The organism is Lactonifactor longoviformis DSM 17459 (assembly GCF_900129135.1).
Taxonomy (GTDB): domain Bacteria; phylum Bacillota; class Clostridia; order Lachnospirales; family Lachnospiraceae; genus Lactonifactor; species Lactonifactor longoviformis.
In genome coordinates this window covers 1-57,671 of record NZ_FQVI01000010.1, presented here as the reverse complement: position 1 = coordinate 57,671, position 57,671 = coordinate 1, and the positions used below count along the sequence as shown (strand labels likewise).

The following is a 57,671-nucleotide window of genomic DNA, read 5'->3' as shown; positions in this document are numbered from 1 at the left end:
CCCGGCTGTCTGAGGTGGTAAGGGTTCCCTCCATATTAACAATGGTAAGATCATCGGCCTCGAATATACTCTTTACATTCTGAAAGAAATAAGCGCCTCCCTGTTCATTGTAATAGGCATTCAGACTGGTGCTCTGATCAAACCCCTCGTCTGTCCCCAGGGTGCAGTCCCCCGCAGTACTCACCGTGATCTGAACAGGCTCTGCTGATGCTTTATCATCCGTTTCTTCCTGTCCTTTTTTCTCCTCCACATTCTGGGTATCGGCGGGCACCGTCTTATTCTTTTTTGCTGTCTTATCCTCTGGCTTCGATCCGCAGCTCTTAATCCCTGCAGAGATGGCTATTATTACAATCAAAAGGAGGATACCGCAGCCAGCGCCAAACAAAAATTTTTTTCTTTTATAGTCTTTTCCCTTAAATCTGTATCTGGATTTTCTCATTTTATCTCACAGTCTCTTTCTGAGGAATTGCTTCCTCCGTTCATTCTATTGTCATCTGTCTCTGAATTAAGAAATGTAATTTTTGCAAAAAAATAAATGCCCAGAGCCGGAATCGAACCAGCGACACGAGGATTTTCAGTCCTCTGCTCTACCAACTGAGCTATCTGGGCATTTTGCGGACGCCTTCGCATCACACATTTGGAATAATAACATAATTTTCATTAAATTTCAATACCCAATTTGTTCTTATATCCGTGGCGGAGATTGTAGCAGAAGCGTTGGCAGAGAGCTGTTTAGCCGCATCTTATAACACTGGTTCCAGTGATAAATGCTCCACAAATTGATACGACAAATGAATAAACAGGCGGACTTTCTCGTCATTCAGATCTGCATCTAAAATCGTTTCGATCTTTCTCAGTCTTTGATACAGGGTATTTCTGTGAATATACAGGTTTTTAACCGTTAATGCTGCATTGCGCTCACATTGAATATATACTCTCAGGGTATGCAGTAAATCCGTTTGATTCTTTGTATCGTATAGATAAAGCTGTACAATGCCAGGGAAGCACAGATGTCTGCCGTCAATCCTGCTGGTTCCATAGTGGAGAAAGTAATAAAATACATATTCCCGAAAATCATAGCACCACTCATCAGGGGCATACTTTTCTCCCATTTCCAATGCACCGAGAGTCTGCAGGTAATAGCTAGGAAAAGTGTGAAATTCAAAGAAATCATAACTAATCCCCACACGGAACACTCCCTCAGTCAAAAAGGAGGACAGCCAGTAAATAAGCTGCTGGCGCTCCAAGCCCTGTTGGGTCAGGTTCACCAAAAAAATAATATTATCGTCGTAATAAAAGGCAAAACTTCCGGGAAACTGCAGTTCTAAATTAGTGCATACATTGTAATATACTACGCCAACCTTGTCCCACCTGCTGGTTTGATAGGTCATGCAGATATATGTATCCGTATTCTTCCAATTCATAGAGAGGAGATAACGGTCAATACACGCTTGTTCCATCTGATGATTATTCAGCAATTCTTTCAAAAAATTTTCAAATCTGACCGGATGCCCTGTATGAATATAGTTTTTATTGAATGTCAGGTGAATGAAATCTGCAAAATATTTCGCCAGAATGCGGTGACTTTCCATGAGCGGTGCCTGCGTTTCCAGCACAGCCACCGTAATACGAAGCTTATTTTTTTTGACAGATGCTAAGATCATGTTGCAGGGAAAATAGTCCTCAGAGATTAGAAAAGTACCGTCATCCGATTTTTTATGTATATATTCCGGAGACGTCTTAATGGTGTTGATCGCATCCAGCGGCAGAATTTTTGTACCTGACCAGGGATCTACCGCCCACGTAACTCCGGGTATCTCATAGTCCAGATTATTCATGACGCAATAATTCTGATCAAAGATAATGACTGGGTTATTAAAAAGCTCTTGCCCGATGGTAACTACCTTTTCAAATCCTTCGTTTTTGGAGACAGCTTCGTACAGCCGATGATCGATTTCCTGATATTTAACGAAAATATCTGAAATCTCATTGAAAATATCATAGAAGTCCTCTTTGCGCATCTCCCCTTCCAAAATAAGAATATCTGAATTGGCACGTTCGAAAATCCCATCATTCACTGATCCTATTACAATCAGTGTAGTATTGTTGGGGCAATTAAACCTATCCGTCACATTTTTTGCAGACACCATATAGCAAATATCAGAGGAAAAATTCATGCCTCTCCGATAAATTCCCACTCCCTTCATTTGCAGTCTGCGCTGACTTATTTTGTTTCTGCGGAGTATATGAGATGGATAATGCGCCAACTCGTCCGCAATAAGTTCCAGACAAAGATTCAAAACGGCAACACCTCCTTAAACCAAATTCGGAAAAACCAGGCTTTCTAATCTCAGTAATAATTATACTCTTTTCACAATTGCATTTCAAATGATAGCGCAAATGTGCAATGTGCATGCTGCACATTTTTTGTCTGATTCGAGAGGCAGTATGTCCCCCTGCCGCACATATCCGCTGGATAACATTGTCGATAAAGTTGAAAATCCTGCCCATTTTATAAAAAAATCTATAGCCAGTATGAATATTTCTTGTTTTTAGATAAAGACGTATACTATCTCTATCAAAAAAATTGCGAGGAGGGATATATATGTCAAACCCTATTTCCAAAACAAAGCATCGTTTTCCGCCCTATTTCTATCTTCTAATCGTTATTCTGCAATATTTGACTGCCGGCTTTTGCCAGTATAAGCTGCAGCCCGTCCTGACCTACTTGATGGAAGGGATGTCAATTACAGAAACAAAGGCGGGCCTGCTGATTTCGGCGCTCAGTATTCTCAGTGTATTCCTGGCTGTTCCTTTCGGCGTCCTGATGGGCAGGATTGGGCCGAGAAAAACCGGTTTTATTGCTACAGGAATGGTCATTCTGGGCTCATTTGCCGGAACATTTTTCACAACTAACTTCTATGGACTTTTCGTCTCCCAGCTGATTGTGGGCGTTGGTATCTGCGGCGCCGGTATTCTTGGCCCCTATATCATCGCCTGCCTGTTTAAGCCGGAACTTCGCGGCCGCGCCAACGGCTGGTACATAACCGCCGGAACCATTGCACAGCTGGTTATGTTTAACCTGGTCCCGCGTATCACAACAGCCGATAATGTAACCCCAGCCTGGTGGTTTACCACACTCTACGGCGTTGTTATACTGATCCTCTGGGCACTCTTCATTACTGATGAGGTTGCGCCCCCGGCGTCCAAACTCCAGCCTGCCGATACAGGATCCGCAGGAAAGGGTTCTTCTCTGCTTGCTGCACTAAAAGATCCCAAAGTTCTTCAGCTTTCCATCGGCGGCTTTGCTTTTATGATGAGTACTATGGCGGTTATGAATTTTGCCCCCGCCTATCTGACGCTGGGACGCGGCTATGATCCGGTCACTGCTTCTACCCTGGTCAGCGGATCTGCTGTTGTAGGTGCCATCTCCACAGCACTCAGCGGCACCCTGTCGGATCTATTGAAAACCAGAAAGTGGATTTTTCTAATCGCACTTCTCTGGATGGCGGTCTCCCGGGTACTGATCGTAACACTTCCTGACGGCATTCTCCTGAATCTGACGCTTTGGGGACAAGGCATTCCTGCTGTATGTATGGGTCTGATCTATACTGTTGCCGGTGAAACGTTTGAGCCCCGCATAGCTAGTATAGGTATTTCCGCTGTCAATATGTTTATTGGTCTGGGCGGTCTGGTGGCGGCGACCCTCTTCGGCGTACTGGCACAAAGTGCAGGCTACACCACCACATTCATTGTTTTCGCAGTTATTACCTTGGGCGGCCTGGTCGGTGTGTGCACCATTAAGGGCGTAAAATAAAAAATAAGTTTCTGAATTGAAAGGAGGATTTCACAATGTCAATGACTCTAAAAGAAAATGCATTAGCAATTTACAATGGTCAGCAGCCGGATTTTTACGGTGATCTTATGAACGCTGTTGAACTGATTGGGGACCCGATTCTCATGGGGGATATGCCGCCCCAGGACGGCCTGGAACACGCAGATTCCTGGGGCACAGTTTATGTCTATAAGCCGGGAGCCCCTGGCCCTCATCCCCATGTGACTCCGGAAAATGCTGTCATTAAGGATATTGAAAACTGGGAATCTCAGTTAAGGGTTCCCTCACTGGATCAATACGACTGGTCCATGGCAAGGGCACAGGCAGCCGCTGTGGACAGAAATGAAAAGTTCGTAGGCTTCTTTTGTGCAGGCGGCCTGTTCGAACGCTCCCATCACTTAATGGGAATGGAAAATGCACTGGTAAACTACATGGAATACCCTGAAGAAATGGCGGCACTTCTCCGTGTAATTGCGGATTATAAAATCAAACTGATCCGCCTGGCCGCCGAACAATTTCATCCTGATATCATTTTCTATCATGATGACTGGGGTTCCAAACAAAATGTATTCCTTCCGCCCAGTGTATGGCGAAAGATTATCAAGCCTCTGCAGAAAGAAATTGCTGATACGATACACGAATGCGGCATGATCTATATGCATCATGCGGACTGCATTTGCGAACCTATTGTAACCGATATGGTGGAAATTGGTGTGGACATCTGGCAGGGCGTCATCGCGCAGAATGATATTGTTAAGATTCAGCGTGTCACTGATGGGAAGCTGGCCATGGTTGGCGGTATCGACGGCCCTAAGGTGGATATCGCCAACATAGCCGAAGAGGCCATCCGTTCCGAGGTTCGGCGTGCCATTGACACCTATTGTCCCGGCGGCAGATTCTATCCTTCCATCCCCAACGGCATCTGTTTCCTTGAATGGAACAACAGCATCGTGATGGATGAACTGACTGCCTATGGTCGTCGGTATGCCCTGGAACATCCTATTTGAGTTCCATTATAAACAAAAAAGAGAAACTCTGCCCGGATTCTGCCGTTTAACGCAGGATCCGGGCGGAGTTTCTCCATGCTATTTATAATTAAGAACAGATTTCAACTAATCTCTGGCCCAGTCAAAGGAGCATCTCACTGCCTTTTTCCACCCTTTTAAAAGGCCGGATCTTTTTTCTTCATCCATATCAGGGGCAAACGCATGTTCCAGGGCCCAGTACTTCCGAATCTCCTCTCTGTCCTTCCAGAATCCCACTGCAATCCCGGCCAGATAAGCTGCACCCAGAGCAGTTGTCTCAATACACTGAGGACGTTCCACCCGGGCATTCAGAATGTCTGACTGAAACTGCATCAAGAAATTGTTGGCACAGGCTCCCCCATCTACTTTTAGACTATTCAGCGGCACCCCAGCGTCCTGTTCCATTGCTTTTATCACATCATGCACCTGATAAGCCAACGACTCCACAGTCGCTCTTATCAAATGCGCTTTTCCGGTTCCTCTGGTAATTCCCACTACCACACCTCTGGCATACTGATCCCAGTAGGGCGCACCCAGACCGGTAAATGCCGGCACTACATAGATATCGTTGCTGTTCTCCACGGACAGGCAGTACTTTTCTGATTCTCCGGCGTTCCTCAGCATCTCAAGATCGTCCCGCAGCCACTGAATAGCCGCCCCAGCCACGAACACACTTCCCTCCAGAGCATACTGCACCTTATCTGAAAAGCTTGCGGCTATGGTAGTCAGGAGTCCGTTTCTGGAGCGCACGGCCTGTTCCCCTGTATTCATCAAAAGGAAGCATCCAGTGCCGTACGTATTTTTCACATCTCCTTTTTCCAGACAGCACTGGCCGAATAATGCGGCCTGCTGATCTCCGGCCGCTCCTGCGATGGGGATTCCCCCCTGCAGCACACTCTCATCAGTATATCCGTAGATGCAGCTGGAGGGCTTTACCTGGGGAAGCATACACTCCGGAATATCCAGGCGTTCAAGGATCTCCTTGTCCCAGGCCAGGTTGTGAATATCAAAGAGCATAGTCCTTGAGGCATTGGTATAGTCGGTCACATGTACTGCTCCCTGGGTAAGCTTCCATATCAGCCAGGTATCTACTGTTCCGAACAAAAGCTCACCTTTTTGGGCACGTTCTCTCGCCCCTTCCACGTGATCCAGGATCCACTTTACCTTACTCCCTGAAAAATAAGCATCGGGAATCAAGCCTGTTTTCTCCAGAATCAAGCGGTCAAATCCATCCGCCTTTAATTCTTCTATAATATCCGCGGTTCTCCTGCACTGCCACACAATGGCAGGATATACTGGTTCTCCCGTTGCCTTGTCCCAGACAATGGTTGTCTCCCTCTGATTTGTAATGCCTATGGCTCCAATCTCCCGGGAGGCAACGCCGATACGGCTCATAGCCTCCGTGGCAACACTAATCTGGGAAGACCATATTTCCATGGGATCATGCTCTACCCAGCCCGGTTTAGGAAAATACTGAGTAAACTCCTTTTGCGCCATGCTGCATATCTTGCCTTCCCGGTTGAACAAAATGCACCTGGAACTGGTTGTCCCCTGATCCAGTGCCATAATATATTTTTTCATAGAAGTCCTCTCTTACCCGATCGTATTCGTAATTGTGCCAATCCCCTCTATGCCGCATTCCACCACATCTCCTTTGCGCAGAAACTTCGGGGGGACAAATCCCATCCCCACGCCTGCAGGCGTTCCCATAGAGATAATCGTTCCTGCCTGCAGCATCATCCCGGATGACAGTTCCTCAATGACATGAGGAATGTCAAAGATAAGAAGATCTGTAGTGCTGTTCTGCCGCAGTTCTCCGTTTACCCGGCTTTTAATTCCGAAGATCGGAGGATTGGGCGTCTCATTCGCAGTCTTAATAAATGGTCCCATAGGGGTAAAGCCGTCCAGGCTTTTTCCAAAATACCACTGCTGATGTCTTGTCTGGATATTCCGCGCACTGATGTCGTTGATAATTGTATATCCAAACACATAGTCAAATGCCTCCTCTTTTGAAACATTCCTGGCATTTTTTCCGATAATCACGGCCAGTTCGGCCTCATAGTCCAGGCTGTCCACCAGTCCGGGATAAGAAGGAACGATGCCTCCGTCTGGCACTGCTTCATTTACCCGTTTAGAAAAATACACGGAATATGGCGCTTTGCCGCCGAATGCCTCATTCTTATATCTGGTTGACTCAATGGCGTGTTCCATATAATTCATTCCCAGACAGATAATATCCTGCTTTGGACGGGGGATGGGCGCGCAGTGTTCCACCTCATCATAATTAAGGTATTCATGATTCCCGGTCCCCGCTTCCTGCTCCAGCATCAGAAGCTCCTGCCGGGTAATATGGTCAATCAAATCGTTCATGTCATGGAACCGCAGCCCAAACTGTTCCAGAGGATAAAACCTTCTCGGTTCCAGCTTACACATTACTCCCAGACGTTCCTTGTCATCTTTGTTCAGTTTGTAGGTTAATAATTTCATTCCTTGTTCCCCCTCCTGTTTTGTACATAATTGATATGATGAAATTGGCCCTATATTTGGATATATTTTACCATAATAAAGCTGAAAAAACTATCCCCTATTGTTCAGCGGGAGAGCGGATAAAGGTTTCTGTCCTAAATTCCAATAGATTTTTTCAAAATGCTCTTGACTTTTTCCCCGAATCATAGTATTATATACAAGTCGCTGAACAAAACAGTGATAAAAAACTTCATTGTGCGGGTGTAGTTCAATGGTAGAACACTAGCCTTCCAAGCTAGATACGTGGGTTCGATTCCCATCACCCGCTTCATCGAAAGATGTATATGCGCGAGTGGCTCAGTTGGTGGAGCGCGACCTTGCCAAGGTCGAGGCCGCGGGTTCGAGTCCCGTCTCGCGCTCTTTTTGATCTTGTGTAAATAAAACAGTCCATTTATAAAGCCGCCTCATTTATTATTGGGGCGGCCTTTTTACTGCATGGGAAACTCTCCTGCTTCTCTCTGCAGCTGTGTGAGCTGTCTTTTTATTTCTTTAAAATACATATCCTCCGGATTAATCTGAAGCACATAGTTCACCTTTCCCACAAGGCCTGCCAGATATGCTTCTTTGGATTTATTGCTTGAAACCCGGCCGGGATCCGGGCCGTATTTCAGACAGTAGTGGCACTCCTGCCGAAGTCTTCTTCTGTAGTCTCTGTCTGCCTGAGGCTTTTCATTTACCACAATTCCAGTCACCATCTGTCTGGTTCCGGAGTCAAGTACTTTTGTTTTTTTGGGGTTGAGCTCAAATCCCAAAATTCTCAGGTAGCTCTCCACCTTATTCTTTACTTCCCGGCTGTCAAAGGATCCGGAAAATGTCATATCGTCACAGTATCTGGTATAAGTAATCTCCCGTATCCGGCACCAGTTTCCCATAGATTCGTCAAAGCTTTTCAGCACCAGATTGGATACTGCACCTGATGTGGGCGCACCCTGGGGCAGGTAGTCTCTGTAACAGCACAGGTGAGTGAGAAGGGTTCCCACGCTTCCCGGAAACAGCAGACCTCCGAACACGCTCTGCCGAACCTGAAAAAAAGTAATGTTTCCGAAAAAGTCTCTCATATCCAACTTCAGTATTTTTCCTTTTCCAGTGTGAGGAACTGCGTTGCACAGAATACTTTTTCCCTTCCGATAAGCCGTCGCATACGAAGATACAGGCAAACCATCCAGGACATTTCTGAGCAGATTTTTCTGAACTTTTTTTAAGAATGCATCCGGAACCTGGAGGGTCCTTTGTCTGCCGCCTTTTCCTGTAATTTCTTTCAGGTGATAGTGGTTCTCCGCATGGTTGCTCAGGGAATAAAGACAGGCCAGCTGTTTTTCCCTGCTCCAGTCAACGTTCCCCAGAAGCCTCAGCTCCAGCAGCATATCCCTGCACTGTTCCCCTGTACAATATTTCCAGATATCTGTATTCCCCATATCCTGCCTCCGGCTGTATATTCTGTCTTTTCTCCTTTTTAACAAAGACAGCGGCAGCACAAATAAGGAGATACCGAAAGCTGCGGAAAGGTACAAGGCCGAAGGCCAAAGCACACGAAGTGTGCCGAAGTACCTTGCAGGCAGCTTTCGGGGTGCAGGGCACTGCACCTGATACTGTTTGCATGATTCCGGGGAGGCGACTCGCCATCCGGCCAAAAATAACTTTGGATTGGCTGCAGCCGCTGTCATGTTAAGGTTTATAGTAGCATAGAATGGCGTACAGATCCAGTGCTTCCGTTACATTACCTGCTGCTTCGCTCCCATGCCTCCCCTACGGCCCTGGCCACTGCAGGCGCTACCCTTGGGTCAAAGGCATTCGGTATAATATAATCCGCCTTCAGTTCCTCCTCAGATACCAGACCGGCTATGGCATAAGCCGCAGCAAGCTTCATCTCGTCGTTGATATCCTTCGCTCTGACATCCAAGGCTCCCCGGAAGATGCCTGGGAAAGCAAGCACGTTGTTAATCTGATTGGGAAAATCGCTCCGTCCGGTTCCCACAACAGCTGCTCCTGCTTCCAGCGCAAGGTCCGGCATAATCTCCGGTGTAGGATTGGCCATTGGGAAAAGTATGGGATCTTTTGCCATGGACATCACCATTTCTTTTGTCACTGTACCCGGTGCGGATACCCCGATAAATACATCCGCTCCCCTAAGCATATCCTGAAGGCTGCCCTTTCTCTTCTCTTTATTAGTAATCAGGGCCATCTCTTCCTTAACCGGATTCAGCCCTTCCCGGCCTTCATAAATTGCCCCGTTTCGGTCACACATTACAACATGTTTCAGCCCAAGGCTTACCAGCAGCTTAATGATGGCGATCCCCGCAGCACCGGCCCCTGAAGTAACCACCTTTATATCTTCCAGTCTGCGGCCGGTGAATTTTAAAGCATTTAACAAGGCTGCAACGGTCACAACCGCGGTGCCATGCTGATCGTCATGGAAGATCGGAATATCACAGCACTCTTTCAGCCGTCTTTCAATTTCAAAGCATCTGGGGGCAGAGATATCCTCCAGATTCACGCCCCCGAAGCTTCCCGCCAGAAGGCGCACAGTATTTACAATATCGTCTACCTCTTTACTGCGGATACACAAAGGAAAGGCATCTACATTGCCAAAGCTCTTAAATAATACACATTTCCCCTCCATAACCGGCATTCCTGCCTCAGGCCCTATATCTCCCAGCCCCAGTACGGCACTTCCATCTGTCACAACAGCTACCATATTGTGACGCCGGGTATATTTATAAGAAAGCTCGGTATCCTCAGCAATCTTCAGACAGGGCTCTGCCACACCGGGCGTATAAGCCACGGAGAGAGCCTCTGCGGAGTCTACCTTTGCTCTGCTGATAACTTCTATTTTTCCCTGCCATTTTTCATGTTCCTGTAATGCAAATTCGTTTTTGTCCATGTTTAGCTCCTTTTAGCTGGCCGCCTTCTTGGGGGCCTCTAATGCTTTTGTAAGAAATTCCCGCAGCGTTTCCGCTGAATCTTCCATCTTCTTCTTTTCTGCCTCGTCCATAGGGATATCCAGTACCCTCTGAATCCCTTTTCCATTAATTACACAGGGAAGACTGAATGCAATTCCCCGGTAGGAGGGGAACTCCTCTCCCAGTACATGAGATACCGGCAGCACGGTATTCCCGTCTGACAGGATTGCCTCAGCGATTCTGGATGTCATCATGGCGATTCCGTAAAAGGTTGCACCTTTAAGCTGAATTACCTCCGCACCCGAATCCCGGGCCCGCTCTCCAAGGGCTTCGTGGTCCAGTTCTCCCTTACAGCCCATGGCTTTTCTAAACTGGTCTACAGGTTCCCCGGCAATGGTAGCGCTGCTCCATACCGGTACCTGGCTGTCTCCGTGTTCTCCCAGGATATATGCGTTTACATCACAGACATCCGCACCCAGCTCTTCGCTGATCAGATAACGGAAACGTGCGGTATCCAGCGTTGTTCCCGTGCCGATCACCCGTTCTGAAGGGAGGCCGGATTCCTGGCATGCAACATAGGTAGAAATATCTACCGGATTCGAAACTACGATCAAAATAGGATTCTCAGCATATTTCATGATATTCCGGGTAATGCTCCGGACAATTGCCACGTTAGATTTTGCCAAGTCCAGCCTGGTCTGCCCCGGTTTTCTGGCCATACCAGCTGTGATTACAATAATTGCCGCGTCCTCACATTCCTCATATCCGCCTTTTCTGACCTTGATCTGACGGAAGAAGGCTGTGGCATGGGCGATATCCAGAGCGCTTCCCTTTGCCCTGTCCTCATTGAGATCCACCAGGACGATGTCACTGGCCTGTTTCCGCAGCATAAGGGTATATGCAATCGCTTCCCCTACATTCCCTGCACCAACCACAACAATCTTATTTTTATTCTTATTTTTTCCCATCTCTGCATTCTCCTATTTTCATAACAACAAGTTAACACTGCAATGCATGATAATTTTATAACAAAAGGCCTTTTTCTGTATTATATCTCATTTGCATTTCCTATGGCGTTAAGGTGCCGTTAATATTGTCATTGTACTGTTTATAGGGTACAATAGTTAAAACTATATGATTTATAAACTCAGAGAGGTAGCTATGGAACGTGATTTAACGGCAGGAAATGAAAAAAAGGTTATGCTGCAGTTCGCACTCCCTATGATTGTGGGCAACCTTCTGCAGCAATTCTATAATATTGCGGATTCTTTTATTGTGGGACGTTTTATTGGTCCGGAAGCACTGGCAGCCGTGGGCACCTCTTTTGCACTCATGACATTCCTGACCTCGGCAATTATTGGTCTCTGCATGGGTAGCAGCGTTGTCTTTTCTATGTTTTACGGAGCCAAAGACGAAAAGAGAATGGGGGACAGCTTTTTTGTGGCTTTTCTCCTGATTGCCCTTTTTACCGTGGTAATTAACCTCCTCACTTATGTTTTTACAGACGGAATCATACACGTTCTCCGGATTGACAGTTCCATACGTTCCATGACAAAAGAATATCTGGTCGTCATCTTCGGCGGAATCTGCTTTATCTTTCTATATAATTTTTTCGCAGCCATTTTAAGGAGCATGGGGAATTCCACGGTTCCTGTTATCTGCATCGGAGTGTCCGCAGTTTTGAACATTGGCCTGGATCTTTTGTTTGTAGTAGGCTTCCATTGGGGCATTGCGGGAGCCGCCTGGGCGACGATCACCGCTCAGGGGGTATCCGCCCTTTTAATTATGGTTTATACACTGACAAAGGTGCCTCAGGCCAGACTATCAAGGAACAATATGCATTTCGACCGTGCCCTTGCCAAAGAGATTGCAGGCTGCTCCGCTCTTACCAGCGTCCAGCAGTCCATTATGAATCTGGGAATCCTTATGGTGCAGGGTCTGGTAAACAGCTTCGGAGTATCTGTCATGGCCGCCTTTGCCGCAGGAGTCAAGATAGACGCCTTTGCCTATATGCCGCTGCAGGACTTCGGGAACGCATTTTCCACTTACATAGCACAGAATAAGGGAGCCGGAAAAACAGAACGAATCCACAGGGGAATCCGCTCCGCCATCCAGTTATCCACTATTTTCAGTCTCCTGATTTCTTTTATTATATTTTTCTTTGCCACACCCCTGCTCACGATCTTCATTGCCCCGGATCAGACAGAGATTCTAAGGATTGGAACCAGTTATCTCAGAATTGAGGGAGTCTTTTACCTGGGCATAGGACTTCTGTTTCTTCTCTATGGGCTTTACAGGGGACTGGGACACCCGGGTATGTCGGTGATCCTGACCGTCATCTCGCTGGGCACCAGGGTACTCCTGGCATATCTTTTGGCCCCTGTGCCAGCAATCGGACTCACCGGAATCTGGAGCGCCATTCCTATCGGCTGGCTGCTGGCGGATCTTACCGGACTAATCTACTATGCAAAGAAGAAGAATACCCTGTAATGGTACTGTATTCGATTTTCAGCTTGCCACTTTTACGTCTGTCTGCTATAATGATATAGCTTATAAAAGCATTTGCTTTGACTATGGGAGTAGAAAGGTAACTGGTGTGCCTCCTGGTCTTCAAAACCAGTGTTGGGCGTTAACAGCGTCCTGGGTGGGTTCGATTCCCACATGCTCTCGCCAGAAAATAACCATATTTATATACAAAGAAAGCGGGTTCTCTGTGAACCCGCTTTTTGATTACTGGTTAATCCCTGTGTTCCGTTCATATTCTTTAATCATATCCAGATTGGCCCGCTCTGTCTGGTTGAGCATCCCCTCGCTGAATTCTTCCGCCGGCACGGACGGAGTATACCAGGATTTCCCGCTGAAATACTCCTGCAGATCCTGCGTACTGAACATATAGCCGTGACGGGCATAGATCTCATTTCTGGCTATCCGTATTTCCTCTGCCGAAAGGCCTTCCAGATCCAGCTTCCGGTAGTATCGGCTGTCACTTCCCGGCAGGATATACTCCCTGTCGCTGCTGTCTGAAGGGGTCTCTGTCTTTACCGGTTCCGGTGCCGTACTGCCAAAGGGCACCCTGCCGTAAGCTGCATCCGCTGTATCCTCCGAAGAAGCATAATAAATATAATCCCTGTCCACACCCACGGCTCTGCCGGTGACTGACCCCATATCCTTTATCTGTCCGCCGGCATAATTATAGTAGTACACATGATACACTTTAGGGGGATACCAGGTTCCGTTAGTATATTCTCCTGAATACGCAGAATAATAGAACCCCTCCTTGTCATGTCCAATAAGTTCGGTACTCTTTTCCCCCTGATTATCTGTCCTTTTGACCGTTCCCGCGGCCAGATCCAGTACTTTCTGGAAGCTCTCTGTATCTTTATAGCAGTCAAAGACAGCATAACCGTTCTCCACACTTTTCAGCCATCCCATCTCTCCGTAGGTATCCGTTAAAAGTACCCTGCCTTCACCCCTTCCCGGTTCTAGCTCTGTGAGTTCAAAAATACTCTCGGTGTCGTATCCCGGCTCATTGCAGTGTACATAATAAAGCTTGCCTTCCCGGACAAAGGGGCCGCAGGCTGCCTGCTGATCCAGGACAACCGCATTCCCTGTAGCGGGATCTCCCTCGTAGAGAGGAGATGCGCTCACATCCGTCCTGCCCCCCAGATAGTACAGCCTGTCCCCGCACGTGAGTATGCTGAAGTCCCCCCACATGTCAGGAAACGGCAGCTCCCTGACGGTGCCTTCACTCAAATCCTTCTCAACGATTATATGGTCATCCATATCATTTTTCCCTGCTGCCTTGACATATAATTTGCTGCCTATCAGTCCGACCGGCTCCATCCCCATATAATTCCCAAGAATTACTGTCTGCGTTTTCTCCTCAAAATCATAGTATTCAAGAGAGCTGCCGGTCTGCTCTCTGGCATAATACAGACCATCCTCCGTCATCATCAGCCTGTTCCCAACGGTTCCCTGTGTGCTCCAGACCTCCTGCTCCTCCTCGTAGAGAATCAGCTCCCTATCCCCCAGAGCAGCCGTGCGGGTCCCCCTTTGTACTACAAAATTCCCCAGGACAGCAGGAAGTTCTTCCTCTTGGGCAGTCTCCTCTGCATCCACGGTTTCCTGCTCCTCTGCTGTCTGGCTTTCCTTCTGTACCTTCCGGACAGTTTCTGTCCCTTCCGACGGTCCCGCGGCCTTTTCTTTTTTTCCGCCCAGGATTACACACAGCAGTATAACCAGAAAAACTGCCGCCCCTGCAACAATCCCGGCAACTGCCGCTTTCTTTTTCCCCGGCTTCTTTCCGTCTCCCAACCCCTGGGAAGCTCCGCAGTAACGGCAGAAAGCAGAATCCTCCGGCAGCTCTTTTCCGCAATGCTGACAATACATCGTTATCCCCCTTTTCCATTACCATAAACATAACGGGCCGGACCGCAGGCTAAAAGTATGCAGTCCGACCCCGTTATCTAGTTTTCTATAATGCTTTTATTCTCTCAACTGCTTCCACTGTGTTCTCATAGTTTCCAAATGCAGTAAGGCGGAAGTATCCCTCTCCGCTGGGGCCAAAACCGGATCCCGGCGTGCCTACTACGTTAGCCTTTTCCAGAAGATGATCAAAGAATTCCCAGGATGTCATTCCATCCGGAGTCTTCAGCCAGATATAGGGAGCGTTAACGCCGCCGGACACGGTGTAGCCTGCGGATTTCAGGCCTTCATAGATCACTTTGGCATTATTCATATAATAGGCAACCTGTTCCTTTAACTGAGCTTTGCCCTCTGGTGAGTATACTGCTTCTCCCGCGCGCTGTACAATATAGGGAGCCCCGTTGTATTTGGTGCCGTGACGTCTTGCCCACAGGGAGTGAAGTGCCACATCGCCGCACTTGAGATCTTTAGGGATTACGGTGAAGCCCAGGCGGACTCCTGTAAATCCGGCATTCTTAGAGAAGCTTCTGAGCTCAATGGCGCAGGTTCTTGCCCCTTCACATTCATAGATAGAGTGGGGAACATCCGGCTCTGAGATGTAAGCCTCATAAGCGGCATCATAAATAATCACAGCCCCGACTTTATTGGCATAATCTACCCATTCCTGAAGCTGTGCTTTTGTTATGGTAGATCCCGTGGGATTATTGGGATAGCAGAGATAGATAAGATCCGGCGTCTCTTCCGGCAGTTGGGGGGCAAAATCGTTCTCAGCCGTACATGGCATGTAGATCACATCGCTCCACGTCTCCGCCTTCGGATCATAGGTTCCGGTTCTCCCCGCCATTACGTTGGAGTCAACATAAACCGGATATACGGGATCGCAGACTGCGATTTTATTATCCAGTGCAAAAATTTCCTGTATATTGCTGGAATCGCACTTCGCCCCGTCAGAAACGAATATTTCATCCGCGCCGATGTCACAGCCTCTGTCTGCATAGTCATTCCTGGCAATTGCACTTCTCAGGAACTCATATCCCAGGTCCGGTGCATATCCGTGAAAGGTCTCTGCATGCGCCATATCTTCCACTGCGTCATGCAGTTTGCCGATAATAGCCGGAGCCAGAGGCTGGGTAACATCTCCAATTCCCAGACGGATAATCTTTTTATCCGGATTGGCTTCTGTGAAAGCATTTACTTTTTTGGCAATGGTAGAAAACAAATAACTGCCCGGCAGTTTCAAATAATTATCATTAATCTTAAACATATATTTCCTCCTAGGTAACTGATTCTGTTCCTATTCTAATATAAACTCCTTCTTCTGGCAATAGGGCAGCTACAGTAAAATTTCTCCTTCAAATACTATTGCCGCAGGCCCTGTCATATACACAAGGTCTTCTTTTCTGTCCCAGAATACTCTGAGATCTCCTCCCAGCAGCTTTACAGTAACCTCCCCGTCCGTATAGCCGTTTACTATGGAGGCAACAGCCACTGCGCAGGCTCCGGTTCCGCAGGCCAGTGTCTCCCCTGAGCCCCTCTCCCAGACACGCATCTCCACGGTGCTTCTATCCAGGACATGCACAAACTCTGTATTGATCCGATCCGGAAATGCAGGGTGATGTTCAAATGCAGGGCCGATTCTTTCAATCTCCAGATTCTTAATGTCGTCCATGTAGACTACAGCATGAGGATTTCCCATAGAGACACCGGTAATATAATACTCCCTGCCCTCCACGTCAATGGGTTGCCGGATCACCTGTTCCCGGTCACTGTGTATGGGAATCTGAGACGCCTTCAATATAGGCTTTCCCATATTTACCTTCACCAGACTTACTTTTCCATTGTCTATGGTCAGCTCCAAATATTTCACTCCGCTCTTTGTATCAATGCTGATATTTGTCTTTTGGGTAAGACCATAGTCATAGACATACTTGGCCACACAGCGAATTCCGTTGCCGCACATAGCCCCCCGGGACCCGTCCGCATTATACATATCCATCTCAAAATCTGCGTTCTTTGAAGGTTTTATTAAAATCAGCCCGTCAGATCCAATACCAAAGTGCCTGTCACTGACAAGCTTTGCCACCCTTCCCGGATCCTCTACCTTTTCCTCCAGGCAATTTACATACACATAGTCATTCCCGATGCCATGCATCTTTGTAAATCTCATATCGATTTCCTCCATTAATTACTTCATCATACGCAGCACCATCTGTGCCGTCTCTGCCATATTTGTGCCGCTGTCCATGCTGCACTTCTGGATATAACGGTGCGCCTCCTCCTCTGTCATATGGTTCCGCTCGATCAAGAGCTTCTTGGCTTCGTCTATTGCCGCCTTTTCCTCCGGACGCCTCTCCTTAGGCATGCAGCGGCGCCTCTTCCTCCGCCTGCTGATGTTCCTCTCCATCATATCCACTGTCTCCAGAAGCTCATGTACCTTCAGAGGCATCTCCACAGAGACAATCCCATTGGGCTCGCATTGACTTAAAACCCGGGCGGACGCCACCAGCAGCATCTCAAAATGCCTGGGCAGGCATTCCGCCAGCTCTGTATAAAGCATATCCGCATAACGGTATCCGCATACCACAATTCCATCATTCAGGGTATTGGCATGATGCAGGGCCTGTGCACCCGTTGTGCACACCGCCGTCACCTCATATCCATGGCGTACGAGCAGATTCCTTATATTTTTTCCATCTTCCTGTTTTGGAAAAAGTACAATCATATTGCTCATTCTTACGCCTCCTGTCTATTCTACCATTAAATAGTATCAATTGCGATAGGAAGCATCAGAATTTGCTGAGATAATGATCTACCTCCCAGTCAGTTACCTGTGTGGTATAATCCTGCCACTCAGCTTTTTTTGCCTGTATGTAGCGTTTCGCCAGATGTTCTCCGAGGACCCCCCTGATGAATTCATCCTTTTCCAGCTCCCTGACAGCCTCTCTTAAATTGGAGGGGAGAGAATCGATCCCCTCCTCTTCTTTCTCGTCCACAGACATATGGAATATATTCTTATCCACGCTTCTGGGCGGTTTTATCTTATTTTTAATACCGTCCAGCCCTGCTGCCAGACAGACTGCCAGGGCAAGATACGGGTTTGCCGTGGGATCCGGGCTTCTCAGTTCTATTCTTGTCTCCTCCCCCCTCGCCGCGGGAATGCGGATAAGCGGGCTTCTGTTCGTAGCCGACCAGGCGATATAAACCGGAGCTTCAAAGCCCGGCACCAGCCTTTTGTAGGAGTTGACCAGGGGATTGGTGATAGCTGTCATCCCTTTCATATGACGGATAATTCCCCCGATAAAATAATAAGCCTCCTCACTCAATCCCAATGCGTCAACCGGATCCGCGAATACGTTCTTTCCATCCTTAGACAGAGACATATTAATATGCATTCCTGACCCATTTATTCCATATTTGGGCTTTGGCATAAATGTGGCATGGAGTCCGTGGCGTTTGGCAATTGTTTTCACAGCCAGCTTAAAAGTCATAATATTATCTGCGGTGGAGAGGGCTTCGTCATACCGGAAATCTATCTCGTGCTGAGCCGGGGCCACTTCATGGTGCGATGCCTCCACCTCGAATCCCATTTCTTCCAGAGTCAAAACCATATCCCTCCTGGCATTCTCACCCAGATCCAGGGGCGCCATATCAAAATAGCCGGCCTTTTCGTGGCTGAGCGTGGTGGGCAGTCCGTCGTCGTCTGAGTGATACAGGAAGAATTCGCACTCAGGTCCGGCATTAAAGGTATACCCCATTGACGCAGCCTCCTTTAAAGCCCGCTTGAGAATAAACCGGGGATCACCTTCAAATGGAGTTCCGTCAGGACGGTAAATATCACAGATCAGCCGTGCTACCTTTCCCTGCTGAGGCCTCCAGGGAAAAATCTCCAGGGTATCCAGATCCGGGTACAGATACATATCTGATTCCTCAATGCGCACAAATCCATCAATGGAAGAACCGTCAAACATGCATTGATTGTCCAGGGCTTTTTTCAGTTGACTGGAGGTAATTGCTACATTTTTGAACATTCCGAACATATCTGTAAACTGAAGACGGATAAACTCCACATCCTCTTCTTCCACCAGTTCTATGATTTGCTTTTTTGTATATTTTGCCATCTTATACACTCCTCTCTGTTTCATCGGCACAGGATCTATCTCTTTTTCTGCAGAAAAAGGGCGCTCTTTCCCCAGAAAGAACGCCCTTGTCCTGTTTCATAATAGCAGTCGATCTGTGCTTTGTCAATCCTCAACTGCGTCTTCTGTCCCCCGGAGTATGGTCTCCATACTTACATCCAGGATCTTAGAAATCTTCCATATCCTCTCAACCGTTGGATTACACTTTCCCTTCTCCAGGCTGCAGATATAGTTTCTGGTAACCCCGAGCCGGTTTCCAAGCTCTTCCTGGGTAAGTCCCTGTACCTGCCTGCAGTTTCTCAGATTGGCCCCTATCCTGCTCCAAATCTCTGTCTGCTTCTCTTCCATAGTATTCCCCCTCTTTTGTCTCTTTTCTTCCGCGTATACAGCCGCTGAAGAGGTCCTCATAAAATAATACGGAATACTGCCTCACAGAATTACACCTGAATGTCAAATATTGTCGTTTTTTCATATTTCCGGAAAAGGCTTTAGGCTTCGCTCCAGAATACCTTTTATGTACGCAATCAGAATCCCATAATTTGTCATGGGGATTTTCTGATCCCTGGCGCAGGACATACGGTACTTCATCTCTCTCTCATTCAGCATACATCCTCCGCAGTGGACTATCAGTCTGTACTCTCCCAGCTCATCCGGAAACTCTGTCCCTGACGTAAACTCAAATTCCAGATTTTTCCCTGTATACTTCCGGATCCAGCCCGGGATTTTAACAGTGCCGATATCGTTGCACTGCCTGTGGTGGGTACACCCCTCACTGATCAGTATCTTATCCCCGTCCCTTAGCGTCTCCAGGCATTTTGCCCCCTCTACGTTGTCCTTAAGGCTGCCCTTATACCTGGCGAACAGAATGGAGAATGAGGTTAACAGAATATCCTCAGGGGTATCCTCAGATACCCGGTCAAACACCTGACTGTCCGTGATGACCAGTGCAGGCTTCTTTCCCAGCTGGTTCAAGGTATTTTTCAATTCATTTTCCTTTACTACTATGGAAACTGCATTAGATTCCAGAATATCACGGATCGTCTGCTGCTGTGGCAGGATCAGCCGCCCTTTGGGAGCTGCCTTGTCTATAGGAACAACAAGGACAATAAAGTCCGAGGGTTTTATGAGATCCCCCACAATCCTTCTCTCTTTGTCCTCCTTGCTTCCCTGTCTGGCAATCATCTCTTTAAGTTCACGGATATTGCTTCCATCTTTGGCGCTGACCCAGATCTCATTTTCTTTGACTGCAGCAGGTTCTTTGCACTGATCCGCCTTATTATAAGCCACAATAAAAGGAATTTCCTTTTTCCTAAATCTCTCAATCAGGGCCTCATCTTCCCTGGACTTGCCAAGGCTTCCGTCCACTACCAGGACTGCCACGTCCGTTTTATTCAGCACCTGATAGCTCCGCTTTACACGGAGCGCTCCCAGTTCTCCTTCGTCATCGATCCCCGGGGTGTCTATCACCATAACCGGTCCCATGGGAAGGAGTTCCATGGTCTTATATACAGGATCTGTAGTAGTTCCCCTTACCTGGGAGACGATTGCCAGATTCTGACCTGTCACTGCATTGATTACACTAGATTTTCCTGCATTTCTCCTCCCGAAGAAACCGATATGGATCCGTTCGGAAGCAGGGGTTTGATTCATGCCCATAGGTATCCCTCCAAATTCTGAATGATCTTTGCTGTTTTTTACATTATAGGCACAATGCTGTCAGAATGCAATTTCTTTTTATCTGCTGCTTTCCTCTATGAGATACTTCTTTTTTCTCAGCTCTTCTTCTATCATATCCAGTGTCTCCCTGCTGTCTGCCTCAATAGTATGCCAGTGTTTGCCGGAAGTAAGGTTTTTCAGCGGGCTTGACTTCCCGCCGGAGATGCCGGATACAAACTCCTGTACATTTCTCCGGGAGCTTACCCCAATAGGCGCCCTCAGGGAACCGTATACCTCGTGCCTGATAAAGACGTCAATCACCTTTCCTCCCAGATCTACAATGGTATTCAGTTCATCTTCAATCTCTTCATCCGCATGGCAGACCTCCACCACCCTGGTTACGGACACAGGCATATGAATCAGATATCCCTTCGTAGTCGAGAAGATATCATAATTGGCAGCCCGAAGGAGGGCAATGTCCTGTACTACCACCTGCCGGCTCACATGGAACCTTTTCGCCAGAGCGGTACCGGAGATCGGCACATCCGCTTCCTGTATTGCCTGCAATATTTCACTGCGTCTTTCTTCCCCAGTCATAGAAACTTCCTTTCTTTTTTATGTTTCTATACATTGGCTTTGCTGCCTGCTCTTTATAATGCATGAAGATTTTTGAGAGAAACGTCCAGGATGGGGGCAGAGTGGGTCAGGGCCCCGCTGGACACATAGTCTACCCCTATATCTGTTATCCTTTTAATGTTTTCCCTGGTAACATTGCCGGAGCATTCTGTCTCTGCTCTCCCTGCTGCCATCTCCACAGCCTTTTTCATCATCTCTGGGGACATATTATCCAGCATGATAATATCAGCCCCCGCATCCAGCGCCTCCTGCATCATTTCCAGGTTCTCAACCTCTATCTCTATCTTGCGGACAAACGGCGCATATTCCTTTGCCATCTGTACAGCCCTGGCAACGCCTCCCGCAGCTCCGATGTGGTTGTCTTTGATGAGGACGCCGTCGGAGAGATTATATCGGTGGTTATATCCTCCTCCTATTTTTACTGCGTATTTTTCAAAGATACGCATATTGGGTGTTGTCTTTCTGGTATCCAGCAGCTTCGTCCCGGTCCCCTTCAAAAGTTCAGCCACACTCCTTGTATAGGTGGCGATCCCGCTCATCCGCTGCAGAAAATTAAGGGCAGTCCTCTCCCCGGACAAAATGGCACGGATGTCCCCCTCCACAACAGCCAGGAGGTCTTTATCCTTTACCTCGTCTCCGTCTTTGCAGTACATAGTTACTTTGACAGACTCGTCCAAAAGCTGGAACACCCGCTTAAATACATCCATCCCCGCAATCACACCGTCCTGTTTGCATATAAGCTGCGCAGTCCCCTGCTTTGCCTCCCTCATAACTGCATTGGTGGTTACGTCTTCACTGGATATATCCTCTGCCAGTGCCTGGAGCAGCAGGTTATCCACATTTAGCTTGGTTGTGATTGGATTCATTCTCTTCTACCTCTCTGTTCTTCTTTTCTATTTCTTCCAGAATTGCCTTTTTCAGGCCTCCGAAATAATGTTCCTCATTCTCATAATCCTTTTGCCGTATCCCGTACGTACGCTCCAGCTCCCTCCAGTCCCGGCATCCCTGTCCCTGAGGGCTTTCTCCGGTTCCCGACAAAATTGCGCAGGCTGCGCGTTTTGCAAAAACAAGGCTCTCCAGCAGGGAATTGCTGGCCAGCCGATTGGCGCCATGGACTCCATTGCAGCTGGTCTCGCCCGCTGCATAGAGATGCTTCATAGAAGTACGGCTGGACAGATCCACATCCACGCCTCCCATAAAATAATGCTGAGAAGGCACAACCGGAATCCATTCTTTTGTTACCTCATAGCCTTCCTCCCTGCACTTCTGGCAGATATTGGGGAACCTCTTCCACACATCGTGCCTGGTTATTGTCATCATAGACAGCCACACATACTGTGTTCCGTCCTTTTTCATCTGTTTCAAAATCTCTTTGGTCAGAAGATCCCGGGGCAGCAGTTCATTGACAAACCGCTCTCCCTTTTTGTTGTACAGGACCGCGCCTTCCCCCCTCACAGATTCGGAGATCAGGAACCGGCGTCCCTTCTTTTGGGAATATAAGGTTGTTGGGTGTATCTGCACATAATTCACATGCTCCAGAGCTACTCCCCTGCGAAGCGCGATCCCCAGGGCATCACCGGTGAGGTGGGGATAGTTTGTAGAATTGTCATAGATTCCCCCGATCCCTCCTGTAGCCCACAGCACATCCCGGGCAATGACAGGACGAAGGTCTCCCGTGCTGGTTTTCATCAGAATCCCCTCACAGCGGTTCTCTCTGGCAAGAATATCCATCATAGTAGTCCTGGTGAGTACGGTGATATTTTTCCTTTTTCTTACCTGGTTTAAAAGATGGGAGGTAATCTCTTTCCCGGTTATATCATCGTGATAAAGGATACGGTTCGTAGAATGGGCACCTTCCCTTGTGTAGAGAAGACTTCCGTCCTTCTGCGCAAATTCAACGCCATATTCCATCAGTTCCCGGATCACATCCCTGGAGGAACGAATCATAACATCCACAGATTCCCGCCGGTTCTCATAATGTCCTGCCCGGAGGGTATCCTCCATAAAGCTTTCGTAGTCCTCCTCCTCTTTTTGAACACAGATCCCTCCCTGCGCCAGAAAGGAATCGCTCTCTTCTAATTCCCCTTTGGTTATCATCAATATACTTTTGTCATCCGGCAGGTGCAGTGCCGCAAAGCAGCCTGCCACCCCTGTCCCCACTATGATGACATCATACTTCTCTTCCATACGGTCTCCTAACTATTTGGCCAGTTCCAGCATACGGATCAATGGCGCGTGTGCTTTCCTCCCAAATTCCTCCTCAAGTTCTATCCGGGGCTGTCCGCTTTCCAGTGCTCCGATAATCTTTTCAAGTGTTATCTTCTTCATATTCGGACATATCTGCGTGTTGCCGGCAGCGTAGAATCTCTTGTCCGGATTCCGTTTCTGAAGCTCATACATCACGCCCATTTCTGTCCCTATGATAAATTCCTTTGCATCACTCTCAGTGGCGTACTGTATGATCCCTGAAGTGCTTCCCACATAATCTGCCAGTTCTGTGATCTCTTCCCTGCACTCCGGATGCACCAGGATCTCTGCCTTAGGCCTTGACTCCTTAATCTTTTCCAGGTCTTCTCTCCGGATGGCGGTATGTACATGGCAATAGCCGTCGTTAAATATAAAGTTTTTTTCCGGCAGCTGACCTGCAATATACCGGCCCAGATTCTCATCGGGAATAAAATAGATATTTTTATTTGGCAGGGCTCTTACGATTTTAAGGGCATTGGAAGACGTCACACAGACGTCTGCGTGCGTTTTCAGTTCCGCTGTGGAATTCACGTAGCATACCACCGCCAGATCCCCGTATTTCTCACGCATTTCCCCGATTTTTTCTACTGCCGCCATATGAGCCATGGGACAGTCCGCATGGGCATCCGGAAGCAGTACAACCTTATCAGGATTCAGGATCTTTGCGCTCTCCCCCATAAAGGATACGCCGCACAGTACGATTGTTTTTTCCTTTACTTTCGTTGCAATCTCACTTAGATAGTAGGAGTCTCCAATATAGTCAGCGATCTCCTGTACCTCGTCTCTCACGTAATAGTGCGCCAATATAACAGCATCTTTCTCTTTTTTCAGCCGCTCAACAGCGGCCATCTTCTCATTCATACTTATCCTCCCATAAATTATCATATTGGCGTTAGTATATCACATGTTTTTACAGCTGACAAGACAGCTGTATTTCCAATATTTAAAAATGTAATAAAAACTCAGTAAAACAGTCACGCTCTCTGCAATAGGCACTACCAGCCAGATCCCCCGCATCCCCCAAAAGCCCGGCAGAAGAAATACAAGTACTGCGTTGAGCACAATTCCCCGCAGCAGAGCAATGAAGAGCGAGTCCCTCGCCCGATCAATGGAAGCCAGAACTGCTGCGGCCACAATATTAAGACCCATGGTCAGAAAGGCGGTAAAATAAACCGGCATTCCTTTCGCCGCAATCTCTTCAAAAGCTATATCCCCTCCCCCATTAAAAATGCCTATCAGCTCATGGGTGAAAAGGATCCCCGGCAGACAGCAGAGAACGCCCAGAATTCCTGCCAGAATCAGTGCACGCTTAACGTAGGAAAATACTGCTTTGCTATCCCCGCTCCCGTAGCCGCGGCTGACCAAAGGCTGAATCCCCTGGGCAATTCCATTAAAGATAGACATTACTATAATTGCCAGATTCGCTATCACCCCATAGGCGGCAACCCCTACACTTCCTGTCAGATTCAGAATCACATAATTAAACAGAAGGATTACAATCCCGGAGGAAATCTCTGTGACAAAGGAGGCGCCTCCCAGGGACATCAGCTTCACCAGCGCTTTTCCCTGGAACCGGCACTTCACCGGGCGGAATTGGTTCTTTCCCTTCCAGATATGGGCAGATGCCACCAGCATGCTGAACAGAGGAGCCAGCCCTGTTGCAAACGCAGCGCCGAACATCCCCCATCCAAACCCAAAGATAAAAAGTGTATCCAATAGTATATTGCTGAAACTGCCTGTCAGCATGGCAGCCATGGCCAGCCTGGGATTCCTGTCATTTCTCACAAAACAAACCAGAACATTGTTAAACAGGAAGGGGACAGAGAAAGCCAGAAGCGTCCTCATATAAGGGATCAGACATTCCATAACCTTCCCTTTTGCCCCCAAAAGTTCCCCCAGCGGCCTCGTGAAGGCTACACCAGATACCGTAAAAAGAACCCCCAGGATAAGCGCCGTCCTGCAGGCTCTGGTAAAAGCAATGTCGGCTTTTTGTCCCTGCCCCATCCCCTGCTCCATAGAATACAAGGTGGCGCCTCCCATCCCCAGCATCAGACCCACACCGTTTACCAGTGAATACACAGGTATTACAAGGTTAAGGGCTGCCAGGCCGTCGCTTCCCACTCCGTTTGCGATGCAAAGAGTATCCACAAAGACAAAGCATGACAGACCTATCATGCTTAAAATATTAAAGGACACGTATTTCCAAAAGGCTCCCGGTCCCAATTCTGCTTTTTGCTTCATCGTTCTTTCTCCTTTTCTACTTCCGAATTATATACTGCCGCCCCACGAACAGAAAAAGCATCAGTCCCGGATTCCCTCTGGCCTGCTGGAATCCGTGCCTGATGCTCCTATACCTGCATCTATCCGGCGATAGATACGGGCAGCATAATCTTTTCATTTAATCTCAGGAATGTATTATAGCAAATTTACTGTATTCTTGCAACAATTTCATTTGCTTTTTTATAAACTTCTTCCGCCTCTGTACCGATAGTAAAACATCCGTCCTCATATAAAATTCGTCCGTTTACCATAGTCAGCTTAATATTCTGTTTGCTTCCGCTGTATACCAGATTCTTGGTGATACAGTTGAGAGGCTGCATATTGGGCTGGTGAAGATCCACAAGGATCAAATCTGCCAGCTTCCCTTCCTCCAGAGTGTCACACTCCAGAAGCCCCATGGCTCTTGCACCCCCAACGGTAGCCATATACAATACCTGGTTGGCATCCACCACTGACGCATCCCTCTCCCGAATCTTTGCCAGACCTGTGGTGAGAAACATCTCCCGGAACATATCCAGGCAGTTGTTGCTGGCCGGGCCATCTGTTCCTATGGCCATGGGAATCCCCATATCCAGCATTTTCTTTACCGGAGGAATTCCGCTGGCCAGTTTTACGTTGGAGCCCGGATTGGTTATGGCATACAATCCCCGCTTTTTGAATATCCTTAAATCTTCTTCTGTCATATGAACGCAATGGTATCCCCCTCCGCCATAGTCAAAGAGCCCCAGGCTGTCCAGGTATTGGGTGGGCGTCATATGATTTCTGTCAAGACACTGCTGTACCTCCGTCAGGCTTTCGGAATTATGGGTATATACAGGCGCCTTATATTTATGGGCAAGTTCGGCCAGACCAGCCAAAAGCTTTTCTGATGTGGTATATTCTGCATGAAATCCCAGCTGGAAGGAGATAAGCGGATGATAATGGTTATACTCGCAGTACCACTCTTCCATCTCCTCCAAAGACTGGGTGAAATCGTTCATTCCTCCTGTTATGACCGTACGGAAGCCGCAGGTAACCGAAGCTTCTGCAATGGTGTCCGGCGTCAGATACATATCAAAATTCGCCGTGATTCCGCTGGTCAGATATTCCATAATAGCCAGCTTTGACAAATGGCAGATATCCTCCGGTGTTAATTTGGCCTCCCTGGGGAATACCTGCTTATTCAGCCAGTCCAGAAGCGGCATGTCATCTGCATAGGAACGCAGAAACGTCATGGCAGAATGGGTGTGGGCATCTTTAAAGCCGGGCATAATCAGATTTCCGTCTCCGTCTATCTCCCTGTCCCATTCCTCCCGGGTATGTTTTTCTTCCCCCACGTAAGCAATTCGGTTTCCCTTTATCTGAACTTCTCCGCGGGTAACCCGGAAATCATCAGCCATAGTCAGAATTCTTACATTATAAAAGCGTATCTTCATTTTGTCCCTCCTCATTTTTCCGGAATATCGTCCGGCTTACGATCCTTCTCTGTCTGTGTGTTTACCCTTATTTTTCCACATCCCGGGGGATTATGCAACTTATTTGCCGCAAATTTCTGTAAGGTCTGCCATCCATTTTTTTACATAACTGCGCTTGCAAAAGTAGGAAGCCCGTAGTAAGATTATTTTTAACGCAGCGAGAAACATCAAAGTATAACAAGGAGCAAGTAATGAACACCCCCAAAACAAGAGATTTTCTCTTAGACAACTATAAAGCCCTGCTTATATTTCTTGTAGTAGTGGGACACTTTATAGAAGAGGGATACGATTCCAACCCCTTTTTATATGAGCTGAAATGGTTTATCGTATCCTTTCATATGCCGGCATTTATCTTCGTATCAGGATACTTTTCCAAGAAACAGACATCTCCGGGAAAACTGATGCAAAAGCTTATCATTCCCTACCTGGTATATGAACTCATGTATTACCTGTTATATACTCTAATCCTACATAAAGAGACAAAGCTATATCTGTTATATCCAAAATTTTCACTGTGGTATCTCATGGCACTGTTTGTCTGGCGGCTTTTAACGCCTTATATCCGCAGGATCCCGGCTGCCATCCATATGCCCTTTGCCATCCTGGCAGGCATTCTCATGGGATGCAGCAGCATGGACGACAACTTCCTGTCCATACCCCGGATTGTGGTATTCTACCCCTTTTTCCTGGCAGGCATTCATTTTAACAGAGAGTGGCTTACAAAATACAGAAATAACATAACAAAAGTCCTGGCGGGTCTGCTTTTGTGCCTTGGAGGCGTCTTCCTGTATGCCGATCCCATACACCGAAGTCTCTCTCCCAAGATATTCTACGGAAGATACAACTACGAATATCTGGAATTGTCAGATATGGACGGGATGTGCATCCGCCTGCTCTGCTATGGGATCTCCTTTGCCCTGACCTATCTCCTCATGTTCCTGATACCGGACAGGAAAATCTTCTGTTCCAGTCTGGGCAACCGTACCATGTCCATCTATTTGTTCCATGGTTTGGCCTACTCCAGCTTTAAGCAGGCCACCGATCTGTTGGAACATATCTATACCTGGTGGGAAACTCTGGCTCTGTTCGGATTCTGTGTCTGCCTGGTGTGGGTATTTTCCAGGAAGCCATTTGTAGAATTTACCAACGAAGTGGCAAGGATAGAATTGCCTAAAGGACCCAGAGGACCCGGGAAAAAGTACAAAAGGGGCAAAAAGGGGACGTGTACTTTCTAGAAAGTACACGTCCCCTTTTGGGACTCAGGGTGTCCCTTTTTAAGACTGCCCTGTCCCTTTTTTGATTTTTAACAGGTTGCTCCTCCCACCAGATGCAGTTTTGCATCCAGGATTTCCTGCTTTCTTTCCATAAGTCCATTCCCCATAAGTTGTTCTTCCACGTTCTCAAAGCCTAGTCTTTCAATGGTGGAAGCAAACCGTTCCCCTGTTTTTCCCTGCTCCCGGTACAGGAGAATTACTTTTTCTATTATTTCCATTAACTCTTCTTTGGAGGTAAATACTTTTGACAGCGGCTGTCCCAGAGCGATCCGTTTGCCCCATCTCCCCCCCAGGTAGATTTTGTATCCGACTTTGCCGTCTTCAATGGCATCAAAGTTGCACTTTCCTACACAGAGGCCGCAATTTGTACATTTCTCTTTGTCGATTTCCAGTACCCCGTCAACAAGCTTGGCTGCCTGTGGCGGACAGACTTTCTCCACCGGACATTTTTTACAGCCGTTGCAGCTATCTTCGTCATAGTTTGGAATCAGCTGTCCCACAATTCCAAGATCGTTCAGATCCGGCTTTACGCAGTTGTTGGGGCATCCGCCTACAGCTATTTTGAACTTGTGCGGAAGTTTTACTTTTTCATAGCCTTTATAGAATTTCTCATGGATCTCTTCTGAAATTGCGTATGTATCAATTAACCCGTATTGGCAGGTAGTACCCTTACAGGATACTACCGGACGTACTTTGGACCCGGTTCCTCCGGTTTCCAGTCCGGCTTTTGCAATGTAGGCCCGAAACTCTTCAATCTTATCAAATGGAATCCCCTGTATTTCTACCGTCAGCCGAGTGGTATATACCACATTTCCATTCCCAAATAATTTTGCAGCCTCTCCCAGGCAGATCTGCTGCTCTGCTGTAATCTTTCCATTTTTTGTGATAATTCTGCCTGAAAAGTTATCTGTGCCTTTGTTGCTTAAAAATCCCAGACCTTTTACTCTTTTTTCCTCTTCCGGGCTAATTGTTAATGTTGCCATTCTGTATTTCCTCCTATTTTTACATTTATTCTATATTAATTTTAATACAGCGACCTCTAAATAGATACCCTTTTTAAAAGAATTTCTCTTAAAAATCTGATCCGTTAAAAATAGTTCCTCCCTCAAGTGCCTTGGTGTTGGTATATCCATAGTATTTCAGACGGTTCTGAAGCATATATGCTCTCTTTCCTTTAGAGCAGACCAGAAGCAGTTTATCGTCTTTTCCAAACTGAGGAAGTTCCCCGTTTACACTGGAGAGGTCTACATAGACTGCGTTCTCCAGCGACGGCTGAATGGAAACATCGATCACCTGATATCCGTCGGCCGCACCCTCTCTGTACTGTACAGGTGTAAAGGTATCAAATTCACCTTCCATCTTATTGAGAAGAACATTTACGGTATGTTCAAAGGGATGAATGGCAGTGGAAAACGGCGGTGCGTAGGCAAAGTCAAGATGCTCCAAATCATCTACTGTCGCATTCATACTTAATGCCATTACAGCAATATCCACCATCTTATCCACGGCGCCGATTCCCAGGCACTGGATACCCAAGAACTTTCTGGACTTCGCATCTGCCACTAATTTGACAATGAAGCTGGAAGCCCCCGGGTAATAGTGGGCTTTGTCATCCACTACTGCCATAACGCTGACTGGTTGGAATCCCGCTTTTGCCGCATCTGTCTCGGAAAGTCCTGTCCGCCCTGCATTCAGTCCCGGAAGTTTTACAATTCCAGTTCCAAGAACCCCCGGGTAGGCAACCTTTTCACCGGCAATATTTTTAGCGGCGATTCTTCCTTCGATATTTGCAGAGGATCCCATAGGAGACCAGGCAGCTGCCTTTGTCAGACGGTTGCAGACCATGGCACAGTCCCCCAGCGCGTAGATATTCTCATCGTTCGTCTGCAGATACTCATTCACCTTAATGGTCCGGTTTGGCATCATCTCAATTCCTGTATCCGCCAGAAAGCCTGTGTTTGCACGGATTCCCAGAGACATAACAATAGCGTCTGCCTTCATGGCCTTGCGGCTGGTCTGTACCTTTTCCACCTTATCTGTACCCAAAATGGCCTCCAGCTTTGTACTGGTAAATGCCATGATTCCCTCATCCGCCAGATGGTCCTCCACGTACTCTGTAATCTCCGGATCAAATCCCGGCATAATATGCTCCGCCATATCAATGACAGACACCTTTACCCCTTTTTCCTTCAGATTCTCTGCCACCTCGAGCCCGATAAAGCCGCCTCCGGCTACTACTGCACGCTTAATGCTTCCACCGTCCACTGCAGCTTTTAAAGCATCCGCATCCTCCGGCGTACGCATAAAAAATACATTCTCCAGGTCAATCCCCTCGATGGGAGGTTTTACGGGGGACGCTCCTGTAGAAATCACCAGTTTATCATATGTATACACTTTTACTTCACCGGTTTCCACATTTACCCCAGTCACGCACTTTTTATCTCTGTCTAAGCCAGTCACTTCAATCCCTGTCAGGACCTCTGTTCCTGTAAGTTTTGCAAAGCTCTCCGGTGTATTCGCAATCAGCAAATCCCTGTCCTGGATCACATTTCCCACATAATAAGGAAGACCGCAGCCTGCATAAGAGATCTCTTTGCTCATTGTTAAAATCGTAACCTCAGCACTTCTGTCCAATCGTTTTAATTTTGCTGCAACCTTTGTACCGGCTGCTACCCCGCCAATAATTAATACTTTCACAAAAATACGCCTCTTTTCTTTTATTTTGCAGTTCCAGTGTTTCTGCCGTCTGCATTCCGGCTTTTTTATCTATTCCTATGATAACACTTGATTTATCATAGGTAAACTAATATAATACTATATAAAACATAGGAATTACCTATATGTTATTGTATTGGATAAGGAGGCCATTTATGACAATCAGACATCTGAAAGTATTTATAGAAGTGGCAGAAAAAGGAAAGATGAGCGCAGCGGCAGAGGCGCTTTATATCACCCAGCCCTCTGTCAGCCAGGCTATCCGCGAACTGGAAGAGCACTACACCACCCTACTGTTTGAGCGGCTGTCGAAACGGCTGTATATTACAGAGGCAGGAAAACTTCTCTACGGATATGCCAAACAAGTCGTCTCTCAGTTTGACCTGATGGAAGATAATATGGCGCCGAATAATCTGAAAGAAAAACTCAGGATCGGAGCCACCCTCACCGTTGGGGGCAGTATCCTGTCCCCTCTTGTAAAAGACTTTCGGGAAGATCATCCGGAAATAAATATTTTTGCCTGTGTAGATAATACGCAGGACATTGAACAGAAATTACTGAATATGGAGCTGGATGTAGCCATTGTGGAAGGGCAGGTAAAGCACCATGATCTGGTGTCTGTTCCTCTTATCAAAGACCGTCTGGTCCTGGCATGCAGCAATGAGCATCCCTTTGCTGGCAGGGCCTCCGTGTCGATTCACGAGCTGGAGGGACAAGAATTCGTTATGCGGGAGCCGGGAAGCGGAACCAGAGAGCTTTTCGAAAAATATCTTGAAAAACATAAGATAAAGATCCATACTGTCTTTGAGGAGCACTCTCCGGATTCCATCCGAAAAGCGGTTTTAATTAACAATTGTCTTACCGTAATCTCACCCCGTCTGCTGGAGTCGGAGCTTCGGGAAAATAAGGTATACATATTTGTCAATGCCCGCCAGGACTGGAACCGGTCTTTCAGCTTTGTATACCACAAAGACAAATTCCTGACCCCTTCCATCCGGCACCTTCAGGAGCTGGTGACCAGCTACGGGGAACACGAGGTCCTGGCCGACATTCCGGCCGGACGTCTCACAGCATCTGCATAAATTGGAGGTTATAAATGAATACCATTGATCTAAATGAACGCTATAAAAAAATCTGCAGCTATTATGGTGCCGCCATTATCCTGGCCGGTATCCTGACAGGAATCTATAATATAATAAATTCTACGTCCTATTACGTAATGCTGGCCTTTTCCTTCTGCGCCTTTGCCTTTATACCTTTTATATTTAACAAGGTATTTCGCCTTCGCCCGGCCTATATTATACACTTTGCCATCTACGCCTTCTCTACACTTGCATTTGGCATCGGCATGATTTTAAACGGCTACCACCTGGTACCCGGCTATGACAAGTTTGTACATTTTTTATCGGGTATTGTTTTTACTCTTATCGGGTGCTGTATTTTCTACATCTTTAAGCCAAGAAAAAAGCTGGAGAGAGAGGATGCCCCCCTCACCAGTCTCTTTTCCCTCTGTTTCTCTCTGGCTGTAGCCTGCTTCTGGGAAATTTTTGAATACGTTATTAACTTTATTCTGCACAATGACCCCCAGAATGTATTTACCACCGGGGTAAATGATACCATGCAGGATATCATCGCCTGCCTGCTCGGCTCCCTTGCCGTTGCCTTCAGCCTCTGGCGCTTTCTGGCTAAGGGCAGGGAAAATTTCTTCTCAAGGATCCTGCAGAGCTTCTGCGATATAAATTTAACAGCCCGTTAAGAAAGGAGAATTATTATGGGTGAACTATCTAAACTTCCCAACATCGGCCCGGCCGTCGAGGCACAGCTGGAAGAAGTGGGCATTACCACACCGGAGCAGCTGAGAGAAACCGGCAGCCGGCAGGCATGGCTGAAGATTAAGGCCATCGACGCTTCTGCCTGTATCCACAGACTTTACGCACTGGAAGGTGCAGTCCTGGGGATTAAGAAAAGCCAGCTTCCGCCGGACACAAAAGCAGAGTTATCAGAATTCTACCGGCAATTCAAGTGATCTGATATCTGCTGTAGCGCCTGCACCCTTTCACCACACAGAATATGGTTACAATAGCCACAATTCCGTATTCACTCCACCGGAACACAGCTGATGCGCTGGACAGTTCTGCCATGGGCATAAAAAGGGTTAGGGAGCCAATGATTCCCCGGAAGAGGATTACGATTCTGGAGGGACCCAGCATAGTAAATATTATACTGTACATTATCAGGGGAAGCACATAAAAGAACAGGGACCACAGGAGGGATTGAAAAGTCTGCCGGCACCGGGACGAGATAAAAAGTGTAATCCCTCCGGTCCCCATGTTGGCCAGAAACCCTGCCAGAAAGTATCTCAAAAGCAGTCCCCCCGCCGCTCCCCTGGAGGCTCCCATATAATATAAATCAGGGAAAACCAGCTCTCCGCTTGCCCTTAATCCCTCTGTGCCGTAAACCCCTGCGAAAACGGCGAAAAGCGCCCCGGACACCGCCAGATAAAGAATACCCGTAAGTCCCAGCACCGCCCCCGCCTTACAGACAGCATTTTTCCCTCTCCCATACGCAGTTGTCATCAGCACATTTGCCGTCCCAAGGGCATACTCCTCTGAAAATACGGGTGCTGCCGCAATCACCGTCAGCACAGCCAGAATCAGTCTGGCCATCATATGCATTTCCAGAAAGTCACTTCCCCACACATCCCCGTATGCATACTCCAATCCCCCATCCATCAGCGCACTGATTTCCGGAACATCCTGTGCCCTCACCAGCGCAGGGAATTCTGCTCCCCATCTTCGGGTAGAAAGGTACTCTGTCACAAACCGGTTGCAGGCATTCTCGTAATATCCCTTTTTGGTATCTCCTGTCTTCGGATCTGTCTGCAGACTGTCTGCGTATTCTGTCCACCCAAACGCAGCAATAATGTCCTCAGCCTTTTGGCGGGTTAGGGGGCCTTCATAGTTTTTGGCTGTCTCCAGATTCTTTTCAATGGCCTCCATCCTCCGGTAACAGATGCCGTCCTCATATACATACTCTCCCCCCAGAACACCCGTCCAAAAATAAAACCCCAAAAACAGAAGCCCTGCAAAGAGTCCCAGATACAATATTTTCCTGGTACAAATCTTATAAATTTCTGTCTGCAGTATCTTCATACGCTCCCCTTTCCTCCTCTGTAAAATACAGATAGACATCTTCCAGGCCCGGTTCCGCCGGCACTGCATTTGCACAGGGCTTATCCACCGAAAGCATGCGGAGTCTTACCTGGTTATCCACATTTTTAAGATTACTTACCGGATACTTTTCTGTATAATCCCCCACTTTGTCCCCGGGTATCAGACATTCCCATACACAGCCATTCATCCTCTTTACCAGCTCTTCCGGAGTGCCGCTCCCTATGATCTTACCTTTTTTCATAAGGAGAATTTCGTCTGCGATATAGGCCACATCTGCCACAATGTGGGTAGACAGAATTACAATCCGGTTTTTACCCAGGGAGCTGATAATATTTCGGAAACGGATGCGCTCTCTGGGATCCAGACCGGAGGTAGGCTCATCCAGGATCAGAATCTCGGGATCGTTGAGCAGCGCCTGGGCAATCCCCAGCCTTCTCACCATTCCCCCGGAAAAGGTTTTTATCTTCTGCCTTTCCTCACCTTCCAGCCCTACCAGCTTTAAGAGTTCCCGGCACCTCTCCCGGGCCAGCTCCTTGGGCAGAGCTTTCAGTGACGCAAGGTACATCAGATACCGCCAGGCGGTAAACTCCGGGTAATACCCGAATTCCTGCGGCAGATATCCCAAAAGACGTCTGTATTCCCTCCCCATATTCCGTATAGGAATCCCGCTGCAGACAATCTCTCCCTCCCCTGGAGGGAGAAGATTGCATATCATTCGCAGCAGGGTGGTTTTTCCCGCACCGTTTTCCCCCAGCAGACCATATACCCCGTTTACAAACGAGACACTAATGTGATCTACCGCTATTTTCTCCTTATACTGTTTCGTGATCCGATCCAACTTTAACTCCAGCATATTTTCTCTCCTCCCACAGACAGTTTCTTAAACAGAGAATGCAGCTCCAGTGCCAGAAGAACCACTCCTATCAGGAACACTCCCCCCCATACCGGCAGATAGATTTGCCGGTACACACCTGGAAATGCCCCGGGTATCATGGCTGCCAGGCCCATAAAGACTGCAGCCGTGATCTGAGGCCACTTCTTCCCCATGTTTCTGCCCCAGAACAACAGAAGCAGGTAGCACCCGTGGGAAAGCACAAAGGGAACAAGAATATACAGACAAAGGGCCAAAATTCCAAAATCTGTTTTTCTGGAAAGCCCGCCTATCACCCCTGTAAGAATAGCAACGTTTATACTCCCCGAGAGTACCATTTTAATTCCCCAGAGCTGTCCCAGATTAAAATAGCAGCTCTCCTCCAGCTCTCCCATCTGACAGGACTGGCTTCTGCCAAGTTCCATCACAGTCACTATTCCGATGCTTGCTGCCAGAACGGAAGCGTAGAACAGGTAGGGGACATCCTCCCGGGAAAGGTTTCCCAACAGCAGAAATACGAGTATCCCTACTCCAGCAAAGGCCCCCTGGCCAATCCAATACCCCCTGGAAATGTAGGCCAGCTGGCTTTTCAATATCTCCAGCCAGGAGGGACAGTATACCAGTCTCTTTTGGGCGGCAGCCTCCTGTATTTTGTAAAGGGACTCCTTTTTCTTTATGGGATCCACCGAAAGTTCCGGAAGCTTGATTTTGTCATTCCCCATAAAAGTCCTCCTTTCTCAGCATTCTTTTCAGTTTCTCTGTTCCCTGTTTCATCCGGGATTTTACGGTGGAGATCCCTGCCCCTGTGACCGCTCCGATTTCCCTGTAGGTAAGCCCGCTGCAGCAGTGCAGAACAATTACCTCCCGCTGCATAGGAGGCAGGCAAAGCAACGCCTCCCGCACCTTCTCTATCCGCTCAGCCTCCAAGACCTTCTCACTGGCAGCGTCTCCGCCTACAGACTCTCCCTCCGGATTCAGAGGCGAATCCCAAGGCACTGTCCTCCTCTTTTTCTCACAGTGAAAATAGTCCCGGCATACATTCATGGCAATGGCAAGAAGATACCCCTTCAGATTCTTGTGGCGGTAATGATCCACATACCGTATGAATCGGAGGAAGGTCTCCTGGGCAAGATCATAAGACTGATCCGGGCTGCCGGTCTGATAGCAGCAGAAGCGGTATATGTCATCGTAGTACTTTTCAGCAATGGTATTCAGGTATTCCTTTCTGCCCTGCCGGATCTGCTCAATCATCTGGCCGTCATCCATAAAACATTCCTCCTTATTCCCTTTAACTATATAACTGCCATAATATCAAAAAGGTTTTATATAATTCACCTTCTATGCCCATAATTATATAGTTGCCTATATAAAATTTACATACATCCGCAAAAAAACTCCCAGAAAGTTCATGTCTCTGAGAGTTTTTACAGGGGGACTACGGATGCATTCAATGTAATCTGGCAATCGCTCCCCTCATCCTTTACATGACAGTTCATTCAGCCGCCTGCATCCTGCGTTCGTCCAGCTCCTTCCGAATTGTGGGATAGATCTTATCAATTCCCATGAAAAGATACCAGATGACCAGGACAATCCCTGTAATCACCAGCGGCAGATACAAAAACAGCGCTTTGATGGCAAAGATTGCAGAATCCGGCTGGACTGCCGCCATCCCGTCATAATTTCCCGCTGCCAGTATCCATCCTAAAGCCGCGGTACCAAGCCCTGTGCCGATTTTCTGTCCAAAGCTGGTGACGCTGTAGGTAAGCCCTTCCTCACGGATTCCGTCTTTCCACTCACTGTAGTCTACCACATCCCCTACAATAGCGAACAAACAGGAATAAAGTGCCGCATGTCCAATCCCCTGAAGGACAAGCCCGCTGTAGATCATAGGCAGGTTCACCGGGCCGGCGATTTCCAGAATAAGTCCAACTGCGTAGAAACTAAACCCAATAAACAAGGCTTTGATCTTACCAAACCTCTTCGTAAACAGAGGGATCAGCATAATGGTCAGGATTGTCGGTATATAGTTGAATAAAGTCATGGTACTGTTGAGCATCTCATCGCCCAGAACATATTTTGCATAATAAATCCTTGCTCCGCCAGTCAGCCCCAGTGAGGTATAGATCACCGCAAACGCCAAGGTGATCAGAATAAAATATTTGTTTTTGCAGAGTGTCTTCACCGTTTTCACGGGATGTTTCTTTTCTTTTTGGGAAGCGGCTGGTTTCACCGGTTTGTACCGCTCCTTTGTACCCAGAAATGTGACAGCGAACATAGCCATTGCCACAACTGCATAGATCACACTCATATACGTCCAGCCTTTTTGTCCGTTTCCCAGCTTGTGTACCAGCGGGATTGTGATGACGTTGATGACAAGCTGTGCAATCATCGTAAACTCAAAACGGAACGTGTTCATGACATTTCTGTCATGCTGCTCCGTGGTCACCAGTGACAGCATGGTATTATAAGACAGGTTGGACGCAGTGAAGCAGACTGCCGCCAAAAAGATATATACCAGCAAGAGATACAGCGCCTTGCCGTCTGCACTCAGCTTTGGGACCGTGAAAATCATCACCAGGCTGATGACCAGCGGCGGCGCGCTCCACAGCACCCAGGGGCGGGCTTTTCCCCATCTGGTATTCGTCTTATCAATGATGATCCCCATGAAAAGGTCTGATACCCCGTCAAACAGCCGGGCGATCAGCATCAGTGTCCCCACTACCCCTGCTGCGATGCCTGCCACATCCGTGCAGTAAATCGTCAAAAAGGATGCTACTGTGGTCCACACAAGGTTCGCCCCGATATCACCTACGCCATAGCAGACTTTTTCTCTCACGGACACCCGGCTGCCTGTCCTTTCCTTTTTCGCTGATATCCTTTCCGATGCTCCGGTATTCAGGCCTACGGAAATATTTTCAACAGCTTCCATTCCTACATCCTCCTCGTTCTTTCATTTCTGCGATTACTATAGCAGAACCCATGCGGAAAAGGAGGAGAAATATTCCGCTAAAGGAGGAAAAATCCGAACTGTTATGTATTCATCCTCCTGTATTCATTGGGAAGCATGCCCACTTCCGCCCGGAAAACCTTGCTCATATATTTAGGGTCCGAAAAACCGGTCAGGGCCGCTATCTGGTTCAATTTCAGGTCCGTGTCCAGCAGAAGGCGTTTGGCTCTGTCTATTCTCAGCTTCCGGATGATCTCCGTAAAGGACTGCCCGGTTTCCTTTTTCAGCAGTTTTCCCAGATACTCCTCTGAGACACGGAGCCTCCTGGCTGTCTCCTCTAAATTAATCCCCTGGCTGTAAGATTCCCGGATCAGGGAAAGCGCCCGCTGTACCAGCAGTTCTGAGGAAGACTGTTCTTTTTGCTCCGGCCGGATCATGGAGAACAGTTCCAGCAGCACATCCATGATATCATCCCAGCGCACTGATTCCAGTATGGTCCGCATTACATTCTGCACCATCAGCTCCTCATCCTTCAGGGTACCGCATTCCTTTGCAGTATTGATGACTGCATAAGCAAATCTGAGGCAGACCTCCCGGATATCCTGGGGACGGTGGACTTCTAACAGGCAGGATTCCATGAACTGCTGAAAGCAGCGGATAAACTCTTGGGAATCCAGGCGCATGACCGCATGCCTGGCTCTATTCTCCAGTTCCGTTGGATAGGCAGACGGGCAGACCCTCACAGCGCTTATCTTATCACACTCGATCAAAACCCCGTCGCCCAGAATCAGGTTCCATCCGCCTGCATCCACCAGTTCCTCTTCTGCCCCGGCAAGGCCAGAGAAGCTGCCGCACACCTTCCACGTAAAAACGCCATGGTTCCTTATCCTGGCGGAAAGGGCGGGTATCACGGAGCGCTTTATATACCTTATAAACTTTTTGCTGTCAGATATATGATAAAAACAGATAAAAAAGGCTTTCCGGCTGTCCCGCGCTGTCATACACAGCTCTGTTTCCTGCCTGTGGGAAGAGAATTCCCGGAAGAATTCTTCCACCCCGCCTTTATCTGTCTCATAATGTTTCCCTAACAATATATAGAGGCAGTACATGTGGTCCGTCATCGTGATCCCATAATTCTGTGAGAGAGCAGCCTCAAGGCCGGCATCCAGGGTAAGCCGCCCCTCAAGGGTCTCGGTAAGCAGCTGTTCCAGGGAAAGCGCCTGACGTCCCCGCGCCTCCACCATCAGCTCACTCTCGATTTTCTCCATGGTCTTGCGCAGCTCCTGAAGGTCTACCGGCTTCAGCAGATAGTTCTCAATCCCCAGGGAGATTGCTTCCTTTGCATATTTAAAATCCGAATAGGCTGTCAGGATCACCACTTTCACTTCAATGCCTTGCTCCCTGGCTTCCTTCAGCATCGAAAGGCCGTCCATGTCCGGCATCCGGATATCCAAAAAAATCAGGTCCGGGCGCTCCCGCTCCAGCAGTTTCAGCCCGTCCATCCCGTTTTCCGCGCTGTCCACTACATGATAGTCCGGGTTTATCTTATGCAGGACGCGTACAAGTCCTTCACGGATTGGTTTTTCATCTTCAATTACTGCGATCCGCATCTTCGTTTCCTCCCTGCAGCGGCACAAACAGATGTACCGCTGTTCCTGTATTCTGTGCACTCTCAAAATAGACAGCCGCCGCTTGCCCATAGTAGAGTTTCAGGCGCTTTCTCACATTAGAGATACCGAGATGATTCTTTCTCTCTGTCCCCGCGTTTAATTCCTCCAGTATCTCCGGCTGTATGGGATTCCCATTGTTTCGGATCCGGATATGGAGCTGTTCCCCTGCCCGTTCCATCCGGATTTCCAGTTTGTGGGGCTCCTTACTCCCGCGGAAGCCATATTTTACTGCATTCTCTACAAAGGGCTGCATCAGCATTTTGTGGATCTGGCAGGGCATAAGCGCTTCCTCCGCCTGGAATTCCAGCTCTATCTCTTCCCCCAGTTTTGCCTGATGCAGAAGGATATATTTTTCAAGCCAGGCACATTCGGCGCCAACCGTTGTAAGCTCCCCGGCGTCATTGATGGCATATCGCAGGATTCCCGCCAGGGCTACAAGCATACTGCTGATCTCATACTGTTCATTCTCTATGGCCTTCCAATTGATGGTATCCAGTATATTATAGAGAAAATGGGGGTCTATCTGTGCCTCCAGGGCAGATATCTCTGCATTTTTCTGCTCAATGGCGGAAGCCTTTACCTTCTCCACAGACAGTCTGGTGCGCTCCGCCATCTCATTGAAGCCCTCCGAGATCCGCTGGAGCTCACTGCTGTCGTTTTCATTCACCGGAAGGCTTAAGCAGAACTTTTCCTTTTCCAGATTGTCCATAGCATCTACGATTCCATTTACAGATGCCATCACAGGGCGTGTCACCCGGTACAGCAGGATGACAAGAACCAGGAGCATGGCGGCCGCCACAAGGACCCAGAAGATAAACTGTTCCCCGATTGCCCTCTGGTATGGCTTCATGGGCTGGCAAAGCAGAATGGTCCACCCGCTCCTCTTATTCTCTATGGTCTGGATACTGCTGCCTTTCTTCTCTAAAAACGCGGTCTTCTGCCCCCGGGCATCTTCCGCCCCGCCTTCTATAATGATTCCGTCTTCTGCAATATAAATCTCCGATTCACTTCCGGTCTCCATAGCCGAAGCAAGGGTGTCCATACTGATGGAGAGGATAACATATCCCAGTTCTTTATGGATGTCCCAATAGTCCACAATCCTGCGGGCGATGTGAAACATCTGTTTCTGCCCAGTATTACGCGGCTGTTCCCTGTCAGCAAAATAGGACAAAAGCCCTTCTGCATCCGGTGCCTGAATATCAGTGATCCATGTACTGTTCACAGAAGAAGAAGACAGCCTGTCATAAAAAATCCTTCTTCCATCCTTCAGCACAAGCTGGATACCCTCTGCCCCTTCATTTCTGTTACAGATATGGGAAAATTCCCTCCGCAGCGCATAGGCATCCGCCTCCATCACATCATGTTCGGATTCCGCTGTCAGTGCAAGATTTAAGAAGTCCTCATCTGTCGTGATGTCATACAGTAAGGTTTCATACTTATCCAGTGTCATATTCAGGCTCTGGTCTGCCTTCTGCAAATCTGCCTTTGCCCGCATATCCAGGTTCTCCATGGTGCTATGTCTAAGCCTTGTCTGGGAAATCAGGGCAAAGATTGCAATGGGGATGCAGGCGGCGGCGATAAAGGCGGGAATCAGCTTCTGCCTCAGATTCTTCCTCTTCTCCTTCATGGGGCCTCCTCCCGGATCTCTGCCAGCTTTCCGGCTGTTTTCTCCAGTATCTCCTGTGTCCTGCCATCCTCAAGGAGCACCTGCCCCAGGGTATCTGCCAGGGTCAGGGATATCCGGGGCCATACGGTACTGGTCTCCCTGAGCCTGGCATCCTGGTACATGCCGATAAAAGCCTGCTTAAGCGGTTCCTCTGGAAACTGCTGTTCCATGATATCCTGCCTGGGCGCCAAAAAACCGAAATCATCGATATAAGACTGCATCCGCTTGGGTTCTGATAGATATTGAAGGAACGCTGTGGCAGCTTCTTTGTGGGTGTTGTCTGCCACGGCAAGGATCTCCCCTCCGGCAACTGTCACCGAAGTCTCCCCGCAGGGTATTGGCGCAACCCCGAACTCCATCCCCGGCGCTTCCTCCTCAATACTGTCAATAGCCATGGATGAGTTGAACATCATGGCAATCTTTCCCTGGATAAACTGGTTCGTCAGATCCCCCATAGTCAGGGAGATGCTCTGCTTGCTCAGGCTTCCTTCCTGTTCCATGCCATCTAAAAAAGAAAATGCGCCCGCACTTGCCTCACTGTTGATGCTGTGCACATCGCCTCCCATAGACCACAGAAGGGGTAGGAACTCATACATACTTTCCTCCGTGGGCAATGCCGTGATGGCAAATCCGCTCACCCCTTCGCTGCTGGTCTTTTTGGCTGTTTCGCGGAATTCCTCCCAGTCCGTGGGAACCTGGCAGCCTGTTTTTTCAAGAAGCTCCTTATTATAAAACATCCCGGTGCAGTTTACGCCAAAGGGCTGACCGTATATTTTCCCATCCACGGTGCAGGCCGAAAGAGCCTGGGGCAGGTAATTCTCAAGCTCCGGTATCTGCCCAGTCAGTTCCGCAAAAGGCTGCATATGATGGAGAAACTGAAAATCTGAGGAGTCCACCAAAGCAATATCCGGCATATTCCCCTCGGCCATAGCCAGCGCCAGCTGCTTCTTAAAGTCTTCATCGGGAATGTAGCGGACTTTTATCTCTGCCTCTTTCTGGGATACATTGAAGTCATGCACCAGTTCTTCCAGATGCCGCTGGTTCTCAGGTATATCCCAGTAATGCCAAAGCACAAGCTGTTCCCGCTGGGGCTGCTTCTTTGCCTCTTCTCTCTGGCAGTTTGTAAAAGCCAGCATACAGGCCGCTGCCAGCAGACCTGTCATGATTGGTTTTAGGATGCTTCTCATCCGACTGCCTCCATTCTTATTTCAAAGTTAATCTCTTTCCTTACTTTTTCCTGCGTAAATATAAATTTCCTTCTGAAACAACATGCTTATTGCCCAAATAAAATCTACAATTGCACCAGCGATACCACCCAGCAAAAGCACTTTCCATAGTTTATATCCCAAAAACATCAGAGGCGCTATCTCAACAAATGCTGAAAACAGAAAACCGTTCAAAGCAATAAATAAACCCTGTATTTTACTGACTTTGATATCTTTCTTCGGATCAATTCCAGGAACAAAAACTGATTTCCTGAGCACTGCATCATATCCACACACACGGTATGCTAACCAGTGCCCAAATTCATGTACCCCTAATAAAATAAATGCAAGGAGTAAAAGCACTATAAAATCAAATGATAGAAATTTATCCATATAATCCTCTTTCTGATAGCTATGAGATGGTGTTTATACTTTGCTGGCATAATGGGCGGAGCAATCGCATAACCCGGAAGGAACGTTGCCCTCTGTGGCCTCTGCGATTGGACAGACACAATACTCTTTATTTTCATCAATCCGTATCCTCTTATCGTCCATTTCGACCACCCATCCCAGCGTTTACGTAAGGAATCTTATAAAGCCTTCGATATTCCCTATGTACGGTTCCAACTGTTGGTCCATGTGATTGACTTTATAGTGGAGTTGGGCGCAGCTCTTCAAGCAGGCCTGTCTCGTCTCCTCAGAACAGTTTTCCTGTATCCCCTCTAACAGGCATGCAGCCCACTGTGCATGGAAATTGTTGTTTTCCGTTCTTTATCCCATAATTGCTCCTCACTTTCATCGTGCTGTGTCTTTAGGTGTCAATATTTTCCGTTTATTATTCGCTTGTTGATATATGAATGCAATTAAAGTGATATATGGCAAGTTTTATAGATGAAAATCTGAATTAATACACTCTCTGTATGTCATGGCGTTCACAGGAGACAATAAACTTTTTCATCGTATTTTTTAAATAGTCCTCATCATCTGTATTTGCCTCTAGTTTTAACATTCTGTTCATCCCCAAATACAAAACCCCCATGATAGATTTGGCATCTACCAGTGTATTCCCGTGTCCCAGGTTCATATCAAAGGGGAGCATGGATGCCTTCCCCACAAACTCTCTCACTTCGTCTTGATCTTTGAGTGCTACATGTAGTGTGATCATATCAATCGCTCCTCTCATCCTTTGTATGGCCATTCCCTCAGTCCGCTGTGCTTTTCAACTTCAAAAAATATCCAGACAGTTTTTCCATTTCTGCCTGGATAAATGATTACTTATCTGCCTCTTCTGCGCTCTCCTCTTCCCCTTCTTCTGGTATCACCTCCCCTATATGGAAGATCTGTGCAGATTCCGGTGTGAGCAGTTCAACCCCTTTCTCTTCCAGTTCCAAGTCTTTCACATAATAATTTTTAGTTTCCGGGGAAAGTTTTGAAAGATCGATCTCAACTGGCTCCAGCAGATGTTCCGGGTCTGCCTTATAGTGCACTTCATTCAGTTCCTGGCTCACAAAACCCGGTACTGCTTCTTCATTTATAAGTCTGATCTGTACTGCGGTGGAAACCTTCTCGCCTGCTACCAGTGCCTGAAGATCAAGGGCCATGATCTGTTTTTTCGTGGGGTCATAGTCAATGTTTTTCACAATGGCATTGATCTTCTCGTCCTCTAAGGCTAACGTAACCTGGGCGCCTTCTTTGTTCTGCTTAATAAACTGCAGGGCATCTTTTTGGGGATACTGCAGCATAACCGTTTCCTTCAGCTCTCTGCCTGACAAGATACCTGTGGTGTATCCTTCACGCCTCAGCCGTTTTGCTTTAACCTCCGGATTTCTTTTTTCTGCTTGTAATGTAGTCATATCCAACGCCTCCTTGAATTGTGAAATGTAAGTAAGCTTAATAACAATAGGTTCCTGTGCAAAACAGGAGTATCCTGCTTTTCCGGTCTGCAGACAAAGGATCCCAGAGTCTTGCCCGCCCTTTGACTTACGAAAACCATCCTGCTTGTTTTAGTCAATCAGATCATTCTGGAATCTCGACAGGTGCTCATAGGGCAGGATCAGCCTGCCCCGGTACAGCCCGCAGCTGTCATTGATCAAGCTGTTATCCGCTGCCGAGAACATATTGACATCTATCCTGGACAGTTCCAGGTGCTGCAGCTGTACAACACGTTCGTATGCCTCATCAAAGTAGGGGCATTCCCCTACAGGGATCTTATCCCTTCTTGCCCGTTCATCCTGCTGGCGTTTTTCATATCCCAGATGGTTGGCCGGCCCTATTTCTGCAAAGTCATCCATCCCCTTTGTACGCAGCTGGACTTCAATATAGCAGCGTGCGCAATTGTCATAAAACGTGATATGCAGAGACTGATATCCATAGATGCTTGGATTGGCAATATAGTCTTTATAATAAGGGCTTACGGATTCCTTCAGATATGAGAACGCACTGCCCGCCGGGTTTCCGGAGACGATTGCCGTAAAGCCGCGTTCTTCCAGAAACTCAGGGAGCACATTAGCAACCTCATACAAATACCGGATTTCCTCCTTATCTATATCAGCGCCGTCTTTCAGATGGCATTTCGGCATAGAGATCACAATCCTGTAAGCAATCAGGTCCCGAAAACAGCCAAGCTTATCCTTCAGCTCCGGAAGGGGAGGATAGGTGCCATATTCATTATAGTAGTCTGAGATATACTCCACTACATAGCCATTAAACTTGGCCTCCGCCCGAATCAAAGACTTTATCCTTCCTTTGAACGCAAAAGCCAGATGGGGATACTCATTCGCCATAAACTTATAAAATTCCCTGAGGCGCTGCGATTGGGAGGTCAGAAAATCATTGTGCTCAAGAAGGTTTGCCATCTGGAGCAGAAAGTTAGAATGCATCAGGTCAACCGGATTATGCGACTGCCTTGCAGATTTTTTCAGATCCTCCATGTATTTATAGAGTATTTTAATGACCGTATCGCCAGAATATAAGTAACCGTTGAGTTTAATCATTCCCATTCACCTCTGCTATAGATCAAAAAAGGGGCACAGCTTCCCTAATACTAAAAGCTGTGCCCCTTTGCACTATACTAAGTATAACCATTTGTAATAAAACTGTCAATTCCTCTTTGAGATTACTCTATAGGGAATGGCTAATTTCACCTATTTGATGAAGCAGTCTATTCCTTACAGTCAAAGAGACGGACACAGTTTAGCACTATGAGAAACAGTATGTAGAGCACGAATAGAACCAGTCCCCAGTTAATACACAAAGCTGCCACACTTCCAGTACAGATGCCTTCTGCTACTCTTTCTATAAAAGACCCTTTTCCATATTTTTCAGGTGCGTTCATTCTTATCATCCCCTTTGCATCCGTGAAGTTTTCCAGTGTCCTGCTCTCCGATCAAAAAAGCAACAGGATTTCCGCCCCATTTTCCCCAGGACAAGTGCAGCAACCTCTGGATCAGGACTCACGAACTCTACAAGCTGACGGTATAAATAGGGTTCTCCCTAAGGGGCATATGAGCTGAACAGACAGCGCTCCGGGAGCTCATTGATAGCAGTTTTTGTAGCAATCGAAACAAAGGCAACCGCCATAATGGTAAGCGCAGCCTGCATAATAAATGTTTTCGCATATGAAAATAATTCGCTCACTATATAGAAAACTGGCAGCAATAATGCTGACGCTGTAACAGGAAGCCCCTGATAGACAGAACGGCATCCACTTTCTTTTGACTGGCGTTCTTCCTCCATAACATTAAAATACGCCAGGCGAATCAGGTCGCAAAGTACATATAAGCAGCTTGACAGAAAAGCAAAATCACTTCTGCCTATGTAATAAAAGCCGGGAGAATACCGAAGCAGACCAAATCACTCAATGAATCAATCTGGATTCCATACCACTTTTCATTGATATCCCTTTGCCTTGTCGCGGCAACAGCACCATCAAACATATCGCAGACTCCGGCAATCATCAGACAAATAAATGCTAAGCTATACTGCCCTTCTGTTACATACACAATTCCTGTAAAGCCGAACAACATTCCCAAATAAGTCAAAATGACAGTATAATTGTAATATCCATTTAGCTTTTCTCTTATTTTCACCATACTTACCTCCTGCCCATATTTTGATGGTAAACTCCATCACTGCCCACATAGTCTAACTGCACATATTTTTCTGTTTCCTGCGCCATCTTCTTATTTCCCAAAGCAGAATTCACAAGCGTTCTGACAGCGGCATAAATAACCGCAAAAACCGGTACACCTATAATCATACCCGGCACTCCAAGTAATCCGCCAAACAAAGTAATGGCAAAAATTACCCAAAATCCGCTAAGCCCCGTAGAATCCCCCAATATCTTAGGTCCTAAAATATTTCCGTCAAACTGCTGTAGCACAAAAATAAATAGCACAAAATACAGGCAATTCAACGGGTGCATCGGATCTACCACAAAAACCAAAATGCCGCAGGGTATCGCTCCGATAAAAGGTCCAAAAAAAGGAATCACGTTAGTAACGCCGATTACTACGCTGACCAGGGCCGCATACGGTGTTCCTATGATTGAAGTCCCTGCAAAGCACAGAACGCCTATGATAAAGGAATCCAATATTTTTCCGCTCATAAATCCAATAAAGGTTTTATGCGTAAAACGGAAATTACGAATGACTGCACTGGCTGTATCTCTCTCAAAAACCGCATATGTAATTTTCTTTGCCTGTCCTGCAAAGCGCTCTTTACTGGCAAGGACATAGATAGATATCACAAAACCGACAATGAATTTCCAAAGCACATTCATCGTATTAAAAATGCCAAAGGAAAGCATTTTAATCAACGCACCGATTTTATCCAACGCAGTATCATTGAACCAGTTTTCCAATTCAGACGAACACTCCTGAAAAAGCTCGTTTGCATAGCCGCTGAATGATGGATTCTCTTTTATTAAGCTCTGCACCCATTCCACCAGATTCTCGATATAGGCATCTGCATTAGACGCAATATTTCGGATACTGGGAACAATTTGGGAAATCAGCATTGCAAAAATCAGATATACAACAGCCACTACAAAACAGCAGGTCAAAATAATACCAATGCCCCGAACAATCCTATTTCTTTTCGATGATTCCCTTATTTTTATTTTGTCTGCTAAAGGTGATAGGATGCGCTGTTCTGTAAAATTCAATACAGGGGTCAGCAGATACGCAATACCAAAGCCAAACAAAATCGGCATCAACAAACGGAGGAACTTTCCCATAGCTGCACCTAATGTGGAAGCATGGAAAATCAGATAGAAAAAACAAATGCTGCCCGCTATGACTGCAAAAGCGGTAACCCCCCATTTTAAGTATGAACTGTTCATAATCTTCTTCACATCATCACCCCTATCCATCAGGAAACCGCCGCCGCAAACACCAGGCTATACGCCAGAATGCACCACGGTTTTCCTAATGCAATAATTGTCGTAAATTTGCGTGTGGTCATTTTTGTAAGTCCGGTAAAATAGCAAAAGAAATCAAACAAAAACGCTATGATCGATCCCGCTGAAATTCCTATGTAATTGCACCAGAATCCGCCCGCCCAGCCAAACATAACCGCACCAACAACATCCCCAAAAAACCCGGAAGGACAGGCAATGCAACCTGCGCCGCCTGAATCACCGTTAAAACTATGGGATCTAGTATTCCATACCCTGCCTTACCTCCCTATTTTCGGAGTGTATAGTCCAAAAGAGACATACCGTAATAAGTTTTTATACGATTCTATATCTATGTCACTGCCATCGTTTGACAGTACGGCATATTTTTCATTACCCTCACTAAAGAAGTATCCCGTATCTACAATGCCGTTCGCCTCATAAAAACGCATTCGTCTTAACCTCTGGCTGGCATTTGCTGCGGTTGCGTCAGGATATTCTACATGCAGAACAATTTCTTTTTCGTTTGCAGTTTTCTTTATCAATTTAAGTATCTGACTGCCATAGCCTCTGGAACGTGCTTCTTTGCTGACGGCAAGGTAAAGAATAAAAACGTATTCCTTATTTTCCACGGTATAAAGCACGCCGCAGAAATCCTCATCATCAAGAACCGCACTAAATTTAATAAATTTCCGCTTCGCCAATAAGCCTAATATCCACATCGGCATTCGCTCCGTTTCTGGAAACGCTTCGGTCATAGTGCCACATACCTTTTTATAATTACCGTTCCTGCGAGATACAGGAATTATCCTTAATGCCATTTCACCATTCTCCTATATTGTTGCACTTCTGATTTAAGTTAAAATCATCCAAGAAATCTCCATTCGGCAAAGCGTGACTCCATCCATTCATCCGGAGCTTCCATATCAACTTCCTGCTCAAATTGTGTTGATGCACTAATACCGTAATGCCGCTCACTCCATCGCACGATAGAAATGCCGGCAAGAGAAATATCTATAGCCATAACTATACTTAAAACTGCACAGGCACAGTTCCAATATCCTCCTCTAAGTTTATTTAGCAAAGAGTTGATATGAGAATATAATTTGCAAAAGCCAAAAGCGGCAATCCCCCACGCAATAGAAAATCCAAGGCAAATTATCCCCTTATAGTTCAAAAAGCTGTTTTCATAGTTCCATGCACGCATTCCCAAACCGTATTTGAGCAGTAATCCGCAAAGCAATTCCAACACGGTTGCGGCAACTGTCATATATAGCACACGAATCCAGATATTCTTTTTTCTTAATTTGACTGCTCCCACATAAAATAGGACGGCTCCGGCTCCGTATAAAGCGTTAAAAGGCAGGCAAACAGAAATAACATGACTTTCCCACTGTCCTTTTGTAAACAGACAAAAAGTGCCTTCCATTATAACCCCAACAACGCTTCCTGCCAGAAACAGCCAGAACAATTTGCTGTAGATTATTAAAGAGCCTTTTTCTTTAAGGTAGTTTTTCTTTTGTTTTACCGTTTCTTTCTCCATATTACAATGTCCTTCTGTATAAATAGCACTCCAAATGAATGGTTTTGGCAAGTCTTAATTCGATATTACGTTCTGCAAACCGTTCAAACCCCCGCTGCTCATAGAACTGATAAGTACAGGCATTATCTGTAAACAGATAAATGACTTTACCTTTTTCCCGTTTTATCAATTCATTAAGCAGCACAGTACCAATGCCTTTTCGGTTTACGTTCGGATCAGCCGACAGAAAAATCAATTCACCGTCCGGCTTTTCCTTTTTCAGCAGTTCATGATGCATGGATTGATTTGCTTCATCATAGCAGCCGACTTCGCTGCCAGCAAAGGTATGCTGTAACCAATCAAAAACCTTTACATATATCTTTTGAAACACAGATGTGCGAACTGGCTTTTCATGATACATCTCCGCCAATAATAATCCCAAAAACTCCTCACCCTCATACGCCGCTATGATTTGGGTTGCCCTGTTTATTTCAAGGTACAGAAAGTATCTTCCATACAGCTTCAGCAGCGTTTTGCTTTTCATATACCAATCAAAGTGCATTCCTTTAATCGCAAATTGAATGGCTTTTTTATAATCTTTTTTATCAAGTGTTCTTATCTCCATTGCTATCCCTTTTTCATTTATTTTTCTATATCAATACTCATATCAGAATCATCCTCATAGAACTCCTGAATGAAATCATATCCCTCATTATACAGACAGGATTCAACCTTTGTCTGTCCAATCAGACTACAGACAAGCACTGCCGCAAGTATGCCTGAAAGAACAACTTTCGCCGACCTTGCGCTTAAGATTTTTTTCTTTTGATACCAATTTGCCGTGAAAGCCGAAAAAACCGTAAAAACTGCTGCAAGTATTGTCATTGGAACAAAACCAAGACCATCCTCCGGCAAAAGGACGGACAGCAGAATCCCCGTGCTTCCTATCAATGTCCATTGAATACAATAAACCGTGTTGATGTTTGCGCTCATATTCCGCAAGGCTCTTATAGGCACCCCCTCTTTCAATCGGGAGAGCAGGAAACAAAAACCGAATATACCGATAACCAACAAGAGAACTGCCGCTGTGTCTAATGAACCTAAAAAGTAGTAGTAGCCGTTCTTTCCGTACATTCCAAAATGAAAAATATATGCGGATATTACATAGCCAAGCCCTAATCCCCCGCAAATCGGAGATACCCTTTTGTAAAATGCCTTTTTATCCGAGCAGCGGCGCAGCAATTTCCCAAAAAAGTATCCGAAAACAGGGAAGATAATCCAGTTCAGGAACGGAAAATAGGTTTCCGCCTCATCATTTCCCCATATATATCCAAGAAACTGATCGGCATAAAGAAATCCCGTTGACATTCCTTTCAGAAGCATACCGCAAAGTGATGAGAGAACCGCTATGACAGCAAGCGTTTTGTCTGACCAGCCAAATTTCTTTGCCAATGCGAAAAAGAGAAACGCAAGCCCTGCAAATTCCAGAATGTCTACGCCGAACAGGAAAGGGAAAGTGTATAGGAACAACGTCTCACCGGTTGCCGCATATCCTATAAACAATGGGATTACATAGCGGAATACATTCAATATAAGTCCTGTGAACAGAAGTCCCGCCCCACGCTTTGCTAAATCCTTCGCTGCTGTCTTTTTCGCATAGCGCATGCCAATGCCCATGCACTCCATAAATACCGGTGCGGCAAAGGGACCTCCGAGGATTTCAACAATCGCATTGCCGATTCCCTGCTCGTTTCCGAAAGTCTCCGCAGTATGCACCCACACCATAAAAAGGATTGCAAACCCTTTCGCAATATCCAATTCAACCTGTCGTCCGGTATTTACTTCTTTTTCCCCGAATATGCCGGTATCAAAAGCTCTTGGCCTCATTCTTTTTAATCTTTTTTCTGTCATGCGATCATCTCCGTTTTAGCCAGCCTTTGCCGCAAACTGGCTGTTATAAAGGTCAGCATAGAAGCCGCCCAGCTCCATCAATTCCTTATGGCTTCCCTGTTCGATAATTGTGCCCTGGTCCATCACAAGGATACAGTCCGCATCACGGATGGTAGACAGCCGGTGGGCGATGACAAAGCTGGTACGGCCTTTCATCAGTGCGTCCATCGCCTTTTGGATCTCCAGTTCCGTGCGGGTATCGACGCTGGAGGTAGCTTCATCCAAAATCAAAATAGCCGGATCCGCCAGAATCGCCCTCGCAATGGTAAGAAGCTGCCGCTGGCCCTGGGAAAGACTTGTGATCTCATCACTTAAAACCGTATCATACCCCTGCGGCATGGTGCGTATGAAATGGTCTGCTCTTGCCGCTTTTGCCGCTGCATAAACTTCCCCGTCTGTGGCATTTTCGCGGCTATATACAATATTTTCCCGGATGCTGCCCCCAAACAGCCAGCTGTCCTGCAATACTATCCCCATCAAAGAGCGCAGCTCATCCCGCTTCATATCCGCTATATCCACACCATCAATAAAAATGTGGCCGCCCTGCAGCTCGTAAAAACGCATCAGAAGATTGACAAGTGTTGTTTTGCCCGCCCCGGTTGGACCGACAATAGCAACCTTACTTCCAGCCTTGACATCAATGGAAATATCCTGCATCAGAATACGCCCGTCGCTATAACCGAAACGGACATGCTCAAAACGCACATCTCCTTTCGGCAGTCCCAACCGCCGGGGAGCCGCAGCGTCAGGAATTTCCTCCTCCTCGTCCAGCAGTTCAAATACCCGCTCCGCAGCCGCAACCGCACCCTGCAGCGTGTTCAGCGTATAGGAAACCTGCGTGACCGGCTCTGTCACCTGGTTGACATATTGAATAAATGCCTGAATATCCCCAATGGAGATACGGCCATTCATCACGGAAATTGCACCGCGAATGGCAATAACCACGTAACCAAGCCTGCCCACCAGACGAATTATCGGGCTGATGGCATAGTTCAAAAACATTGCTTTTGAACTTGCATGATATAAATCCTCATTCAGCTTTTCGGTGTTCTCTATGGTCTGTTTTTCCAAATTGAACGCCTTGATCACGGTGTTTCCCGTAAAGGATTCCTCAATACTGCCGTTCAGCCTGCCCAGGCACTCCTGATTCGCTGCAAAGCTGCGCTCCGTTTTGGAAGCCACCAGCACCGCAATCACCATACTCAAAACGATTGTTCCGGCAGCAATTAGGGTCAGAACCGGACTGATCCACAGCATCATGCCAAAAGCGCCAACAACATCCACCACAGAGGCAAAAAGCTGGGTCAGACTGTCCTGAAGGGTATCGGCAATTTTTTCGATATCGCTCGTCACGCGGCTTAAAATCTCCCCCTTTTTGTGGCGGTCAAAGTAACGAAGGGGGAGCCTGTTCATCTTCCCGCTGATTTCCTTGCGCAAGTCCAGAGAAAGCGTCTGTGATACGCCCGCCATCGTGTTCTGCTGAATATAGCTGAACAATGAGTCCAACAGATACAGCCCCAGCAGCACGAAAAGAATGGCTCCCATCGTCTCAAAATTAACGGCAAAGGTTCCGCCCGTTTCCGCGGCAGTCCGGATTCCGCCCCAAAGCTGGTCGATTGCCGCCCCTATAACCTTGGGCGACATAAGCATAAGGACAGAACTAATAACGATGCTGGCCAGCACAAGCAACAATTTCCATTTCTGCTGTGCCAGCCGTTTCACTAACCGGAAAGCGGTCTTTTTCGAATCCTTTGCTTTTTCCACGCTGTATTCGCCGCCAAAATCATCCGGCTGCACTTCATGCATTTCGTCCTTATCAATCACGACAGTTCCTCCTCACTAAGCTGAGATTTGGCAATCTGCTGATATACCGCACAGTTTGCCAGCAGCTCCTTATGTGTGCCGGTTCCGTCCACACGGCCTTCATCCAGCACAATAATCTGTTCCGCATCCATAATGGTGCTGATCCGTTGTGCCACAAGAATCGCCACGGCATCCTTTACTTCACCTTTTAATGCCATGCGGAGCTTTGCATCGGTCTTAAAGTCCAGGGCAGAAAAACTATCATCAAAAACATAAATCTCCGGCTTTCTCACCAGCGCTCTCGCAATAGACAAGCGCTGTTTCTGACCACCGGAGAAATTGCCGCCGCCCTGGGATACCCTTGTTTCGTACCCCTCATCCAGACTGTCTATAAAATCACTGATTTGTGCAATATCCGCAGCATGACGGATTTCTGTTAAAGTTACATCCTTTTTCCCATGACGGAAATTATCAAGAATCGTACCGCTGAATAAAAAGCTTTTTTGCGGAACGAAGCCTATACGCTCCCGCAGGTTTTCTTCCGACATAGAGGCAATATTTTCTCCATCTATCCGGATTTCCCCGCTTTGAATATCATAAAAACGTGGAATCAGGCTTGCTATGGTAGATTTACCCGAACCCGTGCCGCCAATAATCGCCGTAGTCTTTCCAATATCCGCAGTGAAGCTTAAATTGTTCAATACAGGTTCCTCCGCCCCCTGATACTGAAAAGTCACATTGCAAAATTCCAGCTTCGGCGCTTTTACCACAGCTCTACAATCATCCGGGGTGTCTGCCCCGGACCTATCAGAACATAGATCCAGCACTTCATTGACACGGCCGGCACAAGTCTGCGCTCTTGGAAAAATCATAATAACCATGATTCCCATAACCAAATACATCAATATCAGAAACGCATACTCAATCAGCGCCATAATGTCGCCAATTTCCATCTGCCCGTTTGCCACATTCTGCCCGCCCAGTGCAATAATCAGGATCGTGCATACATTCATAATCACCATAATAACCGGCAGCAGTACAGCAAAAATCTTGTTAACACGAATCGCTGTGAAAGCATATTCCTCATAGGTTTTGTCTGTCCGCTTCTGCTCAAATTCCGAGCGGTTAAAGGCACGGATGACACGGATTCCGGCCAGATTTTCACGGAGGACACGGTTGATTCTATCCAGCATAACCTGCAGCCCCGCAAAAAGTTTCATTGCCTTAGAACCGATCCACACGGTCAGAATACATATAACCACCATAGCTGCCGCAATCAACAGCGCCAGCGCAGGACTTTTGGAAAATGCAAGAAGCAGTCCGGCAACTGCCATGATGGGCGCAGGTAAAAGCATCTCTATTGCCGCCATATACCCCTGCTGGATCTGCGTGATGTCGTTGGTACAGCGGGTAATCATAGAATCCGGACCAAAGCGGTTGAATTCGTTAATGGTAAGGCTCTGCGACTTTTTGAACAGCGCACTCCGGATGTCACGCCCCATGCCGGTAAAAACCGAAGTAGACAGATAGGTCTGCAAAATAGAAACCCCTGCAATCAGAACGGCAATCAGCAGCATAAATCCGCCAATACCCCAGACAAGTTTCAGATTCCCGTTTATAATTCCCTTGTTCACGATATCCGCTGTCAATGTTGGAACATACAACGTTCCAAGCATTTGCAGAAACATCAAAACCAGCATGATTCTGACCCGCCCCTTATAGGGTGATAAGAATCTCAAAAGTTTTATCATAGGGGATTCCTTTCTATCTTCCCAATCGACTCCTTAAGTGCATTTGCGTACTTCTGCAGGATTGGGAGCAGGATATCCTGTTCCTCAGCGGAGAGCATTCCAAGGGCTTCCTCTTCAGCAGTAATCAAAGGAATCATAATACTATCCACCAGCTTCTTTCCCGCCGCCGTCAAATGGATATATTTGTTCTTCTTGTTACCCGCTTTGCAAATCAGTTCAATCAGTCCCCGCTTCTCCATGTTCTTAATGGTGGTATGGATGGTCTGCAAACTGTAAGACCACTCCCGGCAGATATCGCTCTGTAAATACTCTCCATCATGCTCGCTCAACGCATACAGAATGGAAAGTTCCGTATCAGTAATCCCAAAAGAACTTGCATACTGATAGTAAATATCATCAATAAATTCACAGACCTGATTAATCGCTTCCTGTTTTTCACTTATCATTTTGCTCATAGTGTTTTCCTCCCAAAATAGAAATACTCCGAAATCGTAGTTTTTATTTTACTACGGTTTCGGAGTATTTACAAGTGGGTAAATAGAATTTATACAAAAAGTTCAATCTGTTTTATAAAAAGCTATCCTCTTTTATCTGTTATCATCAATCTTTTGAGGATTATATATTTTAGTTACCACCGTAGCAAGTCACTTTGCCCCTCAGCCTCCAACGATGGATTTCTGCATCGAGAGATTTATAGGGGAATACCGCCCAGGGTTGAGTACACGCTCAGCGAAATGGGGAACAGCTTTGTTACCATTCTGAACCTTATGATGGAATGGAGTGAAGCCAATGTATGTCCGGATGGCTACCACAATCCTTACCTCCATAATCCATAAAACATCCGCATTTCTTTTTCTAAATGATTCCATTCATAGAAAATACAATCAGAATACAGTTCCAGAATATGATATTGGACAATCACTTTTTAACGAAATCACGAATTTTGTCCTCTACATCCCCGATTTCATCCGCATATATCGCCAGCGTCACCGTTTTCCCGGCAGCAACACTAAGTACGCCTAGTATTGATTTAGCATCCACTATATAGTGGCCGTAAATCATATCAATATTTACACTGCAGGTTGACAGTTTTGAGACTAACTCAACTGCCTCCTTTTCATTTTTTAGATTAATATCTATTTTTATCATTGGATTCTCCTTATTCATTTTGAGTTTACTATGGCTACTTTTTAAATTGCACTACGCACTGGCTTTTATATTCTTTTCCTTTTTTGCTAATCATGGTATACTAACTGCATTAGAACATAAATTCTGGGAAGAGGTACAGTTATGGCTACAAAACACTACGATGAATGTTATTTTGTAAACTATGATTCCTATGAGGATTTAAGCTTTTATGAGGTCGGATGTCAAAAATGTCCGCCAGGATATAGCTTTGGACCTATCATACGAAATAATTTTGTGCTCCACTATATATTAAACGGAGCCGGTACTCTGTTTCTGGATAACAAAGTATATGCTGTATCCAGCAAACAGATTTTTGTCCTCCCCCCGAATCTCTTAGCCTATTATGAAGGAGACCATGATAACCCCTGGAATTATATTTGGATACATTTTAATGGAAGAAAAGCCTTGGAACTGCTCCATAAAGCAGGGATATCTAATGAATCCCCTGTTTTTATTCCTACGTCTCCCTCCACGGAACTGGAGGATTGTATGGTTGAAATCCTGCGTCATAATAATGAAGAATATATATGTATCGGTAACTTATACCGCCTATTCCAATACATGATAAATACCACATCAAACAGGCCGGCTGTCGAAGAAAAAGATAAATCGCTAACCTATATTAAGGATGTGATCAATTTTATAACCAAAAAATATTCTGAACCGATTAAGGTACAGGATATTGCTGATTTCTGTGGTCTTGACCGCTCCTACCTCAGCAAGCTTTTTAAACATGCCACCAATTATACCCCGCAGGAATACCTGATTTTTTTCCGTATGAGAAAAGCGACACAGCTGCTTAAGGATCCAAATATTCCGATTCAGAATATTGCATATTCAGTTGGGTATAATGACCCCTTTGCGTTTTCTAAGATATTCAAAAAGGAGATAGGGGTATCACCGACCCAATATCGCGAACTGAATTCTGCTAACTGACGTTTATTCAGCACCAACAGAATCACCTGGCTTCAGAGAAGCCTATGAAAACCCCTTCCCCGTCCATAACTGCTATATATAATTACTTTAGCTGTTCGGCTTTCAGCAAGATTACTGAAGTAATCTACAAAATCATTACCGGTGCTGTTAAAGCAGCACCGGTAATGGTCTTAATGTCTATTCTATCTAGTCTTGGTCCAAACTCCAGAGGAATTTACATAATATCTTCCTATCCATGTCCTGGAGGCCATTGCTCCGCTGCCGTACAAATAATACCATTTACTGCCCACTTTTATCCAGCCGGTGGCCATCGCCCCATTTGCTTTCAGATAATACCAGGTATTTCTGTCCAACAGCCAGCCTGTCACCATCGCCCCGCTGGATTTCAGATAATACCACGTTTTTCCCTCCTGCAGCCAGCCTGTCGCCATCGCTCCATTTGCTTTCAGATAGTACCACGTCTTTCCTTCCTGCAGCCAGCCTGT

The 57,671-nt window shown here is 46.8% G+C and carries 56 protein-coding genes, 4 tRNA genes and 1 pseudogene (1 of these 61 running past the window's edge); 12 read left to right on the top strand and 49 right to left on the bottom strand.

What is annotated here, in order from left to right:
- From BUA56_RS10985 to BUA56_RS10975, 3 genes are all read right to left on the bottom strand, one after another.
- Positions 1-439 carry the start of a CapA family protein gene (locus BUA56_RS10985; RefSeq protein WP_072851617.1) on the bottom strand. The gene continues 707 nt to the left of window position 1, outside the view, so 439 of the gene's 1,146 nt are visible here — the first part of the coding sequence; its start codon is at positions 437-439; the stop codon falls past the left edge of the window.
- Positions 440-536: 97 nt separating this feature from the next.
- Positions 537-609: transfer RNA gene (locus tag BUA56_RS10980), tRNA-Phe, on the bottom strand.
- A 134-nt stretch (positions 610-743) separates the two neighbouring features.
- Positions 744-2,300, bottom strand: a complete 1,557-nt coding sequence (locus BUA56_RS10975) for a PucR family transcriptional regulator (RefSeq protein ID WP_072851614.1) — start codon at positions 2,298-2,300, stop codon at positions 744-746.
- A 305-nt stretch (positions 2,301-2,605) separates the two neighbouring features.
- Between BUA56_RS10975 and BUA56_RS10970 the strand changes: the two genes are divergently transcribed.
- Positions 2,606-3,817 (top strand): MFS transporter, encoded by a 1,212-nt coding sequence (locus tag BUA56_RS10970; protein ID WP_072851612.1) that lies wholly within the window; start codon positions 2,606-2,608, stop codon positions 3,815-3,817.
- Between the two features lie 35 nt (positions 3,818-3,852).
- Positions 3,853-4,842: a uroporphyrinogen decarboxylase family protein gene (locus BUA56_RS10965; RefSeq protein ID WP_242946761.1), complete on the top strand. Its 990-nt coding sequence runs from the start codon at positions 3,853-3,855 to the stop codon at positions 4,840-4,842.
- A 105-nt stretch (positions 4,843-4,947) separates the two neighbouring features.
- On the opposite strand, the gene glpK is transcribed toward BUA56_RS10965, so the two are convergent.
- Positions 4,948-6,441, bottom strand: a complete 1,494-nt coding sequence (gene glpK / locus BUA56_RS10960; protein ID WP_072851609.1) for a glycerol kinase GlpK — start codon at positions 6,439-6,441, stop codon at positions 4,948-4,950.
- 12 nt (positions 6,442-6,453) lie between these two features.
- Positions 6,454-7,347, bottom strand: coding sequence for a fumarylacetoacetate hydrolase family protein (locus BUA56_RS10955; protein WP_072851606.1), 894 nt, complete (start codon positions 7,345-7,347; stop codon positions 6,454-6,456).
- A gap of 236 nt (positions 7,348-7,583) precedes the next feature.
- On the opposite strand from BUA56_RS10955, the gene BUA56_RS10950 reads away from it, so the two are divergent.
- Both BUA56_RS10950 and BUA56_RS10945 read left to right on the top strand, forming a co-directional pair.
- Positions 7,584-7,654 (top strand) — tRNA-Gly (locus BUA56_RS10950).
- Between the two features lie 18 nt (positions 7,655-7,672).
- Positions 7,673-7,745 (top strand) — tRNA-Gly (locus tag BUA56_RS10945).
- Positions 7,746-7,814: 69 nt separating this feature from the next.
- Here BUA56_RS10945 and BUA56_RS10940 read toward each other — a convergent pair.
- The 3 genes from BUA56_RS10940 to BUA56_RS10930 form a co-directional block, all read right to left on the bottom strand.
- The gene (locus BUA56_RS10940) at positions 7,815-8,801 is read right to left on the bottom strand and encodes a reverse transcriptase family protein (RefSeq protein WP_072851604.1); all 987 of its coding nucleotides are present in this window, start codon (positions 8,799-8,801) and stop codon (positions 7,815-7,817) included.
- Positions 8,802-9,103: 302 nt separating this feature from the next.
- Complete coding sequence (locus tag BUA56_RS10935) at positions 9,104-10,267, bottom strand: NAD(P)-dependent malic enzyme (RefSeq protein WP_072851601.1); 1,164 nt, start codon at positions 10,265-10,267, stop codon at positions 9,104-9,106.
- Between the two features lie 12 nt (positions 10,268-10,279).
- On the bottom strand, positions 10,280-11,254 hold the full coding sequence (locus tag BUA56_RS10930; RefSeq protein ID WP_072851598.1) for an L-lactate dehydrogenase: 975 nt from the start codon (positions 11,252-11,254) through the stop codon (positions 10,280-10,282).
- A gap of 193 nt (positions 11,255-11,447) precedes the next feature.
- Between BUA56_RS10930 and BUA56_RS10925 the strand changes: the two genes are divergently transcribed.
- Together BUA56_RS10925 and BUA56_RS22985 are read left to right on the top strand one after the other, a co-directional pair.
- On the top strand, positions 11,448-12,776 hold the full coding sequence (locus BUA56_RS10925; RefSeq protein WP_072851595.1) for an MATE family efflux transporter: 1,329 nt from the start codon (positions 11,448-11,450) through the stop codon (positions 12,774-12,776).
- 85 nt (positions 12,777-12,861) lie between these two features.
- Positions 12,862-12,959: transfer RNA gene (locus tag BUA56_RS22985), tRNA-Sec, on the top strand.
- A 57-nt stretch (positions 12,960-13,016) separates the two neighbouring features.
- On the opposite strand, the gene BUA56_RS10920 is transcribed toward BUA56_RS22985, so the two are convergent.
- From BUA56_RS10920 to BUA56_RS10860, 13 genes are all read right to left on the bottom strand, one after another.
- The gene (locus tag BUA56_RS10920) at positions 13,017-14,675 is read right to left on the bottom strand and encodes a YARHG domain-containing protein (protein ID WP_072851591.1); all 1,659 of its coding nucleotides are present in this window, start codon (positions 14,673-14,675) and stop codon (positions 13,017-13,019) included.
- An 85-nt stretch (positions 14,676-14,760) separates the two neighbouring features.
- Positions 14,761-15,975: an LL-diaminopimelate aminotransferase gene (locus BUA56_RS10915; protein WP_072851588.1), complete on the bottom strand. Its 1,215-nt coding sequence runs from the start codon at positions 15,973-15,975 to the stop codon at positions 14,761-14,763.
- Positions 15,976-16,044: 69 nt separating this feature from the next.
- A complete protein-coding gene (dapF, locus tag BUA56_RS10910; RefSeq protein WP_072851585.1) occupies positions 16,045-16,878 on the bottom strand; it encodes a diaminopimelate epimerase in 834 nt (277 codons plus the stop codon).
- A gap of 18 nt (positions 16,879-16,896) precedes the next feature.
- Positions 16,897-17,442, bottom strand: a complete 546-nt coding sequence (locus tag BUA56_RS10905; RefSeq protein WP_072851582.1) for an ANTAR domain-containing response regulator — start codon at positions 17,440-17,442, stop codon at positions 16,897-16,899.
- A gap of 55 nt (positions 17,443-17,497) precedes the next feature.
- Complete coding sequence (gene glnA, locus BUA56_RS10900) at positions 17,498-18,829, bottom strand: type I glutamate--ammonia ligase (protein WP_072851580.1); 1,332 nt, start codon at positions 18,827-18,829, stop codon at positions 17,498-17,500.
- 123 nt (positions 18,830-18,952) lie between these two features.
- Positions 18,953-19,195 carry a helix-turn-helix domain-containing protein gene (locus BUA56_RS10895; protein WP_072851578.1) on the bottom strand — a complete coding sequence of 81 codons (243 nt, stop codon included), beginning with the start codon at positions 19,193-19,195 and terminating at the stop codon, positions 18,953-18,955.
- Positions 19,196-19,315: 120 nt separating this feature from the next.
- The gene (gene hydF / locus BUA56_RS10890; protein ID WP_072851576.1) at positions 19,316-20,503 is read right to left on the bottom strand and encodes a [FeFe] hydrogenase H-cluster maturation GTPase HydF; all 1,188 of its coding nucleotides are present in this window, start codon (positions 20,501-20,503) and stop codon (positions 19,316-19,318) included.
- Positions 20,504-20,581: 78 nt separating this feature from the next.
- A complete protein-coding gene (locus BUA56_RS10885; protein WP_072851573.1) occupies positions 20,582-21,100 on the bottom strand; it encodes a transcription repressor NadR in 519 nt (172 codons plus the stop codon).
- 53 nt (positions 21,101-21,153) lie between these two features.
- Positions 21,154-22,005: a carboxylating nicotinate-nucleotide diphosphorylase gene (gene nadC / locus BUA56_RS10880; protein WP_072851571.1), complete on the bottom strand. Its 852-nt coding sequence runs from the start codon at positions 22,003-22,005 to the stop codon at positions 21,154-21,156.
- Positions 21,971-23,326: an L-aspartate oxidase gene (locus tag BUA56_RS10875; protein ID WP_072851568.1), complete on the bottom strand. Its 1,356-nt coding sequence runs from the start codon at positions 23,324-23,326 to the stop codon at positions 21,971-21,973. The genes nadC and BUA56_RS10875 overlap by 35 nt, the downstream gene beginning before the upstream one ends.
- Positions 23,327-23,338: 12 nt before the next feature.
- Positions 23,339-24,247, bottom strand: a complete 909-nt coding sequence (gene nadA, locus BUA56_RS10870) for a quinolinate synthase NadA (protein WP_187143913.1) — start codon at positions 24,245-24,247, stop codon at positions 23,339-23,341.
- Between the two features lie 39 nt (positions 24,248-24,286).
- On the bottom strand, positions 24,287-25,627 hold the full coding sequence (locus tag BUA56_RS10865) for an MATE family efflux transporter (protein ID WP_072851565.1): 1,341 nt from the start codon (positions 25,625-25,627) through the stop codon (positions 24,287-24,289).
- Between the two features lie 185 nt (positions 25,628-25,812).
- Positions 25,813-27,081, bottom strand: a complete 1,269-nt coding sequence (locus BUA56_RS10860) for an amidohydrolase family protein (protein ID WP_072851562.1) — start codon at positions 27,079-27,081, stop codon at positions 25,813-25,815.
- A gap of 230 nt (positions 27,082-27,311) precedes the next feature.
- Here BUA56_RS10860 and BUA56_RS10855 point away from each other — a divergent pair, with 230 nt between their 5' ends.
- Positions 27,312-28,355 carry an acyltransferase family protein gene (locus BUA56_RS10855; RefSeq protein ID WP_072851559.1) on the top strand — a complete coding sequence of 348 codons (1,044 nt, stop codon included), beginning with the start codon at positions 27,312-27,314 and terminating at the stop codon, positions 28,353-28,355.
- Positions 28,356-28,423: 68 nt separating this feature from the next.
- Here BUA56_RS10855 and BUA56_RS10850 read toward each other — a convergent pair whose 3' ends face one another.
- Both BUA56_RS10850 and BUA56_RS10845 read right to left on the bottom strand, forming a co-directional pair.
- Positions 28,424-29,377: a 4Fe-4S binding protein gene (locus BUA56_RS10850; RefSeq protein ID WP_072851556.1), complete on the bottom strand. Its 954-nt coding sequence runs from the start codon at positions 29,375-29,377 to the stop codon at positions 28,424-28,426.
- A gap of 88 nt (positions 29,378-29,465) precedes the next feature.
- Entirely contained in the window at positions 29,466-31,091 is a 1,626-nt protein-coding gene (locus BUA56_RS10845) for an FAD-dependent oxidoreductase (RefSeq protein WP_072851553.1), read from the bottom strand.
- Positions 31,092-31,264: 173 nt separating this feature from the next.
- Here BUA56_RS10845 and BUA56_RS10840 point away from each other — a divergent pair, with 173 nt between their 5' ends.
- Genes BUA56_RS10840 through BUA56_RS10830 form a run of 3 tightly spaced genes read left to right on the top strand, consistent with a single transcriptional unit; the run spans position 31,265 to position 33,135 of the window.
- Complete coding sequence (locus tag BUA56_RS10840) at positions 31,265-32,191, top strand: LysR substrate-binding domain-containing protein (protein WP_072851550.1); 927 nt, start codon at positions 31,265-31,267, stop codon at positions 32,189-32,191.
- Between the two features lie 14 nt (positions 32,192-32,205).
- Positions 32,206-32,865 (top strand): DUF2238 domain-containing protein, encoded by a 660-nt coding sequence (locus tag BUA56_RS10835; protein WP_072851546.1) that lies wholly within the window; start codon positions 32,206-32,208, stop codon positions 32,863-32,865.
- Positions 32,866-32,880: 15 nt separating this feature from the next.
- Positions 32,881-33,135, top strand: coding sequence for a TfoX/Sxy family protein (locus tag BUA56_RS10830; RefSeq protein ID WP_072851543.1), 255 nt, complete (start codon positions 32,881-32,883; stop codon positions 33,133-33,135).
- Here the strand turns inward: BUA56_RS10830 and BUA56_RS10825 are convergent.
- The 24 genes from BUA56_RS10825 to BUA56_RS10720 all read right to left on the bottom strand — a co-directional run bounded on the left by BUA56_RS10825 (position 33,128) and on the right by BUA56_RS10720 (position 55,517).
- A complete protein-coding gene (locus tag BUA56_RS10825; protein ID WP_072851540.1) occupies positions 33,128-34,261 on the bottom strand; it encodes an ABC transporter permease subunit in 1,134 nt (377 codons plus the stop codon). The genes BUA56_RS10830 and BUA56_RS10825 overlap by 8 nt on opposite strands.
- Positions 34,233-35,132, bottom strand: a complete 900-nt coding sequence (locus BUA56_RS10820; protein WP_423241195.1) for an ABC transporter ATP-binding protein — start codon at positions 35,130-35,132, stop codon at positions 34,233-34,235. The genes BUA56_RS10825 and BUA56_RS10820 overlap by 29 nt, the downstream gene beginning before the upstream one ends.
- Positions 35,123-35,875: a hypothetical protein gene (locus tag BUA56_RS10815; protein ID WP_072851535.1), complete on the bottom strand. Its 753-nt coding sequence runs from the start codon at positions 35,873-35,875 to the stop codon at positions 35,123-35,125. Before BUA56_RS10815 ends, BUA56_RS10820 begins: the two co-directional genes overlap by 10 nt.
- Positions 35,865-36,419, bottom strand: a complete 555-nt coding sequence (locus tag BUA56_RS10810; RefSeq protein ID WP_072851532.1) for an RNA polymerase sigma factor — start codon at positions 36,417-36,419, stop codon at positions 35,865-35,867. The genes BUA56_RS10815 and BUA56_RS10810 overlap by 11 nt, the downstream gene beginning before the upstream one ends.
- Before the next feature lie 226 nt (positions 36,420-36,645).
- Positions 36,646-38,082, bottom strand: coding sequence for an MFS transporter (locus tag BUA56_RS10805; protein WP_084067851.1), 1,437 nt, complete (start codon positions 38,080-38,082; stop codon positions 36,646-36,648).
- A gap of 101 nt (positions 38,083-38,183) precedes the next feature.
- Positions 38,184-39,710: a response regulator gene (locus tag BUA56_RS10800; RefSeq protein WP_072851529.1), complete on the bottom strand. Its 1,527-nt coding sequence runs from the start codon at positions 39,708-39,710 to the stop codon at positions 38,184-38,186.
- Positions 39,691-41,397: a sensor histidine kinase gene (locus BUA56_RS10795; RefSeq protein ID WP_072851526.1), complete on the bottom strand. Its 1,707-nt coding sequence runs from the start codon at positions 41,395-41,397 to the stop codon at positions 39,691-39,693. Before BUA56_RS10795 ends, BUA56_RS10800 begins: the two co-directional genes overlap by 20 nt.
- The gene (locus tag BUA56_RS10790) at positions 41,394-42,623 is read right to left on the bottom strand and encodes an ABC transporter substrate-binding protein (RefSeq protein ID WP_242946760.1); all 1,230 of its coding nucleotides are present in this window, start codon (positions 42,621-42,623) and stop codon (positions 41,394-41,396) included. Before BUA56_RS10790 ends, BUA56_RS10795 begins: the two co-directional genes overlap by 4 nt.
- A gap of 27 nt (positions 42,624-42,650) precedes the next feature.
- Entirely contained in the window at positions 42,651-43,034 is a 384-nt protein-coding gene (locus BUA56_RS10785) for a hypothetical protein (protein WP_072851523.1), read from the bottom strand.
- Between the two features lie 33 nt (positions 43,035-43,067).
- Positions 43,068-43,196: a hypothetical protein gene (locus tag BUA56_RS23870; protein ID WP_278320858.1), complete on the bottom strand. Its 129-nt coding sequence runs from the start codon at positions 43,194-43,196 to the stop codon at positions 43,068-43,070.
- A gap of 349 nt (positions 43,197-43,545) precedes the next feature.
- On the bottom strand, positions 43,546-43,806 hold the full coding sequence (locus tag BUA56_RS10780) for an HPr family phosphocarrier protein (RefSeq protein ID WP_072851520.1): 261 nt from the start codon (positions 43,804-43,806) through the stop codon (positions 43,546-43,548).
- Between the two features lie 106 nt (positions 43,807-43,912).
- The gene (locus BUA56_RS10775; protein WP_072851517.1) at positions 43,913-44,494 is read right to left on the bottom strand and encodes a 50S ribosomal protein L25; all 582 of its coding nucleotides are present in this window, start codon (positions 44,492-44,494) and stop codon (positions 43,913-43,915) included.
- Positions 44,495-44,644: 150 nt separating this feature from the next.
- Positions 44,645-45,634, bottom strand: coding sequence for a nucleotidyltransferase family protein (locus tag BUA56_RS10770; protein ID WP_072851764.1), 990 nt, complete (start codon positions 45,632-45,634; stop codon positions 44,645-44,647).
- 167 nt (positions 45,635-45,801) lie between these two features.
- Positions 45,802-45,975 (bottom strand): hypothetical protein, encoded by a 174-nt coding sequence (locus BUA56_RS22980; protein WP_158640998.1) that lies wholly within the window; start codon positions 45,973-45,975, stop codon positions 45,802-45,804.
- A gap of 158 nt (positions 45,976-46,133) precedes the next feature.
- Positions 46,134-46,376: a hypothetical protein gene (locus tag BUA56_RS22620; RefSeq protein ID WP_084067848.1), complete on the bottom strand. Its 243-nt coding sequence runs from the start codon at positions 46,374-46,376 to the stop codon at positions 46,134-46,136.
- Between the two features lie 77 nt (positions 46,377-46,453).
- Positions 46,454-46,732 carry a CDP-alcohol phosphatidyltransferase family protein gene (locus BUA56_RS22615; RefSeq protein WP_084067847.1) on the bottom strand — a complete coding sequence of 93 codons (279 nt, stop codon included), beginning with the start codon at positions 46,730-46,732 and terminating at the stop codon, positions 46,454-46,456.
- Between the two features lie 2 nt (positions 46,733-46,734).
- On the bottom strand, positions 46,735-48,012 hold the full coding sequence (locus BUA56_RS10760; RefSeq protein ID WP_084067845.1) for an AI-2E family transporter: 1,278 nt from the start codon (positions 48,010-48,012) through the stop codon (positions 46,735-46,737).
- Positions 48,013-48,317: 305 nt separating this feature from the next.
- A complete protein-coding gene (locus tag BUA56_RS10750) occupies positions 48,318-48,857 on the bottom strand; it encodes a GNAT family N-acetyltransferase (RefSeq protein ID WP_072851513.1) in 540 nt (179 codons plus the stop codon).
- Between the two features lie 44 nt (positions 48,858-48,901).
- Positions 48,902-49,579, bottom strand: coding sequence for a putative ABC transporter permease (locus BUA56_RS10745; protein WP_072851511.1), 678 nt, complete (start codon positions 49,577-49,579; stop codon positions 48,902-48,904).
- Between the two features lies 1 nt (position 49,580).
- Positions 49,581-50,183 carry a GNAT family N-acetyltransferase gene (locus BUA56_RS10740; protein ID WP_084067844.1) on the bottom strand — a complete coding sequence of 201 codons (603 nt, stop codon included), beginning with the start codon at positions 50,181-50,183 and terminating at the stop codon, positions 49,581-49,583.
- A 17-nt stretch (positions 50,184-50,200) separates the two neighbouring features.
- Positions 50,201-51,469 carry an acyltransferase family protein gene (locus tag BUA56_RS10735; RefSeq protein ID WP_072851506.1) on the bottom strand — a complete coding sequence of 423 codons (1,269 nt, stop codon included), beginning with the start codon at positions 51,467-51,469 and terminating at the stop codon, positions 50,201-50,203.
- A gap of 15 nt (positions 51,470-51,484) precedes the next feature.
- Complete coding sequence (locus BUA56_RS10730; protein WP_341443417.1) at positions 51,485-53,332, bottom strand: ABC transporter ATP-binding protein; 1,848 nt, start codon at positions 53,330-53,332, stop codon at positions 51,485-51,487.
- On the bottom strand, positions 53,329-55,062 hold the full coding sequence (locus BUA56_RS10725; protein WP_072851504.1) for an ABC transporter ATP-binding protein: 1,734 nt from the start codon (positions 55,060-55,062) through the stop codon (positions 53,329-53,331). The genes BUA56_RS10730 and BUA56_RS10725 overlap by 4 nt, the downstream gene beginning before the upstream one ends.
- Positions 55,059-55,517 (bottom strand): MarR family winged helix-turn-helix transcriptional regulator, encoded by a 459-nt coding sequence (locus BUA56_RS10720; protein ID WP_072851502.1) that lies wholly within the window; start codon positions 55,515-55,517, stop codon positions 55,059-55,061. The genes BUA56_RS10725 and BUA56_RS10720 overlap by 4 nt, the downstream gene beginning before the upstream one ends.
- Before the next feature lie 153 nt (positions 55,518-55,670).
- Here BUA56_RS10720 and BUA56_RS23650 point away from each other — a divergent pair, with 153 nt between their 5' ends.
- Positions 55,671-55,898: a winged helix-turn-helix transcriptional regulator gene (locus BUA56_RS23650; RefSeq protein WP_341443416.1), complete on the top strand. Its 228-nt coding sequence runs from the start codon at positions 55,671-55,673 to the stop codon at positions 55,896-55,898.
- An 82-nt stretch (positions 55,899-55,980) separates the two neighbouring features.
- Here the strand turns inward: BUA56_RS23650 and BUA56_RS10710 are convergent, their stop codons facing one another.
- The gene (locus BUA56_RS10710; protein ID WP_242946759.1) at positions 55,981-56,211 is read right to left on the bottom strand and encodes an HPr family phosphocarrier protein; all 231 of its coding nucleotides are present in this window, start codon (positions 56,209-56,211) and stop codon (positions 55,981-55,983) included.
- A gap of 141 nt (positions 56,212-56,352) precedes the next feature.
- Here BUA56_RS10710 and BUA56_RS10705 point away from each other — a divergent pair, with 141 nt between their 5' ends.
- Positions 56,353-57,186: an AraC family transcriptional regulator gene (locus BUA56_RS10705; RefSeq protein ID WP_072851499.1), complete on the top strand. Its 834-nt coding sequence runs from the start codon at positions 56,353-56,355 to the stop codon at positions 57,184-57,186.
- A gap of 182 nt (positions 57,187-57,368) precedes the next feature.
- On the opposite strand, the pseudogene BUA56_RS10700 reads toward BUA56_RS10705, so the two are convergent.
- Positions 57,369-57,671, bottom strand: a pseudogene (locus BUA56_RS10700) (N-acetylmuramoyl-L-alanine amidase family protein); the annotation flags it as partial.

Bases quoted from the DNA above. Each gene is read 5' to 3' on its own strand.
- BUA56_RS10865 (WP_072851565.1), bottom strand. From the start codon at position 25,627: ATGAAGCAAAAAGCAGAATTGGGACCGGGAGCCTTTTGGAAATACGTG.
- BUA56_RS10750 (WP_072851513.1), bottom strand. From the start codon at position 48,857: ATGGCATTAAGGATAATTCCTGTATCTCGCAGGAACGGTAATTATAAA.
- BUA56_RS10720 (WP_072851502.1), bottom strand. From the start codon at position 55,517: ATGAGCAAAATGATAAGTGAAAAACAGGAAGCGATTAATCAGGTCTGT.
- nadC (WP_072851571.1), bottom strand. From the start codon at position 22,005: ATGAATCCAATCACAACCAAGCTAAATGTGGATAACCTGCTGCTCCAG.
- BUA56_RS10740 (WP_084067844.1), bottom strand. From the start codon at position 50,183: ATGGAGATAAGAACACTTGATAAAAAAGATTATAAAAAAGCCATTCAA.
- BUA56_RS10795 (WP_072851526.1), bottom strand. From the start codon at position 41,397: ATGAAGGAGAAGAGGAAGAATCTGAGGCAGAAGCTGATTCCCGCCTTT.
- BUA56_RS10810 (WP_072851532.1), bottom strand. From the start codon at position 36,419: ATGGATGACGGCCAGATGATTGAGCAGATCCGGCAGGGCAGAAAGGAA.
- glpK (WP_072851609.1), bottom strand. From the start codon at position 6,441: ATGAAAAAATATATTATGGCACTGGATCAGGGGACAACCAGTTCCAGG.
- BUA56_RS10825 (WP_072851540.1), bottom strand. From the start codon at position 34,261: ATGAAGATACTGCAGACAGAAATTTATAAGATTTGTACCAGGAAAATA.
- BUA56_RS10775 (WP_072851517.1), bottom strand. From the start codon at position 44,494: ATGACTACATTACAAGCAGAAAAAAGAAATCCGGAGGTTAAAGCAAAA.
- BUA56_RS10835 (WP_072851546.1), top strand. From the start codon at position 32,206: ATGAATACCATTGATCTAAATGAACGCTATAAAAAAATCTGCAGCTAT.
- BUA56_RS10930 (WP_072851598.1), bottom strand. From the start codon at position 11,254: ATGGGAAAAAATAAGAATAAAAATAAGATTGTTGTGGTTGGTGCAGGG.
- BUA56_RS10770 (WP_072851764.1), bottom strand. From the start codon at position 45,634: ATGATTAAACTCAACGGTTACTTATATTCTGGCGATACGGTCATTAAA.
- BUA56_RS10710 (WP_242946759.1), bottom strand. From the start codon at position 56,211: ATGATAAAAATAGATATTAATCTAAAAAATGAAAAGGAGGCAGTTGAG.
- BUA56_RS10925 (WP_072851595.1), top strand. From the start codon at position 11,448: ATGGAACGTGATTTAACGGCAGGAAATGAAAAAAAGGTTATGCTGCAG.
- BUA56_RS10780 (WP_072851520.1), bottom strand. From the start codon at position 43,806: ATGATCACACTACATGTAGCACTCAAAGATCAAGACGAAGTGAGAGAG.
- glnA (WP_072851580.1), bottom strand. From the start codon at position 18,829: ATGGCAAAATATACAAAAAAGCAAATCATAGAACTGGTGGAAGAAGAG.
- BUA56_RS22620 (WP_084067848.1), bottom strand. From the start codon at position 46,376: ATGGAGGAAGAACGCCAGTCAAAAGAAAGTGGATGCCGTTCTGTCTAT.
- BUA56_RS10955 (WP_072851606.1), bottom strand. From the start codon at position 7,347: ATGAAATTATTAACCTACAAACTGAACAAAGATGACAAGGAACGTCTG.
- BUA56_RS10840 (WP_072851550.1), top strand. From the start codon at position 31,265: ATGACAATCAGACATCTGAAAGTATTTATAGAAGTGGCAGAAAAAGGA.
- BUA56_RS10760 (WP_084067845.1), bottom strand. From the start codon at position 48,012: ATGGATAGGGGTGATGATGTGAAGAAGATTATGAACAGTTCATACTTA.
- BUA56_RS10725 (WP_072851504.1), bottom strand. From the start codon at position 55,062: ATGATAAAACTTTTGAGATTCTTATCACCCTATAAGGGGCGGGTCAGA.
- BUA56_RS10935 (WP_072851601.1), bottom strand. From the start codon at position 10,267: ATGGACAAAAACGAATTTGCATTACAGGAACATGAAAAATGGCAGGGA.
- BUA56_RS10885 (WP_072851573.1), bottom strand. From the start codon at position 21,100: ATGACTGGGGAAGAAAGACGCAGTGAAATATTGCAGGCAATACAGGAA.
- BUA56_RS10920 (WP_072851591.1), bottom strand. From the start codon at position 14,675: ATGTATTGTCAGCATTGCGGAAAAGAGCTGCCGGAGGATTCTGCTTTC.
- BUA56_RS10790 (WP_242946760.1), bottom strand. From the start codon at position 42,623: ATGAGAAGCATCCTAAAACCAATCATGACAGGTCTGCTGGCAGCGGCC.
- dapF (WP_072851585.1), bottom strand. From the start codon at position 16,878: ATGAGATTTACAAAGATGCATGGCATCGGGAATGACTATGTGTATGTA.
- BUA56_RS10855 (WP_072851559.1), top strand. From the start codon at position 27,312: ATGAACACCCCCAAAACAAGAGATTTTCTCTTAGACAACTATAAAGCC.
- BUA56_RS10705 (WP_072851499.1), top strand. From the start codon at position 56,353: ATGGCTACAAAACACTACGATGAATGTTATTTTGTAAACTATGATTCC.
- BUA56_RS10735 (WP_072851506.1), bottom strand. From the start codon at position 51,469: ATGACAGAAAAAAGATTAAAAAGAATGAGGCCAAGAGCTTTTGATACC.
- BUA56_RS10805 (WP_084067851.1), bottom strand. From the start codon at position 38,082: ATGGAAGCTGTTGAAAATATTTCCGTAGGCCTGAATACCGGAGCATCG.
- BUA56_RS10905 (WP_072851582.1), bottom strand. From the start codon at position 17,442: ATGAGCAATATGATTGTACTTTTTCCAAAACAGGAAGATGGAAAAAAT.
- BUA56_RS10745 (WP_072851511.1), bottom strand. From the start codon at position 49,579: ATGGAGAAAGAAACGGTAAAACAAAAGAAAAACTACCTTAAAGAAAAA.
- BUA56_RS10815 (WP_072851535.1), bottom strand. From the start codon at position 35,875: ATGGGGAATGACAAAATCAAGCTTCCGGAACTTTCGGTGGATCCCATA.
- BUA56_RS10915 (WP_072851588.1), bottom strand. From the start codon at position 15,975: ATGTTTAAGATTAATGATAATTATTTGAAACTGCCGGGCAGTTATTTG.
- nadA (WP_187143913.1), bottom strand. From the start codon at position 24,247: ATGAATGAGAAGATGGCCGCTGTTGAGCGGCTGAAAAAAGAGAAAGAT.
- BUA56_RS10860 (WP_072851562.1), bottom strand. From the start codon at position 27,081: ATGAAGATACGCTTTTATAATGTAAGAATTCTGACTATGGCTGATGAT.
- BUA56_RS10895 (WP_072851578.1), bottom strand. From the start codon at position 19,195: ATGGAAGAGAAGCAGACAGAGATTTGGAGCAGGATAGGGGCCAATCTG.
- BUA56_RS22615 (WP_084067847.1), bottom strand. From the start codon at position 46,732: ATGGTGAAAATAAGAGAAAAGCTAAATGGATATTACAATTATACTGTC.
- BUA56_RS10830 (WP_072851543.1), top strand. From the start codon at position 32,881: ATGGGTGAACTATCTAAACTTCCCAACATCGGCCCGGCCGTCGAGGCA.
- hydF (WP_072851576.1), bottom strand. From the start codon at position 20,503: ATGGGCATGAATCAAACCCCTGCTTCCGAACGGATCCATATCGGTTTC.
- BUA56_RS10970 (WP_072851612.1), top strand. From the start codon at position 2,606: ATGTCAAACCCTATTTCCAAAACAAAGCATCGTTTTCCGCCCTATTTC.
- BUA56_RS10850 (WP_072851556.1), bottom strand. From the start codon at position 29,377: ATGGCAACATTAACAATTAGCCCGGAAGAGGAAAAAAGAGTAAAAGGT.
- BUA56_RS10800 (WP_072851529.1), bottom strand. From the start codon at position 39,710: ATGCGGATCGCAGTAATTGAAGATGAAAAACCAATCCGTGAAGGACTT.
- BUA56_RS10965 (WP_242946761.1), top strand. From the start codon at position 3,853: ATGTCAATGACTCTAAAAGAAAATGCATTAGCAATTTACAATGGTCAG.
- BUA56_RS22980 (WP_158640998.1), bottom strand. From the start codon at position 45,975: ATGAACGCACCTGAAAAATATGGAAAAGGGTCTTTTATAGAAAGAGTA.
- BUA56_RS23870 (WP_278320858.1), bottom strand. From the start codon at position 43,196: ATGGACGATAAGAGGATACGGATTGATGAAAATAAAGAGTATTGTGTC.
- BUA56_RS10875 (WP_072851568.1), bottom strand. From the start codon at position 23,326: ATGGAAGAGAAGTATGATGTCATCATAGTGGGGACAGGGGTGGCAGGC.
- BUA56_RS10940 (WP_072851604.1), bottom strand. From the start codon at position 8,801: ATGGGGAATACAGATATCTGGAAATATTGTACAGGGGAACAGTGCAGG.
- BUA56_RS10785 (WP_072851523.1), bottom strand. From the start codon at position 43,034: ATGGATAAATTTCTATCATTTGATTTTATAGTGCTTTTACTCCTTGCA.